Annotated in this window: 42 protein-coding genes (2 of these 42 cut by a window edge); 18 read left to right on the top strand and 24 right to left on the bottom strand. The window is 40.0% G+C overall.

What is annotated here, in order from left to right:
• Together H6G69_RS09815 and H6G69_RS09810 are read left to right on the top strand one after the other, a co-directional pair.
• Positions 1-373: the final stretch of an aspartate ammonia-lyase gene (locus H6G69_RS09815; RefSeq protein ID WP_190685238.1), read on the top strand. Its footprint begins 1,046 nt before the window's first position; 373 of the gene's 1,419 nt are visible here — the last part of the coding sequence; the start codon falls outside the window, past its left edge; its stop codon occupies positions 371-373.
• A 125-nt stretch (positions 374-498) separates the two neighbouring features.
• Positions 499-717, top strand: a complete 219-nt coding sequence (locus tag H6G69_RS09810; RefSeq protein WP_190685235.1) for a toxin-antitoxin system HicB family antitoxin — start codon at positions 499-501, stop codon at positions 715-717.
• 151 nt (positions 718-868) lie between these two features.
• On the opposite strand, the gene H6G69_RS09805 is transcribed toward H6G69_RS09810, so the two are convergent.
• From H6G69_RS09805 to H6G69_RS09795, 3 genes are all read right to left on the bottom strand, one after another.
• Positions 869-2,152 (bottom strand): ATP-binding protein, encoded by a 1,284-nt coding sequence (locus tag H6G69_RS09805; protein ID WP_190685231.1) that lies wholly within the window; start codon positions 2,150-2,152, stop codon positions 869-871.
• A gap of 422 nt (positions 2,153-2,574) precedes the next feature.
• Positions 2,575-2,964 carry a hypothetical protein gene (locus H6G69_RS09800; RefSeq protein WP_190685228.1) on the bottom strand — a complete coding sequence of 130 codons (390 nt, stop codon included), beginning with the start codon at positions 2,962-2,964 and terminating at the stop codon, positions 2,575-2,577.
• Positions 2,965-2,989: 25 nt separating this feature from the next.
• Entirely contained in the window at positions 2,990-3,544 is a 555-nt protein-coding gene (locus tag H6G69_RS09795) for a hypothetical protein (RefSeq protein ID WP_190685226.1), read from the bottom strand.
• Positions 3,545-3,950: 406 nt separating this feature from the next.
• Here H6G69_RS09795 and H6G69_RS09790 point away from each other — a divergent pair, with 406 nt between their 5' ends.
• The 4 genes from H6G69_RS09790 (at position 3,951) to H6G69_RS09775 (ending at position 14,771) form a co-directional block, all read left to right on the top strand.
• The gene (locus H6G69_RS09790) at positions 3,951-4,922 is read left to right on the top strand and encodes a DUF362 domain-containing protein (protein WP_190685223.1); all 972 of its coding nucleotides are present in this window, start codon (positions 3,951-3,953) and stop codon (positions 4,920-4,922) included.
• 907 nt (positions 4,923-5,829) lie between these two features.
• A complete protein-coding gene (locus H6G69_RS09785) occupies positions 5,830-6,018 on the top strand; it encodes a hypothetical protein (protein ID WP_190685220.1) in 189 nt (62 codons plus the stop codon).
• A gap of 726 nt (positions 6,019-6,744) precedes the next feature.
• Complete coding sequence (locus H6G69_RS09780; RefSeq protein ID WP_190685217.1) at positions 6,745-12,780, top strand: hybrid sensor histidine kinase/response regulator; 6,036 nt, start codon at positions 6,745-6,747, stop codon at positions 12,778-12,780.
• The gene (locus tag H6G69_RS09775) at positions 12,777-14,771 is read left to right on the top strand and encodes a response regulator (protein ID WP_190685214.1); all 1,995 of its coding nucleotides are present in this window, start codon (positions 12,777-12,779) and stop codon (positions 14,769-14,771) included. Before H6G69_RS09780 ends, H6G69_RS09775 begins: the two co-directional genes overlap by 4 nt.
• Positions 14,772-15,294: 523 nt before the next feature.
• Here H6G69_RS09775 and H6G69_RS09770 read toward each other — a convergent pair.
• The 3 genes from H6G69_RS09770 to H6G69_RS33815 form a co-directional block, all read right to left on the bottom strand.
• Entirely contained in the window at positions 15,295-16,761 is a 1,467-nt protein-coding gene (locus tag H6G69_RS09770) for a hypothetical protein (protein ID WP_190685211.1), read from the bottom strand.
• A 750-nt stretch (positions 16,762-17,511) separates the two neighbouring features.
• Positions 17,512-17,685 (bottom strand): hypothetical protein, encoded by a 174-nt coding sequence (locus H6G69_RS09765; protein WP_190685209.1) that lies wholly within the window; start codon positions 17,683-17,685, stop codon positions 17,512-17,514.
• Between the two features lie 31 nt (positions 17,686-17,716).
• A complete protein-coding gene (locus H6G69_RS33815; RefSeq protein ID WP_397326909.1) occupies positions 17,717-17,926 on the bottom strand; it encodes a transposase domain-containing protein in 210 nt (69 codons plus the stop codon).
• Between H6G69_RS33815 and H6G69_RS33810 the strand changes: the two genes are divergently transcribed.
• A complete protein-coding gene (locus H6G69_RS33810; protein WP_242072020.1) occupies positions 17,844-18,044 on the top strand; it encodes a hypothetical protein in 201 nt (66 codons plus the stop codon). The genes H6G69_RS33815 and H6G69_RS33810 overlap by 83 nt on opposite strands.
• 12 nt (positions 18,045-18,056) lie before the next feature.
• On the opposite strand, the gene H6G69_RS09755 is transcribed toward H6G69_RS33810, so the two are convergent.
• The 4 genes from H6G69_RS09755 to H6G69_RS09740 all read right to left on the bottom strand — a co-directional run bounded on the left by H6G69_RS09755 (position 18,057) and on the right by H6G69_RS09740 (position 22,632).
• On the bottom strand, positions 18,057-19,382 hold the full coding sequence (locus H6G69_RS09755) for an LLM class flavin-dependent oxidoreductase (RefSeq protein WP_190685208.1): 1,326 nt from the start codon (positions 19,380-19,382) through the stop codon (positions 18,057-18,059).
• 44 nt (positions 19,383-19,426) lie between these two features.
• Positions 19,427-20,563 (bottom strand): FMNH2-dependent alkanesulfonate monooxygenase, encoded by a 1,137-nt coding sequence (ssuD, locus tag H6G69_RS09750; RefSeq protein WP_190685206.1) that lies wholly within the window; start codon positions 20,561-20,563, stop codon positions 19,427-19,429.
• A 350-nt stretch (positions 20,564-20,913) separates the two neighbouring features.
• Positions 20,914-21,675, bottom strand: coding sequence for a dienelactone hydrolase family protein (locus H6G69_RS09745; protein ID WP_190685204.1), 762 nt, complete (start codon positions 21,673-21,675; stop codon positions 20,914-20,916).
• A gap of 228 nt (positions 21,676-21,903) precedes the next feature.
• Complete coding sequence (locus tag H6G69_RS09740; protein ID WP_190685363.1) at positions 21,904-22,632, bottom strand: YdcF family protein; 729 nt, start codon at positions 22,630-22,632, stop codon at positions 21,904-21,906.
• Positions 22,633-22,957: 325 nt separating this feature from the next.
• Here H6G69_RS09740 and ctpB point away from each other — a divergent pair, with 325 nt between their 5' ends.
• From ctpB to H6G69_RS09725, 3 genes are all read left to right on the top strand, one after another.
• Positions 22,958-24,295, top strand: a complete 1,338-nt coding sequence (gene ctpB, locus H6G69_RS09735) for a carboxyl-terminal processing protease CtpB (protein WP_190685202.1) — start codon at positions 22,958-22,960, stop codon at positions 24,293-24,295.
• Positions 24,296-24,428: 133 nt separating this feature from the next.
• Positions 24,429-25,397, top strand: coding sequence for a glycosyltransferase (locus tag H6G69_RS09730; RefSeq protein WP_190685360.1), 969 nt, complete (start codon positions 24,429-24,431; stop codon positions 25,395-25,397).
• 188 nt (positions 25,398-25,585) lie between these two features.
• The gene (locus H6G69_RS09725) at positions 25,586-26,281 is read left to right on the top strand and encodes a response regulator transcription factor (RefSeq protein ID WP_190685200.1); all 696 of its coding nucleotides are present in this window, start codon (positions 25,586-25,588) and stop codon (positions 26,279-26,281) included.
• A 720-nt stretch (positions 26,282-27,001) separates the two neighbouring features.
• Here the strand turns inward: H6G69_RS09725 and H6G69_RS09720 are convergent.
• On the bottom strand, positions 27,002-27,283 hold the full coding sequence (locus tag H6G69_RS09720; RefSeq protein ID WP_190685194.1) for an Npun_R1517 family heterocyst differentiation transcriptional regulator: 282 nt from the start codon (positions 27,281-27,283) through the stop codon (positions 27,002-27,004).
• 742 nt (positions 27,284-28,025) lie between these two features.
• Here H6G69_RS09720 and H6G69_RS09715 point away from each other — a divergent pair.
• The 4 genes from H6G69_RS09715 (at position 28,026) to H6G69_RS09700 (ending at position 34,296) form a co-directional block, all read left to right on the top strand.
• On the top strand, positions 28,026-28,382 hold the full coding sequence (locus H6G69_RS09715) for an NAD(P)H-quinone oxidoreductase subunit M (RefSeq protein ID WP_190685191.1): 357 nt from the start codon (positions 28,026-28,028) through the stop codon (positions 28,380-28,382).
• Positions 28,383-29,530: 1,148 nt separating this feature from the next.
• Positions 29,531-31,777, top strand: a complete 2,247-nt coding sequence (locus H6G69_RS09710; protein ID WP_190685187.1) for a PP2C family serine/threonine-protein phosphatase — start codon at positions 29,531-29,533, stop codon at positions 31,775-31,777.
• Positions 31,778-31,898: 121 nt separating this feature from the next.
• Complete coding sequence (locus H6G69_RS09705) at positions 31,899-33,473, top strand: CHAT domain-containing protein (protein WP_190685184.1); 1,575 nt, start codon at positions 31,899-31,901, stop codon at positions 33,471-33,473.
• 175 nt (positions 33,474-33,648) lie between these two features.
• Positions 33,649-34,296: a hypothetical protein gene (locus H6G69_RS09700; RefSeq protein WP_190685182.1), complete on the top strand. Its 648-nt coding sequence runs from the start codon at positions 33,649-33,651 to the stop codon at positions 34,294-34,296.
• Between the two features lie 532 nt (positions 34,297-34,828).
• Here H6G69_RS09700 and H6G69_RS09695 read toward each other — a convergent pair.
• From H6G69_RS09695 to H6G69_RS09650, 10 genes are all read right to left on the bottom strand, one after another.
• Positions 34,829-36,208, bottom strand: a complete 1,380-nt coding sequence (locus tag H6G69_RS09695; protein ID WP_190685179.1) for a PrsW family glutamic-type intramembrane protease — start codon at positions 36,206-36,208, stop codon at positions 34,829-34,831.
• Between the two features lie 521 nt (positions 36,209-36,729).
• Positions 36,730-37,329: a DJ-1/PfpI family protein gene (locus H6G69_RS09690; protein ID WP_190685176.1), complete on the bottom strand. Its 600-nt coding sequence runs from the start codon at positions 37,327-37,329 to the stop codon at positions 36,730-36,732.
• Positions 37,330-37,422: 93 nt separating this feature from the next.
• Positions 37,423-37,872, bottom strand: a complete 450-nt coding sequence (locus H6G69_RS09685; protein ID WP_190685173.1) for a nitrate reductase associated protein — start codon at positions 37,870-37,872, stop codon at positions 37,423-37,425.
• A gap of 879 nt (positions 37,873-38,751) precedes the next feature.
• Positions 38,752-39,210 (bottom strand): phosphate-starvation-inducible PsiE family protein, encoded by a 459-nt coding sequence (locus tag H6G69_RS09680; protein ID WP_190685358.1) that lies wholly within the window; start codon positions 39,208-39,210, stop codon positions 38,752-38,754.
• Between the two features lie 211 nt (positions 39,211-39,421).
• Positions 39,422-41,674, bottom strand: a complete 2,253-nt coding sequence (locus H6G69_RS09675; protein WP_190685171.1) for a molybdopterin oxidoreductase family protein — start codon at positions 41,672-41,674, stop codon at positions 39,422-39,424.
• Positions 41,675-41,936: 262 nt separating this feature from the next.
• Positions 41,937-42,767 (bottom strand): nitrate ABC transporter ATP-binding protein, encoded by an 831-nt coding sequence (locus H6G69_RS09670; protein WP_190685168.1) that lies wholly within the window; start codon positions 42,765-42,767, stop codon positions 41,937-41,939.
• A gap of 83 nt (positions 42,768-42,850) precedes the next feature.
• On the bottom strand, positions 42,851-44,836 hold the full coding sequence (locus H6G69_RS09665) for a nitrate ABC transporter ATP-binding protein (RefSeq protein ID WP_190685165.1): 1,986 nt from the start codon (positions 44,834-44,836) through the stop codon (positions 42,851-42,853).
• A gap of 141 nt (positions 44,837-44,977) precedes the next feature.
• Positions 44,978-45,817, bottom strand: a complete 840-nt coding sequence (gene ntrB / locus H6G69_RS09660) for a nitrate ABC transporter permease (RefSeq protein WP_190685162.1) — start codon at positions 45,815-45,817, stop codon at positions 44,978-44,980.
• Between the two features lie 62 nt (positions 45,818-45,879).
• The gene (locus tag H6G69_RS09655; protein ID WP_190685355.1) at positions 45,880-47,193 is read right to left on the bottom strand and encodes a CmpA/NrtA family ABC transporter substrate-binding protein; all 1,314 of its coding nucleotides are present in this window, start codon (positions 47,191-47,193) and stop codon (positions 45,880-45,882) included.
• 281 nt (positions 47,194-47,474) lie between these two features.
• Positions 47,475-49,100 (bottom strand): ferredoxin--nitrite reductase, encoded by a 1,626-nt coding sequence (locus tag H6G69_RS09650; RefSeq protein ID WP_190685159.1) that lies wholly within the window; start codon positions 49,098-49,100, stop codon positions 47,475-47,477.
• A gap of 530 nt (positions 49,101-49,630) precedes the next feature.
• Here H6G69_RS09650 and H6G69_RS09645 point away from each other — a divergent pair.
• The 4 genes from H6G69_RS09645 (at position 49,631) to H6G69_RS09630 (ending at position 53,725) form a co-directional block, all read left to right on the top strand.
• On the top strand, positions 49,631-50,053 hold the full coding sequence (locus tag H6G69_RS09645) for a ubiquinol-cytochrome c reductase iron-sulfur subunit (RefSeq protein WP_190685157.1): 423 nt from the start codon (positions 49,631-49,633) through the stop codon (positions 50,051-50,053).
• Between the two features lie 224 nt (positions 50,054-50,277).
• Positions 50,278-51,495 (top strand): HEAT repeat domain-containing protein, encoded by a 1,218-nt coding sequence (locus H6G69_RS09640; protein ID WP_190685154.1) that lies wholly within the window; start codon positions 50,278-50,280, stop codon positions 51,493-51,495.
• Between the two features lie 126 nt (positions 51,496-51,621).
• Positions 51,622-52,566 carry a LysR family transcriptional regulator gene (locus tag H6G69_RS09635; RefSeq protein WP_190685152.1) on the top strand — a complete coding sequence of 315 codons (945 nt, stop codon included), beginning with the start codon at positions 51,622-51,624 and terminating at the stop codon, positions 52,564-52,566.
• 91 nt (positions 52,567-52,657) lie between these two features.
• The gene (locus H6G69_RS09630) at positions 52,658-53,725 is read left to right on the top strand and encodes an anthranilate phosphoribosyltransferase family protein (protein ID WP_190685149.1); all 1,068 of its coding nucleotides are present in this window, start codon (positions 52,658-52,660) and stop codon (positions 53,723-53,725) included.
• A 71-nt stretch (positions 53,726-53,796) separates the two neighbouring features.
• On the opposite strand, the gene H6G69_RS09625 is transcribed toward H6G69_RS09630, so the two are convergent.
• The 3 genes from H6G69_RS09625 to H6G69_RS09615 form a co-directional block, all read right to left on the bottom strand.
• Positions 53,797-54,813 (bottom strand): lamin tail domain-containing protein, encoded by a 1,017-nt coding sequence (locus H6G69_RS09625; RefSeq protein ID WP_190685146.1) that lies wholly within the window; start codon positions 54,811-54,813, stop codon positions 53,797-53,799.
• 313 nt (positions 54,814-55,126) lie between these two features.
• Entirely contained in the window at positions 55,127-56,455 is a 1,329-nt protein-coding gene (locus tag H6G69_RS09620) for a Rieske 2Fe-2S domain-containing protein (protein ID WP_190685142.1), read from the bottom strand.
• A gap of 865 nt (positions 56,456-57,320) precedes the next feature.
• Positions 57,321-57,671: the end of an MBL fold metallo-hydrolase gene (locus tag H6G69_RS09615; RefSeq protein ID WP_190685139.1), read on the bottom strand. Its footprint extends 549 nt past the window's final position; the window shows 351 of its 900 coding nt (coding positions 550-900); the start codon falls outside the window, past its right edge; its stop codon occupies positions 57,321-57,323.

Raw genomic sequence — 57,671 nt, 5'->3', positions numbered from 1 at the left:
GATCGCTTTTGCTGCCCAAGCGGGACAATTAGAATTAAATGTGATGATGCCATTGATTGCCTATAACTTGATTCACAGTATCGAAATTCTGGGTAATACTATCAGTGTGCTGACAGAACGTTGCATTGCGGGAATTACGGCTAACGAAGAACGTTGTTTAGCCTACGCGGAAGGTAGTTTGGCTTTAGTAACCGCATTGAATACCCACATTGGCTATCTAAATGCTGCTGATGTTGCCAAAGAATCATTAGCCAGTGGTAAATCTTTGCGACAGATTGTTTTAGAAAAAGGTCTGATGACGGAAACCCAATTAGCCGAAGTATTAGATTTAGAACAAATGAGTGGTATCTTACCTCTCAAGAGAGAATCTTAAATTAATCAGAAGCGATCGCCTGACATTGCTGATATTTATTTTAGGGCGATCGCTTTTGAGTTTTTTAACTATTTCCTAACTTATCAATATTAAAGCCTGAAGAAATTATTAGGAGTTAAACAAAAATGGCAACTTTAACTATTCGTTTACCAGACGATAAACATAATAGATTGAAAGAACTTGCTCAAGCTAAAGGTATAAGTGTCAATACACTGATTGAAGAACTCTCCACAATAGCTTTAGCTGAATTTGATTCCCAGACAAGATTTAAAGCAATGGCTGTAACTGGTAGCGCAGAAGAAGGTTTGAAAATTTTAGCTAAACTCGATACTTTGACAGATTAGATAAAGATTTTGCCAAAATCTCTAATTTAAGAATAGAAGATTGGACAATATCTTAAAGCGATCGCTTTTACAAAAGTCTGATTATTGGAGGTGCGATCGCTTGTTGTCAAACTATCTGAAGGAATGCGATCGGTGTTTACAGATTATTCATTCAATTTGTTGAGACTTGTTCTTCTTTCGACATTTCTTCATAAATTTCATCCGCTGTTACTTCTTTTAGCCTGATTGAATCTCTAATCAACCTTCGGCTCTGCTTAACTTCATCAATTGCTTTCAAGTATTCCTCTGTAGATATAATTTCTTGCAAACCACGATCAAATTTTTCTAGTAGAGTAATGCAGGACTTATAGACTACATTTGCTAGATCAGAACCAGAAAAGCCCTCCGATTTTGCTGCCAAAAGTTGAAAGTCTAATTGTTGGTGTCCTGGTAAATTAGTAGGCGTATGTTTCTCTAAAATTATTGCCCTACCCTTTTCATCTGGCAAAGGAAACTCAATATGATCTAATATGCGCCTGCGAAAAGCAGGGTCATAATTAGATACCAGATTTGTAGCAAATAAAATTACTCCATTAAACTTAGCCAATTCTATCAGCATTACCGAACGGGTGTTATTGACAGCAGTATCATAGGACTGCTGAACATCTTCCACACGTCTTCCCAAAAAAGAATCTGCTTCATCAAAAAATAAAACAGCATCATTTTTTGAGGCTTCCTCAAAAACGATCTTGATATGTTTTGAAGTATCACCTACATACTTAGATTCTAAACCAGCATAGTTAACAACCATTAATGACTTATTCAGTTTTTTAGCTATGGCTTCAGCCGCAAAAGTTTTACCTGTACCTGGCAAACCCACCAAATTTAGTGACACAGCTAATTTATTTTTAAATCCTGCAATATCTTTTAGTCCCCATTGATCAAATAAAATGTGCTGATGTTTAATTATGATTAAATTTCTCAATATCCTTTTTTTTAAATCTTCTGGTAGTATCAAATCATCCATTGTGGCTTGAGGTTCAATTATCTCAAACAAATTTAACTCACTTTTTTCTTCTGTACTTGAAATAGGATTATTGTCTTCACCTTCTATAGGATGATAATTTGCTAAATGAATATGTAGTGTACTTCCAACTCTTTCATTTTTTAATGGTTCACTCAATAGGGCCTTCAGAATTTCATTACCCTGTTCTTTGGAAATATGTCCTGAAACGCTAATTTCTCGCAGATCACTACGAAGATGTGAAAATGGGCTTTTTCTAGAAATCAAAGATAATTGCGTACCACCTCTCATCAATATTTCTGTGTCTTTTACTGAAGGAGCAAATAGTATATGTGTATATTGATTATCTTTTAAATAGTATTCTAGTTGCTTTCTCACAAATTTATCTATCTCAGTACTATGTTCAGTAGGGAAAAGTGAAATAAATTTCATTTTTTGAACCTCATATATGAAAATTTGTTTCTATTCACTGCAATCAAGATTTTTTATTAAAGCTTGAGCTGCTTATAAGCTTACATCCACTTTCAGCACATAAATTCTGTCTTCCTAAGCTCAATATAATCTACCGAGTTCGATTGTGTATTTTTAGCCACGATACATAATTTTTCGGTATTTCTTCTCAAAGTAGATGTTACCTGTTATTTATTCAGATAATCTTAGAGGATGTTTGTAAAGTCATGAAAAATACTAAAAACCACTCTCCAAACCTCTCCCCGACAATGAGAGAGGCCTTGAAACTCCTAATTGCTCGTGAGTGTTAGGGGCTAGGGGGGTTAGGTTTTTCAGATTTTGATGTTAACAACAATACTTTTAAAACATCCTCTTACTTAACTATTCGGAATAAAAAATCATAATTATTTATTCGTTACTACATACATTTTTGCCTTGTTATACGTGTAATTTTGCCATTTATCTCTTTCATTTAATGTTAAAGGTACTGAATGCTCATTTTCTCTTTTCGCAGATAGTACAAGCTGATCTAATATTGCTGCTTTATTACTATCATTCATTTCTTGTACCTGAACATTGTTTTTTTTCAATTCATCTTGAAGTGCATTTTGTGAAACTCGAAAACTTTCTGGCCCTGTTGATACAATAATATCATTTCGCTTAATAAGATTATGGATAGATTTTATCCAACCTGTGACTGAATCAATTATTTTGCTAATAACAGAATCCAACCAATAACTAAATTCATCCCAAGCATTTCCAATAAAATTGAAAAAATCATCTAAAAAATCCATAGTGCATATTCTCCATCTAAAGCAATTAGTTATAACGTTTTATATTCCAAACCTTTGCCTTTCTAGAACCTGTTTCCGGCCAGTTACGTATACTTTGATTACTCCATTGGCTAGTATCAATATCAATTGGAATTTCCTCTTTAATAATAGGTGGCTGCCCTTTTGAAATCAGCAACACAATAAATACAGGTTGACCATTAACTTTACCAATAGTTAAGGCTACGTCATCAGTATCTTCATTTAAATAATCTTCCAAAGTTTCATATAGTTGATTTGGAATTATTAGCTTTTCTCCAACAAGAGTTTGACAAAATTCATCTAATTCATTAAAAATTGATTTAATAGCATCGGAAAATGAATTTAATGAATCCAAAATATTTATCTTACGAAAGTAATTAGAAAGTTTGGGAATTTTTCCGGCACTAGTCCACCTAGTGTCAGAGCCTTCTTGGCATACTTTTGTATCTATGCTAATTAAATTTTTACTAATAAGTTGTTTCCATTCTTTTACAGTCAATTGCTCAAGAATAACTTTATATCCAATTAATTGAGAATTTTCTTCGTGATTGAAAAAGTTCATAAATGAATATCTCCATCGTGTAATATTCGCTATTTACTTAAAGTAACAACTTCTTAATTAACAAAAGTAATCTTTTGTTGAATTATATGATTTCCCCATTCCAAGTATTTTGCTTGCACTCCTCATATTCGTATCAACCAAAATTAAGTTGATAGCTTAAGAATAAAAAATTAACCCTAAATTGTCCCTAGCGGAATGTTGGGTTTTAAACCTATCAAAATGTGAGGTCGAGAAACTGCAAATTTTTGATGGGGTGACAAGTGCTTGAGTGCGATCGCTCAGACTCAATTCGGCGAAAATATTATTGGCATCAAACCTAACGTGCTAATCTGCTCGTTATTCTTGCTTTTGGCAAATAGATACAGCACTTACAATTACTGAATCACTTAAACGCAATTATCTACCCATGCAGACTCAAAAACCCTCTGTCAGCTTAATCAGGGCTACTTCATACGAGAGCGAAGCTTTACGGGAATCCTTAATTACTTTGCTAGAACCGCTTGGGGGAATAGCCGCTTTTGTCAAACCAGGACAAAAAGTATTACTCAAGCCTAACCTTCTAACTGGCGCACGTCCGACAAAAGAATGCACTACCCGCGCTGAACTGGTTTATGAAGTTGCCAAATTGGTAATTGCAGCAGGCGGTAAACCTTTTTTAGGGGATAGTCCAGCTTTTGGTAGTGCTAGGGGTGTAGCAATTGCCAATGGCTATCTACCTTTAATAGAAGAACTCAATCTTTCAATCAGCGAATTTCACGGTAAGCGTTACCAAACAGTCAGTGAAAATTTCAATCATCTGCTACTTTGCAAAGAAGCAATGGAAGCTGATGTGATTATTAATTTGCCCAAAGTTAAATCACATATGCAGCTAACTTTAACATTGGGCGTAAAAAATTTGTTTGGTTGTGTTCCCGGTAAAATGAAAGCTTGGTGGCATATGGAAGCCGGAAAAGATGCTAACCGTTTTGGCGAAATGTTAGTCGAAACAGCTAAGGCAATTAACCCAGATTTAACTATTTTGGATGGCATTATTGGCCACGAAGGAAATGGCCCCAGTGCTGGAGAACCCCGGGAATTGGGCGTTTTGGCTGCTGCTACCAATGTATTCGCTTTAGATAGGGCAATGTTAGAAGTGCTGAATGTACCACCGCATCAAGTTCCAACTGTTGCGGCTGCTCAACGACTAAATATTTGCCCTGAATTAGCTGAAATCGAGTTTCCTAATTTACATCCTGATTTATTACAAATTACAGATTGGCGTTTACCCGATAAACTAATGCCAATTGATTTTGCGATGCCGCGTGTTATTAGATCAACATTTAAACACCTTTACATTCGATTCATCAAAGAACCTATGAGTGCTTATGGTAAAGGTTAGTTTATTTTGCAATTTTGCTAAATAGGCAAGTGCCAATTCTGCTACAACAACAGCACAATTAGCGAAGTAATCTGTAAATACCCTCCGATTGCTTAACCAAACCGCCCTAATGTAGTGGCGGTTTTTTATTGCCCTGATTTGTATGGAAGATTATCTATATTCTTAATATTAAGTATATCGTTTGACAGATTTAAATAAAAAATTAGCCATTAGTCGTAGATATAAAATATTGAGCGATCGCACAGGTATTCTCACTCTACCTAGATATAGATTGACAAACTCAAAGTAATATTACATAACACTATTATGCAAAGTTAACAACTTCATTTTGCAGGTGAACATGGTATAACTAACGTTCACTTAAGTAGTTATGTAGGTGCTAATTTGGAAAAATTTTATGGTTACAACAGCCTGATTACCTATATTTGACTAACCCGAAATTGCTGTACAGCCAAGCTTAGTGAACTAGATTAAACCCTAAATTAGTTCAGTATTATTTCGGTATGGAGAAACGGCGATAAAAATCATCTGAATCTGGAAAACCAGCATTGGCTAAATATTTTCAGATGTTACAATATTAGCAAATCTCTGTTTAGTAAGCTAAAAATTAAGCTATGTGGGTAAAAAAAAATGTATTCTTTGATGCTTTTTATTAACCATTGCTTAACCCAAAGATGACATTGTATAGCAACGAAGCGTAACATATTAACCACTTAGCCAATTCCGAAATGTTCACCTGTAACCTTGTATCAAGATTGTCGGAGATAAAATTATTGTTATGACACTAGCCAAAGTGGTTCATATTTTTGACTGCTACACAGTAGCCAGGAAAAAATCGCTAAGATAGCCTTAAGGCTCTCTTTCAGAGAAAACATCAATCAAGTGAGTTGAATAATTTCAAATTTGTATGGATTCAAATAGTCAGTCTGCCAACCCAAACGATACATACTCCCAACGTATGGCAGACATTGTGGGAACCGCGATCGCTCTGTTAACTTTAACCTTACCAGTGTTTGTCATTGGCCATTATTCCTCTAACAATGTGCAAAATAATCAGCAACCCCTGACATACCAACTGGACAGAAACGCAGAGTAAACTAGTAAACTAGCCAGCTTATTGCGGTAAGTCAGCAATTTTAACAGGATTCACCCATCTCAATAACAATGTCAACGAAGCGGTAGTGCGTTAAAAACGTTACTACCGCTTCAGTTTTAGAATCTATTTATATTGAACTATGGGACTCCTAGGGATTTCCAAGAAATCAGTTATTCATTTTGTGGGGTGGGCAGGCAGGAGGAAAGAAGGTTTGAGGCAACTTTACTTTTAGTTACATACTTCGTTTTTTTACGCCTTTCTACTTATATATAAGTTTTTGTAACAATATTACAGTAAAACTTTACTTTTTTATTCTCTAAGCAAAAATTAAGCCTAACTCTGATTAATATGTCAGAAATTAATGATATTTTCCGATTTAAATCACAGTAAAATTTAACATTGAATTAACATTTAAAAAATAGCTACTAAAATTCGGCAGTTCGCATTACAAAATTTTAAAATAATAGTGGTCGAGCAAGTATCATTATCTACCCTAAACTTAGAAAAACTAGGCGACAAACAATCATAAACATTTAGGAATTAAGCATTGCTGATTAGCGATATAAATTTTGTTTCTTGCGAGACGCAAAGAATTAATCTTTAATTTTGATTAAAAATCCTAATTAAACTCGCATTTATGCAACTGTCAAAAACTATTTAGCTAATCCCGCAATAACTTTTTCTCTCTGATTTAAAAATTAATCTCACTCAAGTGATTAAAATAAAATGAGTAACATACTTGCCGATTACACATTCATCAAAATGATTTTTGATGGCATAAATACCTGCACTTATAAAGCTTTTAAAGAGTCCGAAGAAAACTCAGTAATTATCAAAGCTCTCAAAGCTGATTATCCCTCTATAGAGCAAATTGCCCACATCAAAAACGAATATCAAATATTACAATCCCTACAAATAGAAGGCGTAATTCAACCAATAGCTTTAGAAACTATCCAAAATCGTGTCTCACTTATCTTGCAAGATTTTGCTGGAGATACACTTAAAGATATTATTAGTACACATAATTTAGAAATCAAAGATTTTTTGCCAATAGCTATTCAATTAGCTACAACAATATCACAGCTACATCAAAATCATATTATTCATAAAGACATTCAACCTCATAATATCCTCATTAATCCCAACACAAATCAAATAAAAATTATTGACTTTAGCATTGCATCACGCCTATCTAGAGAAAATCAAATTATTCAAGACCTCAATTTGCTAGAAGGTAGCCTGGCTTATATGTCACCTGAGCAAACTGGGAGAATGAACCGTTCCATAGACTATCGAACTGATTTTTACTCCTTAGGCGTGACATTTTACGAAATGCTAACTGGTAGACGACCCTTTATTGCGGTTGACCCATTAGAATTGCTTCACTCACATATTGCGAAAATTCCCCTTCCACCACACGAATTAAATAATAAAATACCACTCGGAATTTCTGATATTGTCATGAAATTATTAGCAAAAACTGCGGAAGAAAGATATCAAAATGCTTTAGGTTTAAAAGCAGATTTACAATTATGCTTACATCAACTGCAAGCAACGGATAAAATTGAAAATTTTGTAGTTGGTCAACTTGATTTATCTAGCCAATTTATTATTCCGCAAAAACTTTATGGTCGAGAGCAAGAAGTTAGTAAATTAATGAATGCCTTTGAGCGAGTAAGTTCTGGTGCAGCCGAATTAGTACTAGTTAGTGGCTATTCAGGCATTGGTAAATCTTCATTAGTAAATGAAATTCATAAACCTATCATCGGCAAGCATGGTTATTTTATTTCAGGAAAGTTTGACCAATATAAACGCAATATACCTTATGCTTCTTTAATTCAAGCTTTTCAAGAATTAATTCGTCAGCTATTAACCGAAAGCGATGAAAACATAGCTAACTGGAAAACAAAAATATTAGAAACAGTTGGGGTAAATGGAAAAGTTATTATTGACGTGATTCCTGATGTTGCCAAAATTATTGGGACTCAGCCAGAAATACCACAATTAGGAATTAATGAAGCACAAAACCGCTTTAATAGGTTATTTCAACAATTTATTCATATCTTTGCTCAAACCCAACACCCCCTAGTAATTTTTTTGGATGATTTACAATGGGCAGATGTCACTTCTCTTAAATTAATTCAACTACTAATTAGTGATTCAGAAAGCAAATATTTATTAATTATCGGAGCATATCGAGATAATGAGGTAAATGCAACTCATCAATTAGCACTAATTTTAGAAGAATTACAAAAAGCTGATGTTAATTACAATAATATTGTTCTCCAGCCGTTGAAACCGTCACATATTCAGCAATTAGTTAACGATACACTTCGTAGTTGTGTAGCAAACTCTCAACAACTAGCAGATTTAGTATTCCAAAAAACTCAGGGTAATCCATTTTTTGTCACCCAGCTACTTAAATCACTTTATCAAGATAACTTGTTATTTTTTAATTTTGATACAAGTTGTTGGGAGTGGAATATTGAGCTATTGGGCAATATTGATATTACTGATAACGTCGTTGAATTGATGGTGAATCAAATTCAAAAACTATTGTCATCGACACAAAAAGTTTTAAAGTTAGCAGCTTGTATAGGCGATAAATTTAGTTTAGATATTTTGAGTATTGTTAACCAAAAATCTTTATCGGAAACAGCTAAAGAATTATGGGAAGCTTTAGAGGTAGGTTTAGTTTTACCTATCAACTCATCTTATAAAATACCTTTAGTTATTAGTGAAAAATTAGAAGAAACACAGCAAAAAATTAACTATAAATTTTTGCATGACCGCGTACAGCAAGCTTCTTATTCTTTAATTCCTGATATTCAAAAAAGAAAAACTCACCTCAAAATTGGGCAGTTACTTCTGCAAAAATTTTCTTTAGAAGAGCGAAAAGAAAACATATTTTATTTAGTAAATCATCTAAATTATGGTCTTGATTTACTAACCTCAGATTCAGAAAAATATCAGCTAGTCGAACTTAACCTGATGGCTGCACAGAAAGCGAAAACCTCTGCCGCCTATGAGTCGGCTATGCGCTATTTAAAAGAAGGCTTAAAGTTATTAAACTCAGAAAGTTGGCAAAAGCAATATCAACTAACACTATCAATTTATGAGTTAGCAGTAGAATTAGCCTACCTTAACCGTGATTTTGCACAAATGGATAAATGGGTAAATCTTGTTTTACAACAAGCAAAAATACCCTTACAAAAGATGAAAGTATATGAGGTAAAAATCCAAGCTTGTATGGCCCAACTGCGCCCGCTAGAAGCTGTCAAAATTGGTTTGCAAGCTCTAGAATTCCTAGATATTAGATTGCCTATATCGCCTAGTTTGTCAGATATTCAACAAAGCCTTAATCAAACAGAAACAAATTTAGCTAACAAGCAAATAGAAGACTTAATTAATCTAGGGTTAATGACAGATATAGACAAACTAGCAATAGCCAGAATGCTAACTAGTCTGGGTTCACCTACTTATCAAGCGGCTCCTACATTGTTTCCGTTAGTAATATGTGAACTGGTGAATATATCGATAAACTATGGAAATTCACCTTTTTCAGCTTATGGTTATGTTTGTTATGCAGTAATTTTAAACAGTATTATTCAAGATATTGATTCAGCATATAAATTTGGTAAATTAGCCTTAAATCTAGTAGAAAACCTGCATATTTTAGAACTAAAAACAAGTATATTTTTTGTAGCTGCATCATGTACAATGCACGGCAAAGTTCATACTAAAGAAACAATACCACTTTTAGATTATGCTTATTCTATTGGTCTAGAAAATGGTCAATTTGAATATGCTTGCTATGCTGCTGCTCAGAAGTGTCAGCATTTATATTTTATGGGAGAAGAACTGCCAAGCTTGGCAAAAGAAATGTCAAGCATTAGTGAGGTTTTATCTAAATTAAAACAGGAAAATGCTTTTATTTGGAATAATATTTTTTATCAAGCAGTAATTAGTTTACAACAAACTGATGCCAATCAATGTTGTTTATTAGATGAAGTATACAATGAGTATAAAGCATTGCTCCAGACAGCAAATGATAGAACAGGAATCCATTTTTTTTATTTAAACAAGCTAATTCTTTGTTATTTATTTGGTAGTTATCAACAAGCTGCACAATATTCCTTACAAGCAGAACAGTATTTAGATGGTGTAAAGGCATTTTTAGATGTGCCAGTATTTTATTTTTATGATTCTTTAGCACAACTAGCAATTTACCATTTGACATCAAACGAACAGCAAAAACATCTCTTGGGTAAGGTGGATGATAACCAAGAAAAGATGCAAGTGTGGGCTAACAATGCGCCGATGAATTTTCAGCATAAATATGAACTTGTTGAGGCAGAAAAAGCACGAGTTTTAGGGCATTATTGGCAAGCAATGGAATATTATGACAAAGCCATTGCCGGAGCTAGAGAGTATGGATACATTCAAGAAGAAGCTTTAGCTAATGAATTAGCAGCAAGATTTTATTTCGAGTGCGGTAAAGACAAGGTAGCGCAGACTTATTTGCTTGATGCTTACTATGGCTATGGTAAATGGGGAGCAATAGCCAAACTGCGGAATTTAGAAGTAACATATCCGCAAATTTTTTCTCGACTGTCAGCACAAACAACACCTAACTTAGCAAAAAATCCCATTCTGAAGGCCAATATTCATGAATCTTTTGATTTAGCAACAGTTATCAAAGCTTCACAAGCTCTTTCTGAGGAAATTGTGTTTGATAAGTTGCTAGCAAAATTAATGCAAATTGTCCTAGAAAATGCTGGCGCAGAAACAGGATATTTAATTTTAGAGAGGGGAGGTAATTTATTTATTGAAGCTTCTGGTAGTTTTGGTAAATCGGAAATTAATTTACAGCAGTCAACACCTGGAGAATTAAGTCAGCAATTATCTGTCTATATTATTAATTATGTATATCGGACTAGAGAAAGTATTGTATTAAATGATGCGAGTCGTGAAGGAATATTTACGACAGATAGTTATATTGTTCAGCATCAACCAAAATCTATTTTATGTAGCCCGATTATTCATCAAGGCAAGCTCATTGGCATTCTTTACTTAGAAAATAAATTAATTGCTGGTGCATTTACACCTCAAAGGATAGAAATTTTACAACTCTTATCATCACAGGCAGCAATTTCGTTAGAAAATGCCCGACTTTATAATGAGTTAGAGGAGTATAATAAAACATTAGCAGTAAAAGTTGAAGAGCGTACTCTGCAATTACAAGATAAAAATTTACAATTACAACAACAAATTAAAGATCGCCAAAAAGCTGAAGAGTTAGCCGCCTCTGCCAATAGTGCCAAAAGTGAGTTTCTTGCCAACATGAGTCATGAACTCCGCACCCCCCTCAATGGCATTTTGGGTTATACGCAAATCTTCCAAGCAGATAACTCTTTAACTGCTCAACAAAAAAATGGCATAAATATTATCCATCAGTGTGGTGAACATCTACTAACACTGATTAATGATATTTTAGACATCTCCAAAATAGAAGCTCGAAAAATGGAGCTTTATTTACAAGATTTTAATTTTCTAGCTTTTTTAGCAGGAATAGTCGAAATTTGTCGCATTAGAGCCGAACAAAAGGGAATTAGCTTAATTTATCAACCGTTAGATCCTCTTCCTAGTCGAGTTTGTGCTGATGACAAACGTTTACGCCAAGTTTTAATGAATTTACTCAGTAATGCCGTTAAGTTTACAGCCAAAGGTAACATCACTTTTAAAGTAGGCTATGTAAACCAGGATGAAAAATGGATAACAAATCCAGCCATTTCTAACGAAGCAAATTGCCAAATCAGATTTCAAGTAGAAGATACAGGCATTGGCATTGCCCCAGAGCAATTAGAAGAGATATTTTTACCTTTTAAGCAAGTAGGAGACAATAGCTTAAAAACAGAAGGAACTGGATTAGGTTTGGCGATTAGTCGTCAATTAGTCCAGATGATGGGGAGTGATTTATATGTCACCAGTGAATTAGGGAAAGGCAGTATTTTTTGGCTAGATTTAGAATTACCAGAAGTTTTGCAACATACAAAAGTTAATGTTAACGAACTTAACATTATTGGTTTTGCTGGTGCTAAACGCAAAATAATGGTGGTGGATGATAAATGGGCAAATCGCTCTGTATTAGTTAATATTTTAGAACCTTTAGGTTTTACAGTAGCCGAAGCAACTGATGGGTTAGATTGCCTTCACAAAGTTCCTGATTTTCAACCAGATTTGATTTTTATGGACTTGGTAATGACAGGAATGGATGGGTTTGAAGCTACTCGTCGTCTTAGATTGCTACAAAACTTTAAAGAAGTGATAGTAATCGCTGTCTCAGCGAGTGTCTTTGAATTTAATCAACAAGAAAGCCGCAAGGTAGGGTGTGATGATTTTCTGCCGAAACCAATTCAAAAAGCCGAACTTTTAGAAAAGTTACAGCTTCACTTGAGATTGGAATGGGTATACGAAGATAAAAGTAAGATAAAAGATATAAAACAGGCGAGCAAAAGTTCAACTAATATCTTAAACTGGACATCTCAGACTCCTATTGTGACTCCTTCGGCAAGCGAATTAGCAATTTTGCTAGATTTAGCTATGCGGGGTGATTTAAAAAGCATTGCTGAACGGGCTATAAAACTAGAAGAAATGGATGAGGAGTTGCAACCTTTTGCTAGGTATTTATATCAACTTGCTAAAGGTTTTAAAGGGAAACAAATATTGGAGTTTCTCCAAAAGTATTCTGAGGCTGTATGACAAATAATTTTCATAAATCCAGTGTCATTTTAATTGTTGACGACACTCCCATCAATTTAGAAATGCTGTTTGATTTTTTAGGTCAAGCCGGATTTACGGTTTTGATTGCGGAAGATGGTGAAAGTGCGATCGCCAGAGCCGAATATGCTCCACCTGATTTAATATTGTTAGATATACTCATGCCGGGAATGGACGGTTTTGCAACTTGCCGTCATCTGAAAACAAGTGAAAAAACGCAAGATATACCTGTCATTTTTATGACAGCACTTTCAGAAACCGTAGATAAAATTAAAGGCTTTGAATTGGGTGCAGTTGATTACCTTACTAAACCCTTGCAACATCAAGAAGTATTAGCCAGAATTCAACTGCATCTCAAACTCAGAACTCTCACAAAAACTCTGCAAGCACAGAATTTACGTTTAGAAACTGAAATTGCTGAACGCTTACAAGTCGAAGAAAAAATCCGCGAACAAGCTGCTTTGTTAGATATTACTAGCGATGCAATTATTGTCAAAGATTTTGGTAATCAAATTCGTTTTTGGAATCAAGGTGCTGAAAGTTTATATGGTTGGCCAGCAACAGAAGTAATTGGTCAAGATGTCAGCCAACTTTTATATCCACCAGATAGCTTATCGCAAATTCAAAGTATTTATGCAGGTATCGCTGATTCGGGTTTTTGGCATGGGGAATTAAAGCAAATTAACAAGCAAGGAAAAAATGTGATTGTTTCTAGCCGTTGGACTTTAATGCGCGATCGCAACGGTCAACCAAAATCAATCTTAACAGTTAATACTGATATTACCGAAAAGAAACATTTAGAAAGTCAAATTCTCCGCGCCCAACGTCTAGAAAGTATTGGCACTTTAGCTAGTGGTATCGCTCATGACCTCAATAATATATTGACTCCCATTTTGACAGCAGCACAACTTCTGCAATTGAAACTGCCCGATACCAATGAGCGCAATCAACAAATGTTGAAAACCATAGAAAATAATTCTAAACGGGGGGCTGCTTTAGTTAAACAAGTCTTGCAGTTTGCGCGCGGTGTGGAAGGTCAGCGTACCATTGTGCAAATCAGTCATCTGTTCTTTGAAATTCAGCAAATTTTCCACGAAACTTTCCCGAAATCCCTGGAATTGACCACGCAAATTCAACCAGGACTTTGGGCAGTCATTGGTGATGCAACACACTTACATCAATTAATGATGAACTTAGTAGTCAATGCCCGTGATGCTATGCCGAGCGGTGGCAATATCACCATTTCTGCGGAAAATATTTACATCGATGAACAGTATGCACGTATGAATCTAGATGCCCGTGTTGGTGCTTATATTGTAATTACTGTTGCAGATACAGGCGTGGGAATGCCCTCAGAAATCATTGATAGAATTTTCGAGCCGTTTTTTACTACTAAAGAACTTGGCAAAGGTACAGGCTTAGGTTTATCCACCGTCAGGGGTATCATCCAAAGTCATGGTGGTTTTGTGACGGTGGCTAGTCAAGTTAGTAAGGGTACAGAATTTAAAGTCTTTTTACCAGCCGTGGAAGTAGCAAAAACGACCCTAGGGGAAGACTTAGAATTGCTCAAAGGTAACGGAGAATTAATTTTAGTAGTCGATGATGAAAGCGGAATTTTAGAAACAACCAAAATTTCCCTCGAAACTTACAACTACAAAGTAATGACAGCCAGTAATGGCATTGAAGCGATCGCTCTTTATGCCCAACATGAAGCTAAAATTAGCTTAGTCTTGATGGATATGATGATGCCATCAATGGATGGGGCAACTGCCATTAGCACTTTGCAAAAAATGAATTCTCAAGTCAAAGTGGTGGCTGTTAGTGGTCTGAATGCTAGCGATAAACTAACCAAAATACCAGGAATCAAAAAGTTTATTCCGAAGCCATACACAACCAAAGAGTTATTGCAGACCTTACACAGCATTCTGGCGCAGCAGTCTAGCAACTTAGTTAAAGCACATAACAGAGAATAAGGTTTGGGGTGTAGGGTTGAGGGTGTAGTGAAGACTGCACCCTCAAGAGGATTGAAACCCCCTCCAATGCTACCTATCAGATAATTCAACCGATAACATTTGTAGAGACGTTGCATTGCACCGTCTCTACAGATTTGGAAACATCACAAATAACCTTAACCCAAGCCTATTGACCTATTACCTCCACTTAGCATAATTTCTTATACTGCTACAGGCTCAGAATTAGCCTTAATCTTGCTGAATTGGTTAACAGGACGAGGCAAACCAAGATGTTCTCTCAGTGTCCAGCCAATACTTCTCGGTTAAGAGTTAATAATAGAGTGGCTCAAGCCCGTTAGCCTAAAATCCTAATCACCCAACCCAGCACAGCAGCGCGTAAGACTAGCTTGTTGCAGATATCGCCCGTTGGTACAAACATCTGCTCGTTTTTCTTGATGAGCGGGCGTGAAACATACAACGGTCAAAAGATGATCAAGGCATACGCCATTGCTTTAAGTAATTTACGATTGTGGCAATTGTGTCTTTAAACCAAAGTGCTGTAAGACAAAGTGGTATCGGCAAAGATAAAATTCTCAAAGCCAGTAGTGGAGAGTGTTACGACATTTCCATTGTTATTAAATGAAATGTTAGCCGGATTCAGGACATTGCCTGATATTACGCCAGAAATAACTAGTTGGGAGCGATTGAAAGCACTAAGGTCTAGGGTGTCAAAACCATTTCCACCATCAACAGTTCCATTACCAAACCCTTGAAATTTATCATCTCCAGTGCCTAGATCAATTTTGATACCACCACCGATACTGACCTTTTGTTGAACTTCATTGATGGTACTGGTGGCTGTAACTTCATCATTGCCACTACCTGTGTTGATGGTTCCTGTTCCATAAATGCCATAGACAGTACCACCAACTGTTGCTGTAGCTTGTCCGGTTAGGATGTCACGACCATTACCAGTATCAATGAGACCATTGTTGAATATTCCATAAGCGAGTGCATTTGGGTCTGAACTATTCCCATAACCCTTAATTGTGTCATTACCACTTCCAGTAGAGATGAGAGCTTCTTTAAAGTTACTGATGCCAATCCCTTGACCACCAGAGCCGGCGAGGAAGTTGGGACTTCCAAAACCACCGTTGGTCTTGCCGCCAGAACCGCCAGAACCAGTGCCAGTGATAGTGTCGTTTCCATTGCCAGTATACAGACTGCCACTGTTGCTAATTCCAGTCCCTGCATTGCCGTTGCCGTTGTTGCCGCCTCTGCTGAAACCACCTATGCCGCCGCCAGAACCGCCAGAGCCAGTACCAGTGATAATGTCATTTCCATTGCCAGTATACAGACTGCCACTGTTGCTAATTCCAGTCCCTGCATCGCCGTTGCCGCCTCTGCTGAAACTGCTGTTACCGCTGCTGCCGCCAGAACCACCAGAACCAGTGCCAATGATAGCATCATCTCCATTGCCAGTATACAGACTGCCACTATTGCTGATGCCAATCCCCGCATTGCCATTGCCAGCAAAGTTGACACTACCAAAACCGCCGCTGTTGCTGCTGCCGCCAGAACCGCCAGAACCAGTGCCAGTGATAGTGTCGTTTCCATTGCCAGTATACAGACTGCTACTATTACTGATGCCAATCCCTGCATCGCCATCGCCGCCTCTGGTGATACCACCAGAGGGACTACTACCACTAGCATTGCCGCCAGAACCGCCAGAACCAATGCCAGTGATAGCGTCATCTCCATTGCCAGTATACAGACTGCCACTGTTGCTGATGCCAGTCCCCATAAGGCCTAGTCCGCCGCTGCCAATCCCCGCACTACCATTGCTGCCAGTACCAGTACCCCTAATAGTGTCATTCCCGCCTCGTGTACAAATGAAACCTCCAGTTAAAATATCAATACCTATTGCTGAAGATTGATTTATATCTTCACCAACCAGTGTGTCGTTACCAGCAGTGCCTATGATATTTGGTGGAACTGTCAATCTAGGCATAATCAAAATCCTCTAAATTTGAATGATTGTGTGTGGTAGACTAATTTGCCTGGACAGTAAAAAATAACGGCAATATTTTCTCAAAAAGTATTTATCTGACTGTTGCAGAATTTCAGCATTGGCATTATTACCAATCAATTAGACAGCCGCTTATTGATACTTGAGAAAACAATATTTATCTCATCTTCTACGATGAAGATTTGTTAGCTTGAATCTGAATAGAGAACGATAGAAAACAATACTGTTGATTTAGCAACAGTTTATTCATGACTTATCATTTGCTTAATCACTAATAGTGACGCATCGAAAATTATTGATTCCGCAAATGAAAATTCATATAGCTGAAGATATAAGAGCTTTTACTCTAGCCGTAACTCAATAGATATCATTGTTTTGTCAAGAAAATAAACATCTTTACTAGAAATTCAAAATAAATTCTTAAATAAAACTAATGTAATAAATTCTTAATATAATTTGCAGGTTATCTTTTATATAAAGATATTTCTTATTTTTATTATTAGTTTGATAATCTGCTTTATTTTTCATTTTTTATTGAGAAAAAATATGACGTTGTATTTAGTAATACATTTAATTATACGTAAACAATGATTATTTGATGAGAGTTGCTCTAAAAGATATAACTAAATATGATTAATTAACATAAGGATACTTCTGGAAGCCAAGAATTAGTTCATACAAGCTTTATATAATGCTCTAAACTTTAAAGCTCGGCTTTTGAGTTGGTAACAACTAACCAGACCAAGGATTAAAGATGACAATCCCTGTTCCGGCAAAATCATTTTCGTTGCGAGTGACTAATATTAGAGAATGTTGCAGGGCTAAGGCAGCAATTAAAGAATCCATGACAGGTAGAGGTCGCCCCGAAAGTTCTAGTTGTCCAACTAGGTTTCCCCATAACATCATTGTTGAGACATCTATACGTAAAATTCTATTTTCAAAGCGATTGGGTAAAGTTACATCTAACCCAATACTTCCCTAACCGCGTCCATTCTCTACTTAATCCACTCACCAGATTTTTCAGTACCTCCCCCATTGCATCTGATGACCATAGATTCATTGCTATGACCAGACACACTACCAGCCCAGATGGCAATTTCCGTGACCGCTCTTCACAACTCCCTGTCTCTAGTAGAGTTTGTCTAATTACAGACGGGGAAATCACTGTTTCTATCGCTTTGAATATTAACTCTGCTTCTAGCGTTGGCGTGATCAAGGAGAAATCTTTTAGCAGCACCAGTTTTTTACATCACTCTTCTTGGTGAACAATTATCACTTTACCTTGCTTTTGTCCTTAACCGAGAAGTATTGAGTATCCAACCTTCGTACTCAGTGCGGAATAATCCCCGGCGTTGCAGTTCGGGGATGACCAAATCGACAAATTCATCCAAGCCTCCCGGTAGCCAAGGCGGCATAATATTAAATCCATCAGCCCCACCATGAATAAACCACTCTTCTAATTGGTCAGCAATTTGTTCTGGTGTGCCGAGAATTTGCCGATGTCCCCGCGCCCCAGCAATTGATAAATACAGTTGGCGAATTGTTAAATTTTCTCGTCGGGCTAAATCTGTCAACAGTTTTTGACGGCTTTTACCACCGTTTGTCTCTGGCAATTCAGGTAATGGCCCATCTAATGGGTAGGCTGATAAATCAAATCCACCAATCATTCCTCCCAACAAATTCAAGCCAACCACAGGATCAATTAACTCTTGAATTTGCTCGAATTTATCCTTGGCTTCTTGTTCAGTTCTGCCAATGACGGGGAACACACCAGGCATAATTTTGAGATGGTCTGGGGAACGTCCATATTGGGCGAGTCGGCCTTTGACATCTGCGTAGAAGGCTTGGGCTTCTTCTAGGGTTTGCTGGGCAGTAAATATCACTTCTGCTGTTTGGGCAGCGAGATTTTTACCATCTTCCGAAGAACCAGCTTGAATTATTACTGGGTATCCTTGGATAGGACGAGCGACATTCAACGGGCCGCGCACCGCAAAATGTTCGCCTTTGTGGTTGGGAACGTGTAGTTTATCTGGGTCGAAGTAAATACCTGATTCTTTATCTTGCAACAAAGCATCATCTTCCCAACTGTCCCAAAGTTTGGTAACAACATCAACAAACTCACGGGCGCGTTCGTAGCGCAGAGTATGTTCCATGTGTTGTTCGCGGTTGAAATTCAACGCTTCTGATTCAGTGGCAGAGGTGACGAGATTCCAACCAGCACGGCCACCACTAAGATAGTCAAGAGAAGCAAACTTCCGAGCGAGGTGATAAGGTTCGTTGTAGGTGGTAGAGACTGTCGCGGTTAAGCCAATGCGTTCTGTGACTACAGACAAAGCTGATAGTAGAGTCAGTGGTTCAAAATGGACGAGTTTGCCATTACGGCTTAAAACTTCTGTACCTTGACCGCGATCGCGCACAGCTACACCATCAGCAAAGAAAATCATATCAAATTTTCCCCGTTCTGCGGTCTTTGCCAGGCGTTTAAAATGCTGAATATTCAAACCACCGTTAGCCTGTGCATTGGGATACCGCCATGAGGCTAGGTGATGTCCACTACTGGATAAAAATGCACCCAGTTTCAATTGTTTTTTTGGCGTACTCATTACTTTTATCCTTATGGTAGAAACATAAATGCGATCGCCTGCAACTACACAGGCTGGGGTTTAAGTAAATCTGTCTTGGTGACAAACTCGTTAAAGGGTGTTGGTAATTGCTGTGGTATGGCGTTTTGCGAAGTTTGCAGTGGTAAGCGGGGGAAAAGTAACTCAGCGACGCGATAAGCTTCTTCTAAGTGGGGGTAGCCGGAAAATACAAAGGTATCAATTCCTAAATCAGCATATTCCTGGATTCTCGCTGCTACGGTGTCTGGATCTCCGACTAAGGCTGTACCCGCACCACCCCGGACTAAGCCGACACCAGACCATAAATTCGGACTGATTTCTAAATTTTGGCGACTACCGTTATTTAGCTGCGCCATCCGCCGTTGTCCTGCTGATTCTGACTGGACAAAGCGTTTGTGAGCAGCAGCAATTGTGTCATCATCAAGATATTTGATTAGTTCGTTGGCTGCATCCCAAGCCTTTTGGGTGGTTTCCCGGACAATAACGTGCATCCGAATGCCAAAACGGACTGTTCTACCTTGTTCGGCTGCTAATTGGCGAACTTTAGCAATTTTTTCGGCAACTTGGGCTGGTGGTTCACCCCAAGTTAAATAAACATCGATGTGTTTGGCTGCAACTTGCAAAGCTGCATCAGAAGAACCACCAAAATATAAGGTAGGGTAGGGTTTTTGGACTGGGGGGAATTGTAATTTAGCACCCTCAACTTGCAGGTGGCGACCTTTGAAGGTTACATCATCGCCTTGCATAAGCGATCGCCAAATTGTTAAAAATTCATCAGTCAATTCATAACGCTGGTCATGGTCTAAGAAAACGCCATCTTTGGCTAATTCTTTGGAGTCGCCACCAGTCACCACATTTAAAATAATGCGGCCGTTAGAAAGTTGGTCAAAGGTAGCCGCCATCCTCACCGCGAGGGAAGGTGACATAATTGCTGGACGAAACGCCACTAAAAACCGTAAGCGTTCTGTCACCGGAATCAAAGAAGCAGCCACAATCCAAGTATCCTGCTTTTGTCCCGTCCCAATTAACATCCCACCGTAGCCTAATTTATCTACAGCTTGGGCAATTTGCTGCATATAAGGATAATTAGCTTGTCGTCTGCCAATTTTTGTCCCTAAATATCGTTCATCACCCTGGGTCGGTAAATACCAAAATATTTCCATAAATCTTATCTCTTAGTAAATATTCCTAGCAGTATGAAAAGAGAAAAACGGCGAAAGATATTAATTTTGAATTCTTGTAACGCTGTTACCATGTTTTAAAATTATTGGCAAAAAGCTAGACACGACAAATCACAGCCAGAGCAATCTGACTTAATAAATTTCTGAATTACAGCAAATTTCCAGTGATTGAACTAAACGCTTGAATTCTCAAAGCTACCTCCTGAATTCTGCTATAAAGTACCAGGGAAAAACTGGTAACTGGTAATTAATAATTACCAATTACCAAGTCATCAAATTTATGGCAGAGTTTGTTTAGGTAAGGAGGAGTTATGTTTTGTTGTAGTAGCAATTCAGCCTGAGACTGGCTGCAATTGCAAATTTGTCTGGAATAGTTCTAAAACATGAGTCCACGCATCAGCCGCAGCTGTGGCATTATAACTAGCGCGATGATTACAGAAAAAGCCATGCTCTGCGCCAGAATAACGGAATATGCTATGAGGAATACGATGTTTTTTTAATTCCGCTTCAATTTGTTCAGTTTGTTCTAAGGGTATACCTTTATCTTCCGTACCAAAGAAGGCATAGATTGGCCCTTGAATATCTGGGGTTCTATTAATTGTAGGTTCTCCACCACCAGGTGTAGTGTTGGGAATACCACCACCGTAGAATGATGCTGTAGCTTTGATATCTGGTAAGGTAGCAGCTAGATAAACAACGTGACCACCAAAACAAAAACCAATAGAGCCGATCGCATCGCCTTTGACATTTGGTAGAGTTCTTACATAAGCGATCGCAGCTTGAATATCACTCAATATCTCTTCAGCTTTCGTCTGATCCTTCGCCGCACGACCGCGTTGGATATCATCGGGAGTATAACCAGCTTCAAAACCCGGTGCAGTCCGTTGAAATAATGCAGGTGCGATCGCTACATATCCCTCTTTAGCTAATCTTTCCGCAACTTCCCGAATGTGGATGTTGACCCCAAAGATTTCTTGAATCACAATTATCGCTGGGAATTTCCCTTCTTTTGCAGGTTCCGCTAAATACGCGTCAATCTGCAAATCTCCATTTGGGACTTTAACTTGATTAATCCGAATTCCTGTGTTTGTCATCTTAAGGATTAGTCCGCAATTCCTTTGAGGACAGGATGTTTTATGGTGTATCTCAAAAATACTACTAAATCCGCATCGATTTACCGTATTTTAAAAACAAGTATTTCACAAACATAACGCAATAGCAAGACCTTTTGGCATTTAGGCAAAATTGAGAATGGGTATGAGGGTATAAGGGGGTATGGGTGTAAGGGAAAGAATTAAGATTGACTATTACATAATTACAAATTAACGCCCCTTCACCCCTGCACCCTTCCCCTTCATTCCCACTCCACCTTGACGTTCACACTTAAAACCTTGACGCTGCCAAGCTTCTATATCAACATCGGTTAACTTGGTGATACTTGAGCATTTTGGTTGGTTAAATTGGCCCAAAACTGCCCAAATCAAACTTCGTGAGATATCAAACCCTGTTTTCCACCAATATTCCCGATTAGCCGGACGGCCTTTTTCTTGCACAACTTCTGGTTCTACCCAAATGCCGTGCGCCCCAAACAAAATCTGCGCCATCCATTTTGCACGCGGGAAGTGAGAAGGGGAACTAATCAGCCTGACTTTATGTACTCCCCAACGTTGCAGAATTGGAATGCCATAGTAAAAGTTATCAAACGTAGAATCAGCACAATTTTCTAACCAAACATTCTGCTTAGGGGCACTCTCGCGCTGAAAAATCAGCCATATACAAGGGTCTAAAGAACCACGGGAAATTAAGATGGGAATTTGTGGATATTGTTTTGCTTGTTGGGCAACATAAATTTCACGGCGAATGCTGCCACCAAGGACAAATACAGCATCAACAGGCCTAGACGATGCCGAAACTAAGGTTATAGTGGTGACAATGAGCCAGCAACCCAAAACTAAGCATAAAATACGGAAGATTTTTTGTAACAATCGCCACCGTTTTTTCAATTCATGCTGGGAGAAAATTGCCGAAATCTGAGTAAATTTATGTCTCATGACATAACGAAAAAAAGCTGAGTTAAAGAAAGGCAAAAATGCCTGCAAGTCAGTCAGCAAAATGCTATCTTATAAAATTAATATAGGGTGTAAATAGGACACAGGTAAAAGTGTCACAAGAGCTTCATAGTATTACATTTGACCGCTAACAAAGTTAATAAGTCTACATATGTCTTGTTAAGGTAGCAAAATAAAATTTTTAAGATAATCTAGAGGAGAAAATAATGAAGAAAAGTTAAATGAATATAGAGTATAAAAACTTAAAAAACTCTGAAAAGTCTGATTGCTAAACTGTCAACAACACAAATTATTCCAGCTGATATACATGAACCATTCTGCGAAACGTTCCTCGCTGCTCCAACTAGCCATGATTGGTGGAGCGATCGCCACAACAGCCACTATCTCAGTATTTGGCCCCGCTTGGACTCGCTGTGTTAGGGCAGCTCTACAAGACAGCCCTAAAGCCTTAGTTGACCAAGTATGGCAACTAGTAAATCGTGAGTATGTGGATGGCAGTTTTAATCAACAAGATTGGCAAGCAACTAGGCAGAGCCTATTAAGTAAAGATTATGCTTCTAAAGACGAAGCTTATATAGCGATTCGAGAAGCATTACAAAAATTGGGCGATCCTTACACAAGGTTTATGGATCCCAGACAGTATGAGGCTCTCACAAATCAGACATCCGGTGAAGTCTCAGGTATTGGTATTCGGATGGAAGTCAACGAACAAACCAAGCGACTCACCGTTGTTGAAGCTCTAGAAAATTCCCCAGCCTTGAGAGCAGGGATTAAAGCTGGCGATGAAATATTAGCAATTGATGGCAAATCTACCCTAAAAATGAAGGTGGATGATGCTTCTAAACTAATTCGTGGTCAAGCCGGAACTCCCATAACATTACGTTTGGGTAGAACCGGACAGAATACATTTGATTTGAAGCTGACACGCGCCACTATTGAAGTTCCTACAGTTAGTTACAGCCTCAAACAAGAATCTAATCGTCGTGTTGGCTACATTCGCTTACGTGAATTTAGCGGTCACGCCGCAGACCAAATGCGCCGTGCTATCCGTGATTTAAGCAATCAAAAAGTTGATGCTTTTGTATTAGATTTGCGCGGTAATCCTGGTGGTTTGTTACAAGCTAGTATAGAAATTGCCCGGATGTGGATGGATAATGGGGCAATCGTCCGCACCGTTGACCGTCAAGGTAGCAGTGAGCAGACAAAAGCTAATCGTACAGCCTTAACTAAACTGCCCTTGGCAATATTGGTAGATGGTAATTCAGCCAGTGCTAGTGAAATTCTCACAGGCGCGCTCAAAGATAACAAACGCGCAGTCGTGATTGGCAGCCAAACCTTCGGCAAAGCGTTAGTACAATCAGTTCACGAACTCTCTGATGGTTCAGGATTGGCAGTCACCATTGCCCATTACTACACCCCACTAGGAACGGACATTAACCACAAGGGAATTACCCCTGATATCAAAATAGAATTGACAGAAGCACAAGAGCGTCAGTTAGCAACTAATCCTACATTAATTGGCACTCAAAGCGATCCACAATATGCCCGTGCGATCGCAGCTTTATCGAATAATAGTTTCGCTCAGTCCCCAGTTAATCAAAGCAGCCGTCCGATGAGTGCTGGTGCTAGCGACTTGCAATTTTAAAAGTTCAGGGTTCATGTATTCAGTATTTTTCTATCCAGGTTTCTGGAACTATAAAAACTGACCAATGAAACCTTCAGAAAATTTAGGATTGGGAATACTAGTTAGTAATCCCATCAACAAAATTCTAAATCTTATGAATTATCAGTCAGTTAATGCAACCACCGTCCACAGCTTTTTGCCTATGGTATCGGTGGTTGTTCCTATTTATAACGGTGAATTAGATTTACCAGCATTAATTAATTGTTTGTCATCCCAAACTTACCCCAAAGACCGCGTAGAATACTTACTGGTAGATAACAATAGTAGCGATCGCACCCTGACTTTAATTCAGGAAGCTGCGGCAAATTCTCCAATTACAATTAAACCTTTAAGCGAAAATAAAATACAAAGTTCCTACGCCGCGCGTAACACTGGGATTCGTGCTGCCCAAGGTGAAATCATCGCCTTTACTGATGCTGATTGTCATCCACAACCCCAATGGTTAGAGTTACTCATCCAGCCATTTGTTTCTACTGATGTTGTGATTGTCGCTGGTGAAATTACTGCTTTACCTGGCAACACTTTGCTAGAGCAATACGCAGAAATGCACCAAACCCTATCGCAACAGCACACACTTGCCCATCCCTTTGGGGCTTACGGGCAAACAGCCAATTTAGCAATTCGCCGCCTAGGATTGGAAAAAGCAGGCTTATTCCGTCCTTATTTAACTACTGGCGGTGATGCAGACATTTGTTGGCGGATTTTACAACAAAATATCGGGCGTTTAGAGTTTGCACCACAGGCCATTGTGCAGCACCACCACCGCACAACGCTCAAAGAATTTCAAAGTCAATGGCGACGCTATGGACGCTCAAATCGTTATTTACACGAATTACACGGCATAGAGTTAATGCGCGAAGTGACACTGCAAGAATGTGGCTATCGCTTGGTGCGTTGGCTATTGAAAGAATTACCAAAAGATAGTGTAAAAGCGATCGCGGGGACAGCCACAGCCGTAAATTTATTCAATTCTCCCATCAGTATATTTACGGCTAGGTCACGGGCGATCGGGCAACGAGATGCTAAGTTACCCGAAAATGCCAAAATCATCGAATGGCTGTAAAATATTTGACTTTAATTTTAGATAATCCCAGTCAAATCCAATGTAAAACCTGGTAATACATCTTCCCCAGATAATTGACTCGCAGAAAACACCACTTCTTTGTTCCCTGTTCCCTGTTCCCTTGTAAAGATGACTATTATCTGCCAACTTTCGCTAAATTGGAAAAGGTAGACTTAAGGAAACGTTAAATGTCAGCACAATTGTTACTGGTAGATGATGAACCAGGATTAAGAGAAGCCGTCAAAGATTATTTGCAAGAAAGCGGTTTTAGTGTTCAAGTTGCCAGTAATGCCCGTGAAGGGTGGGACTTAATGGAGCAGAACACACCTGACTTAGTGATTTCTGATATCATGATGCCCCAAGTTGATGGTTATCAGTTCCTCAAGCAAGTCAGGGAAGATCCGCGCTTTCAGTCACTACCAGTCATCTTTTTAACTGCTAAAGGTATGACAGGCGATCGCATTCAAGGCTATCAAGCAGGTGTGGATGCTTATCTACCTAAACCTTTTGATCCTGATGAATTAGTCGCCATAGTAGAAAATTTACTCTCTCGCCGTCCGACGAAGCCTATTGTGACAGGTGAAGATGGTGAAACTCCCGATATTGCCGAACTCGCCAATCAAATTGCTCAAATCAAAGCTTTATTAACGCAACGCAGTGCGATTTCTCAATCTCCCGCCCCGTTCAAAATTGACTTGACCCCCAGAGAACAGAGCGTTTTAAACTTGGTGGCCGAAGGGCTAATGAATAAAGAAATTGCTCGTCGCTTAGATACTAGCGTTCGTAACGTAGAAAAATATGTGAGCCGCTTGTTCAGTAAAACAGGCACAAACAGTCGTACAGAATTAGTACGTTTTGCCCTAGAACATGGTCTGGCAAAATAACAAGATTTAATTGTGTAAAATTTTAGATTTGAAATTGAGAATGACTGTCTAGGTCTAATTTTGTGTTATTTCATCAATTGGTATGACAGTAAAATTGCTCGACTCAATAAGCTCATACAGTTCAGATGAGCGTTGTTTCTGTGGCTGTTTCCTTGTCTCTACAAAAAAACTTGCTTAACTGAACCGTATTACTATAACAGTCGAAATATAGGTGATAAATTTAAAAAGCACAAATACCAGGCATAGTAAAACTTTTACCTCCTGCTATACATCAGCGTGAAATAATATTTTGAAGAGATTTAGTTAAGGCTAAATATTGCTAGCTATCGCTTTTGCATATCCAAGCAAAACCCTGGTTAGTAAAAAGCCAAAAGATAAATCTTCAGCAACCTTTACCCATCCTACAAGGTATGGAGATTGGTTATACCAGCTTAAAAAATAGTCGTGACGAATTGGTGTGAAAAGCTTATTTCAGCCAAGCAACCAAACCAAAGAGGCATTACAGTGCCAATTCGCGGTACTTACTGAACTTTTCGCCACATCAGAAATGGGTTAGTAGTGCAAAGGGTGAAGACTACTGGTAGATGTTCGGATTGGATGTCGTTGGAAAACAAAGTCAATCTCAGCTTGTGTGCCAATTTTTAGGTTGTACAAGCGATCGCAATGCCAAATGGGCTATTGAAGACTAATGACAATATCTGCTAGTGTCCAAAGTTTTAACTATTGACTGTTATCAACCGCATTACGCAAGCGCATAAGTTGGCGGCGCATTTGGGGCGAGGCTTTAAATTCTGAGACCTCCTGAGCTTTCACAGAGGCTTGTAGTGTCTCTAGAAAGTCATCAGAACCTTCAGTCAAAGCATCTAATAACACTTGTAGTAATTGTTCGCGATCGCCTAGGAGACTCTTCTCTTCAATTAATCGGAATTTCAGATGTATTTCGCACTCATAAACACCTACTTCTATATTATTTATCTGGCGTGGTAATGCTTTTGAGTTCATAGTTTTGAGGATTCCATTCATTTGTGGTTATCAGAGCGAGGAAAATTATCCTCAACGAAAATCCTTTATATCTTTTTTGAATCCATACTGCTGGAATAAAGAAATTTTTTCAATCTATAACATATGGATTACTTTTTTCTCTCCTGTACTTTTTTAGCTAGCCTGGCACTGACTTAGTTGCGCTCTTCCCATGCCAGAAGTGGATTAGGTAAGCCATAACTATTATTCAGTTTTTAAGATTCTATACAATAAAGTTTCTGTAAGAAGTTGTTCTAGCTTTTTAAAGGTTTTTACATCAACTTTATGTTAACGTCAACAACAGTTTAACTTGTTACTTGGATTTTAGTGTTTGTACGTAAGTAAATTTGCTGGCTTTTGAGAAATTAATTAATCCTAGAGTCAGCTTCACCGTAATTACGTAAAAACACTTGATGTTAGTTTTTTTCATCAGGAACTTTCAGGAGATTTTGATGAATTACTCATCCCTAAAATTTTGATTTTTCACTAGCAATACATCTTGCACCTCTATTTAGGAGGAGATAATGAGAATGGGAATCATTAACTAGGGTCATGCGGTCGGGGTCGAACAAGTGGGACAATAGAGAATGGCATCAAAAATCCACCCATTGGTTGACTATAGTCTATTAACTAGTTAACTAAAGCTAATGAGTAGAGCAGATTAAAGGCAGGGCAAGAGTCTACAATGATTTCAGTGTAATCAACCCAAACCTTAAACCTTTTTATGGACAATCCAATGCTGCTGAAGTCCACAACCCGGCATATCCGCATTTTTGCGGCAGAAATTGACCGGGATGGCGAACTGGTTCCCAGTCATCAGGTTTTAACTTTGGATGTTGACCCAGACAACGAATTCAACTGGAATGAAGATGCGCTACAAAAAATTTATCGCAAGTTTGATGAATTAGTAGAGGCATCTAGCGGTGTAGACCTCACCGACTACAACTTACGCCGCATTGGTTCAGACTTAGAGCATTATCTGCGATCGCTCCTCCAAAAAGGCGAAATCAGCTACAACCTCTCTGCTCGTGTCACCAACTACAGTATGGGTCTACCCCAAGTTGCTGTAGAAGAAAAATAGTCAACTATACAAAATGACAAAGAACATTTCCAAATATGCTGGTGCTTTCCATAACTCAGAAGTTTTGGAACTGATGCACAATTCATGAGCATGACCTTGTTTTGGGTTGTTCTTGGTCAAAATTATGAGTGATGTGTCACTCTCAAAATTTTAGGGGCAGTATTATGCCCCTAAAATTTTGAGAAGAAAGTTTTTGCTTCATGAAGTAGCGATCGCACAATTGAGTGGATACCAGATCAAAATCATCCTGAATTAACGACTGTTGACGCTATAACCCTTGCTTTTTCAGACTTAGACACAAATATTTGCCAAAAATCAATAGTTTACCAGCTGCTTGATTAGTTGCTCTTTGCTTCCTCCTAACATCAGCATCTTTCAGTAACTAAACTGGATTTCTATAATAAGTTATAAATAGTTAATCCGCTACTTTGTCTAATTTTTTAATTCTTAATTAAAATTAATTGACATTAAGAAATTTATCACTCAAACTTTTGCCAAAAATAATCAAAGCTTTGTGGCAATAGAGTTTTGCCCATCAAGCTGAAAGTCTCATCTAGGCAGTTTTTAACTGTAATTGAATCATCTTGACTTATAAACTAAAAATAAAGATACTTCCAAAGCAGTCTGCCTAGGAGTTAAAAATAAATCTAATTTACTAAGTAAGTCAATGCAATAAAACCAAACTGTGTAAATAAAAGTAAATCAGGCTCAAACTCTTTCTCACCCTGTTCTGTGCTTGATGTCAACAATATTTATTGCAGCCGACCGATTTACGGAAAACTCATTCCAACTGAAAAAATCAAACAGGGTTGCTATGTACGTCCATTTTTAATACTGTAATTTACTAAAAGCAAACAGTGTCAGATAATTTGAGGTTAAGCTTTGTTGACAGGGTGAAAGTTAGTTGCTCTGGCGACGGAAAGTCATAGAGTAAGAGAAGCTATGATTGAGGCTGTAGAATTGGCCAAGGAGTATGGTATTCACAAAAATTTAGTCACTTAAAAATTAGCATTTGCTGAGATTCAGTAGCAAACTAGAATTACGATCCCCATAAGGATGCGTCTGTCTATTTAGAAAAATAAAAGCGGTCTAGATTACCGCTCCCATGCTTGTGAAGAAATTGCCAATCGCTGATCAGTGCGAACACTATGGAAAATGATGCGGCAACCCTCTACTGCCCAAACGAACTTTGTCAGGCTGCCAACCCCCTGACGCATAAGTTTTGCCAACGCTGCTCTACACCCATACCCAAAAGATATCTCTGGGCTATGGGTGATGGTTTAAATGTGGGTAGTCCTGGGGAAATATTAGCCGATCGCTATTTAGTCATCAATAAATCTGTGGTTTTAGATACGAAACCTGGGTTACTTCCCCAAGGACTAGAAATAGAAAACTTACAGACCATCAGAGCTTATTTAAGACTAATTCCCTATCGCTTACATATACCTCAGGTATATGGAGTCCTCCCGCTCAAAGACGGACGCTCGCGTCAAGAAATCTTACTTTTAGAAAAATCACCTTTACTGGTAGACGCGACAGGTTCACAAGTCGGATTGTATCCCCAATTGCTCAATGCTTGGCGCAGCACCACATCAATGCGTCAACTCAATTGGTTATGGCAAATCGCCCATCTCTGGCAACCACTTTTTAGTGAAGGTGTCGCTTCAAGTTTAATAGAACCCCACTTATTAAGAGTAGAAGGGCCTTTAGTTCGTTTATTAGAATTGCGATTTGATCCCTCATCTGCACCAAAACTGTCGCAATTAGGGGAGTTTTGGCAACAATTAGTGCCAGATGCTCAACCATGTATCGCTGAATTTATCAACCAAGTTAGCAGCTTTCTGATTCAGGGAGAAATCACTTCTACTGAAGTGCTAATTGCTGTTTTGGATAAAGGATTGTCAGAATTAGGGAAATCGCAATCACCAAAAATTAAAATTATTACCAAAACGGACACAGGCCCCAGACGACAACGTAACGAAGACGCTTGTTACCCACCCAGTGGAACGCTACTGAGCAAACCCCCGCAAGCTACGGCCTTGGCAATTGTCTGTGATGGCATTGGTGGTCACGAAGGCGGGAATATTGCCTCTAATTTAGCCATTGAGACAATTCAACAGCAAGTCCAACAACTGACGAAAGTTCCTTATGACCATATCGACCCCTCGATGTTGTTGACTGATTTAGAACAAGCAGCAGCCGTAGCCAATGATAAAATCAGCCAACGCAATGACAGCGAACACCGTCAAGGTCGCAAGCGAATGGGGACGACTTTGGTGATGGCATTGCCAGTAGCGCACGAAATGTATATTACTCACGTTGGTGATAGTCGCGCTTATTGGATTACCCGCGATGGCTGTTATCAAGTCACCCTTGACGATGATGTGGCTTCACGAGAAGTCCGCCTTGGTTATGCTATTTATCGAGAGGCTGTGCAGCAAAGCGGTTCTGGTTCTCTGGTGCAAGCCTTAGGGATGAGTCCTAGCCCGTCATTACATCCAACAGCACAGCGATTTATGTTGGATGAAGATGCAGTGTTTCTGCTGACATCTGATGGATTGAGCGATTTTGATCGTGTGGAAGAATATTGGGAAACAGAAATCTTACCAATTTTGACAGAAGAAATTGACTTAGTAACAGTTAGTGACAAGTTGCTGGAAATTGCGAATACTAAAAACGGTCATGATAATGTAACGATCGCCTTAGTTCATTATCAAGTCAAATATATCGAGCCAGAATTACCCATTAAGGCTGTGATTCCCGAACGTCCCAGTATTAAAACCGCCAACTTAAAACCCACAGCACCACAGCAAACTTTATTAGAAGATGTTTCGGAACAAAAAACCTTAATTCCTCAAGTTAAAAAGCCTGGATCAATTGGTCAACTACCGCTACATTTGATTGTCCCTTTGATTTTAGTCATCATCGCAGGTTCTTTAGGATATGTGGCCATGCGGTTGCGATCGCTCTCGACACTTCCTTTCGTTGCTAACCCAGCTAGTACAGTCCAACCAACTGCGGCTGAAACTCCTAATCAGGTTTCTCCAGCTAATCTGACTCGCGGTGCTGTAATTACTAATAGCCAAGAAATTTCCCTAGGTAATCAAAAATTGCCCGCTAAGAGTTATTTAGAAGTGATTTCTTTAGAACCACCTGATACCCCAGCCCCACAAGATAGTTTGGTTCAATTACGGCTATGTTCTGCCCAAGATAATCCCGTTTCTTCAAACAAAAAAATAATTCAGGTAAAATTATCTCAACTTCAACGCTCTAATATCACTGTTTTACAAAACGATGAAAATCCCTGTGAACTTGGACTACAACCATCAACACCCGAAAATTCTGAGTCTAATGTCCCCAGTCGTAACAGTGAAAATAATGGAAATACTCGATAAACTTGTAGAAAACTGGAATAATACATCTAATGACTAGATATAAAACTCTCAAGAAAAAGTTTTCCTGCCGGAAAATTGTGGTTGCCAATTTTTGAATTTTGCTTTTTAGTTTGAACAAACCATGCCATCCCTGAACCTGGCGATAGCCCGTCTGATAAACACTGGCACAGATAATTTTGCCATTTGGGTGGTAAATGCTCCCTATCCTAGTGGCTATGTTCTGCGTGACTGTGTGTGGCCTGCGGAACTCACTCAGATTTGGCAAGAGTGGCAGCAAATGTTTGTGGGTCATAGCGGCTTGCAAATAACAGCCAGAACAGCACCGCCTACAACTAATCCTCTCTCGCTCAACTTGGGTTCAACGTCTTTCGGTCATATGCCTGGTTACGGTGGCCGTTTAATGCAATATTTGGGTATTTATTTATGGCGTTGGGTATTTGACGGGCCAATTCTCGGTAGTCTAGAACGCAGTCGCGGCATTGCGATGGGGCAACATAAGCGTTTACGTTTTCAGTTAGAAATTCGTGACCCAGACTTAATCGCGCTACCTTGGGAAATTATGCAGCGCGAACCAGGGCAATCAGCAATTTCTCTGTCACAAGATGTGCTATTCAGCCGCACTACCAGTGAAGTTGAGCCTCTGCCATACCTACGTACAGATCAAGCAATTAATATTTTGCTGGTCTTAGGAGAAGATGACAACCTACAACTCGAACAAGAAGCCACTATCCTCGAACAAATTCTGAGTCATCGTTCAGTGACTCGGAATTCTTCAGGATACGCACCTTGCATGGTGAAAACCCTCATTCAACCCACACCAGAAGAGTTAATTCAAGAATTAGAAACCAAAGCTTATAATGTCTTTTTCTATGCGGGTCATGGCTTACCAGGGCCAGACGGAGGTTTATTATTTTTGCGTCCGGGGATGACCCTGAATGGCATTGAATTAGCGCAAGTGTTAACGCGCAGTGGGTTAAAATTAGCAGTTTTTAATGCTTGTTGGGGCGCGCAACCAGCAGCTATCAATCACCAAGCGATCGCTACTAGTAGTCTAGCAGAAGTGCTAATTCGTCAAGGTGTACCAGCAGTTTTAGGAATGCGAGATGAAATTGCCGACCACGAAAGCCGCAGTTTTATTAAAGCGTTTACAGAAGCATTGCGATCGCGCAAGCAAATTGATGAAGCAGTAGCAGAAGCGCGACAAGAATTGTTAACCCTATATAAGTACAATCAACCTGCTTGGACTTTGCCTGTTCTTTATCTACATCCCGATTTTAGTGGCGAACTAATTAAAAGTTTTGATGAAGGGATTACCGAACTTCCAGATAGCATCATATCCACTATCAATTCTCCTGTATCTACTGCTTGTTTGCGATCGCTTTCCCCTGGTGGGAAAACTTGGTTTTTGCGGGCTGGTGTCAATCGCATTGGTCGCACGAAAGAAAACGATATTGTCATCCCAGAACCATCGGTTTCTAAGCGCCATGCCGAAATTTTATGCCGCAATAGTTTTAATGGCACAACTTCAGTACAAACTTATTACTTACAGGATTTGTCTACCTACGGCACAACATGGTGTTTCCACAATAATGGATGGCAACAAATCCTCCGAGAGGAAGTACCTTTAACATCAGGAATGCAATTAAAGTTTGGTAGTTCTCGGGGTGAAACTTGGGAATTTTTGATTGAAGAATAAAACTGGGACACTAAAGTAGCGGCAAAAACATGAGTTTTATATCATATCCCATACTGCTAACTCATCGCTTTTACCTAATTAGCCCCGATTAACAAAATCAGTTTAATTTTACGGAAATTCTATTTTGTAACTTGTAGCAGTCAGTACTGCTAAATAATTCATCAGGAGCCGACAAATGATTAACAAAACTCACAATTCTGAAAACATCACACATTTAACATCTCAAGTGGAATTAGAACTATTAGAAGCACTTTTAGAACCTGAAGATGCTACCTACCCTTGGAATCCTGCTGATGATGAAGCCGAAACCTATTTTGTTGAAATGGAACGGCAATTCGTAATGCAAGACTTACTAGAAGAAGAATTACACACTAGAGCCGATTCTTTTTACGGCAAATTAGACAGTTTGTGGTCAGAAGTTACCAATTGTTCATACTACAAGTGTAATACGCGTAGTAGCATTTTAACTGGACTTCAAGAAACTTTACATACTGCCTTTGCTGCTAAAATACCTCATGGCTGGCTAGATGCGATCGCTCAAAAAGCTACTGAAATTTTCGCGTCTCAACAATCGATGGGAGAACAACTCGTAGAATGCGTGCAAGCGGTGTTACCTGGTTGGGAAACAGATGATTTAGCAGTCTTCGCCCGTCCATACGCTTATGCGATGCGTAGCAGTGAACCACAAAATCTGACAGCAATCATTAATAACGTTGCAAGTAAAGATTGGGCGAGTCTATCAGAAATTGAGCAAGCAAAATTAAGTGTAGCGATCGCTTACTATGCAATCAAACAACTAGACAACTCACAAACAGAAGCTTAATTATCTGTCCTACTCCTGTCAATATTTCTTGAATTGCCTGGAATGCTCGTGGCTACTGGTTTGGCTTTATGTAGTATTTGTATTAAAGTTTCAAATATTTCAGTTGTTACTTCTTTTGATAGAAGAAGTCTAGCATAATCTCAAATTAAGTTAATTTTCCAACCAGCACCATCTATCTGAAGATAGAACTTGAGAATTTAACCAGCCCAGTTCCAGAAGTAGGCAGGAGCAACCAGACAGATTTTTATAATAGATGATAGCTATCAAAGTGAAAAGTTTCTAGGTGTTATGTCTTGTCCTGTTAAAGACTTACCATTAAGGCCGCAGGGGGGCAGGGGAGAGAGTTTGTCATTTCTGCACAAATTTGTCGCATCACCACGGATTAGCCGGACATAATATTAAAGGCCATAGCATTTTGGATTTTGGATTGGCAATTGCTGTTTAAGCGTGGGTTTTACCAATCCATCCGAGCCAAATCACTTCCTCTGCTTAATCTGCTAACTTGATGCTCAGTCTTTCACTACACACCAAATTACTTAGGGCCAAGAAAGCGAGTTGCAAAATTTTGCGAGCGGTTTGGTGATAATGCCCGCGCCTTCAAAATTGCTGCCATTAAAACAGCATAAGATAAAACTCCCACAATAATTAACAGCACCGCATTGATTGAACCTGTTGCGTTCCACAAAGCGTGGAGTGCAGACGCGCTCAGGTAGCCAATCGACAGTATTTGCCAACTCTTGCTGGGCTTAAGGACAGCTAAACCCACAAAATATCCTAAATAACCACTGTAGGCCATATGACCAGCCACCGAGCCTAAAATCCTGGGAATTAATAGTTGTAAACCTGCGAGTTGACCAGCTGCACCAATTCCCACCTGTTGGCTGACATTTTGAGTGATATCAGGTACATACTGCCCCAAGGTTTCTAAAAGTGTGAAGCCTAAAGCTGAAGCTGTTCCCAGAAGAATTCCATCAAGCGGCTCCCACACACCGATACGTTCTCGCCAAGGTGAAGGTAAAGAGCGTCCAATAAAATAGGCTCCTAATACAGGTAATGCCTTGAGTAATTCTTCCATTAACCCTGCACCAAAGAACATACGTACTAGCAGTTCTGTCAAAGTAGTAGAGTCTTGGGGTGAAGGCAAATTTCCTGGTAAAACAACACGAAAAACAAAGATAAATAAATCTAAAAGTGGACTGAGCAAAATTAAAGCTGTTGTGAGTGCTGTACCAAGCAGTACCCACCAAGGCTTTGGCTTACCACAAAGTTGATAAACAAAGTAGTAAACAACAAAGGCGATGTAAGTAGCAACAATGACTTGGTTAGCTTGGGGCCGACCCACAGTTGCGAACATTAGTACTACAAAAACGACTGTGAGTATTCCGGGTACAAGGTAAGCTTTACGGGTTAAATCTTTACCAGTTGAAATAATCGGAAAAAGTTGTGTAAAGCTGACCGAATCTGGCTGTTTAATTTGGGTGTGGTTTTGGTAGTTAGTCGCTGAAGGTAATGGAGCGACTTGTTTTGTCATCATTGTTGGTGGCGATACCACATCATATTCAAACACGAATTGTGGCCCATCACTACCTAAACCGATGCGATCGCCTGGCTGTAATTCTTGACACCCATAAAAACGTTGACCATTGAGATAAGTGCCATTAGCACTATTTAAATCGCAAATTACCCACGTAGATTGGTTATCTGGTGACGAAGAAAGGGGGCGAACCGCCGCATGACGACGAGATACCATCCGATAAATCATGGCATCCAAGACAACTTGACAGCTGGGGTCACGTCCAATTACTACCTCTTTAGTAGCGTTGAGCGTGTAACGAGATTCTGAACCAAAAGCTGCTGCATTACCAGACACCAGACGTAGAAATGCATTATGTCTTGCGTTTTTGCCTGTCATCGAGTTAGAGTTTCTTCCCAAACTAATTCATCCAAAACTCTGATCTTAGGAATTAACCTGCGCCACACCTAAATCAGAATTGCTAAATCCACTATAGCTTTAGTCTCTGCTAACAAATTCAAAATTTGCTAATGCAAAATTTAAAATTATCTATTTCAATATTGACAAGCATTCTAGTTACTTGGAGTATCTTATGTGCCTATTTGCTTGAGCAGATTCATCATAATACATAGCTGTTGTACAATTGAAACCTGACAATAATTAAATACGCTCAAACAAGGCAACATTTAGTAGTATTTGCCACCATTTATAATATCCAATAAATATAAACTAGCTAAATTCAACGACGCTCTAGCCTCTATTATTTCTAGGGCTTACGCAAGAGAACGAAAAATTCAGGTTTTAGGAAAAGAGGGTGCAGGGGTATGGGGGTGTATGTATCCAAACCCTTACACTTTTCACCCCAGCCTCCACAGATAAACTTTGTTGGTCAGTCTTTGGCTGAAAGATGAGAATTGAGGTCACACCGCAGCCACTTCTGGATGTTCAATCTTCGTACCCAGCACTTTCAGAAATTCTGCTAGCCAACGGGGATGGGCGGGCCAAGCAGGTGCTGTGACTAAGTTACCATCAACAATCGCCTCATTTACTGGTATCTGCACATAAATACCGCCAGATGCGCGCACATCTGGACTACAAGCGGGGTAGGCTGTACAGCGTTTACCTTGAAGAACATCAGCAGCTGCTAATAACTGCAACCCATGACAAATAGCAGCAATTGGCTTATTTGCTTGAGCAAAGTGCCGCGTAATTTCTAAAACTCTTTCATTGAGGCGAATATACTCTGGGGCGCGTCCACCAGGAATCACTAACGCATCATAGCTATTAACATCTATCTCAGTAAAGGTGGCGTTTAAAGTGAAATTATGCCCTGGTTTTTCACTATAAGTTTGGTCGCCTTCAAAATCATGAATTGCTGTTCTAATTTTGTCTCCAGCTTTTTTATCTGGGCAAACGGCGTGAATTGTATGCCCTATCATTTGTAAAGCTTGAAAGGGAACCATAATTTCATAGTCTTCTACATAGTCCCCTACCAGCATCAAAATCTTCTTTGCTGTCATATTTTGCTATCCTCAATTTTTAGTTATCAGCCAACAGCCAATAGTCCATTTAATCGTAATTATTGACTGTTGACTATTAACTCTTGACTAAAATTAAACCAGATTAAATTCTGCGATCGCCCTAGGAAAATTTTTATTTTCATGCCCAGGACGGCTAAGTTTAATTAAGACAAACCGTTGTAGAGGGCTTAAATTCATCCAATCTTCTAAAGTTAACTGTACACCAAACTCTTGGGCTTTTTCTTGGAGGTTAGCTGGTATCACACTCGAGTCCATCCAAAGGGGATATGCTTCTATCGGTAATTGTGATGCAGGTGTACCTGTTCGTTCTAAAATTAACTGTTGGAGATATTGTTGATAAGCTTCTATTTCTGTTTGAGTTGTACAAGGCAATTCCACTAAAGCTTCACGTTCAGCCTGAGTTAATTCGTGCCAATCAGATAGCTTCAGCTTGATACCACAAGTATCTAATTTATAGCGCACTTGCATGGGGATACAACGCAGAGAATCTACAAAATCTGCTTCAAAGGTAAAAAAAGTCATATAACCATCCTAGATGAATCTGATTTGATAAATGAACATATTTGTGAAGGAACAAAACAGGAAATAGGTCAGCAATGAGTTTTAGGTATACTGAGTTTTTTCCCAAATCAAATATGAGTTTCATATTTGATTTACGAATTACTTTATGGATGTAGGACTTACGCACAAAGATTGTCTGTGAAGGCTGGGTTAATGGGTGTCGGGTGTGGGGTTAATGGGTTTTTGGATACATAGACCCATTAACCCCTACACTCTTGCCCGCTTCTCCAAACCCTTGATTTTTCGTTTTCATGCGTAAGTCCTGGGATGAATAGAATCGAGGATAGAAATAGGTAATAGAGATGAGATTTTTTGATAAATAATTGAAGACAGCTATAGCTATCCTATTGGATTGGCGACACTAGTACCGCCAGGCGGAAGTCAAAAGTCAAAAAGCTTATATCACAAGCTTTTCATTAACTTGAAATGGTATCTTTAGTTCTACTATGTTGTATTAGTCAGCTTGTATGACAACGACTTCTACAATAAGTGCCTGGGTTAACTTATAGCAAATAAAGTGAATAATATTTCAGGACTTACGCACAAGCTACGGAAAATCGAACCACAGAGGCGCAGAGTTCACGGAGAAATGAGAGTTTGAGAGATATTTTGCGTAAGTCCTATATTTATAACTAAATATATATGATATCAAAGACTGGATATTAAACTCCTTGAACTAAAAGTCTGAGGCTATCCCAATAAAGCCTGCCAATCGCAGAGTAAGTATGATTGGCTGACCATACAGGCTAATTATCTGCTTATTTATATCGCTTTGGTAAGAATATTTATCCTATTCAATTAATATAAAATATATCTGAATCTCTTGGGTAAAGATGCTAATTAGCGCGACTGCTTGGAATTACTGGAGCGAATTATTAAATAACTAATTGACAATGCTAAAACTGCAATTCCCAGACCAATTATGTCAATACCTGTTACTTTTTCTAAATCTAAAATAATAATTTTTCGAGATACAGCTATGAGAGAAGTGACAATTACTAATTCCACCTGAAAAACGTGTCTTCGCAAATAAGCTGTGATATTTTCCAAAATTTCTAAAGCAATTAGAATATTGAGAAATAAGCCAAATATTTTAAATAAAGTTGTGTTGAATTTTCCATAAGGGGTATCGAATAATTCTCTAATTAAAAAAACTCCTAAGTCACCGATCGCAGCTAAAATCACAAACACCATTAACACAGATAAAACTTTAGAAACTATTACCTCAATGTTCTCGATGAAATGCATAAAGCCTTCATCACTGCCCAATCCTAAAATGCCTTTAAATAATTTCTTCATCTGCTGCACCTGGGTTTGATTGAACAAGAAATTGGTAATGAAGCAGAGATAATAATTACCCATCAAGCCTGAATACAAAATCATTCCCTATTCCTAGTTAATAGGAAATAATGCGGATTTTAAATAATCACTATTGATTCTGGTCTATTGATGAATTATTAGATATCAATTCTTAATTACCAATTTCTTGTTTAAGGATATACCAAGCAGATCACCATTGTGACGATTGGAGTTGATAATTTTTGCTGGTAACTTCCACAGAAATTGGTGCTAGTTGGACTGCACAAGCTTTTAATTCTGGTTGCCCAGAATTGGGACAAGATTCGGGATGGGTGAGGGCGTTGGCTTCGGCTTGATTTGCCCACAGTGCGCCCCAGTGCATCGGCACAAAAACTGTACCGGGTGCGATCGCCTTAGTCACTTTTGCGGGAAAATGAGCTTGACCACGCCGCGATCGCACTTCGATTACCTGGTTATCACTAATTTCCAACTTCGCCGCATCACAGGGATGAATTTCAATGAATGGTTCTGGGTGCATTGAGCAAATTTTTTCAATGCGACCTGTGCGCGTTTGCGTGTGCCAATGTCCGTAAAGTCGTCCTGTAGTTAATATAAAAGGATAATCGGGGTCTGGTGGTTCGGCTAAACCTTTGGAGTAATAAGCCCCGAACCGCGCCCGACCGTCGGGGGTGTGGAAGTGTAGGTCTGTGTAGAGTCTTTTTGAGTTGGAGGGTGTAGGGTGTAGGGTGTAGGGTGTAGGGGAAGAAGATGTTTTATCCCCATTCCCCACTCCCCATTCCCCACTCCCCGTTTCTGGATGCGGCCAGTGGGTTGGGCCTTGTTTTTGTAATTGTTCATGACTGATACCCGACATATCGCATGGGCGATTTTTGGTTAGTTTGGCAAACTCGGCGTAAACTTCGGCAGAGTTGGCAAAGTTAAACTTATCGGCAAAACCTAAACGCCGTCCGACTTCGGCGAAAATTTCCCAGTCGGCTTTGGCTTCTCTGGGTGGTTGGCGGAATGCTTGACATAAACTAACGCGGCGTTCGGAGTTGGTCATTACGCCTGTTTTTTCACCCCACTGGGCAGCAGGTAACAGCACATGAGCATAAGCGGCGGTTTCGGTGGGGTAATATGCGTCTTGGTAAATTGTGAAAGGCGATCGCAATAAGGCTTTTTTTGTGCGTTCCAAATCTGGCATACTGACAGCTGGGTTAGTAGCTGCAATCCAAAGTAAACCGACATCGCCAGTTTCTAAACCCAGAATCATATCCCAAGCCGTTAAACCAGGAACAGAAGAAATTTGTCCCCGCTTCAGTCCCCAAAAATCTTCCACTTCGGCGCGATGCTGGTCATTTTTCACCGAGCGATAACCAGGTAATAAATGCGCTAAACCTCCGGCTTCTCTACCGCCCATTGCATTTGGTTGACCTGTTAAAGAAAATGGCCCCGCCCCTGGTTTACCAATTTGTCCTGTCATCAAGTGGAGGTTAATAATAGTCCTCACCTTGGCTGTTCCTTCCGTTGATTGGTTCACACCCATCGACCACAAAGACAATACCTTTTGCGCTTGACCCCAATAACGGGCGGCTGTTTCTAAATCTTCAATGCTGATACCACATTGACGCGCTGTTACTTCTGGGGAATAGTGGCGGATAACTTCTGCATAAGCTGAAAAATTGCTGGTACAGTCATCGATAAAGCCAACATCAATGTAGTTCCAACGCATTAATAAATGGGCGATACCATTTAACAAATCAATATCTGTACCGGGACGAATTGCTAAATGTAAATCTGCGGCTTCGGCGGTGGGTGTGCGGCGGGGGTCAACCACCACCATTTTTACTTTGCGGTTTTTTTTGTGGTATTTAGCCAATCGGTTAAAAATGATGGGATGACATTCGGCTGTGTTAGTCCCAATTAAAAACGCACAGTCAGTTAACTCTAAATCTTCGTAACAACAGGGCGGGCCATCTGCACCAAAACTTTGAATATATCCAGATACCGCACTGGACATACATAAGCGTGAGTTCGCATCAAAATTGTTAGTTCCTAAACAGCCTTTCAAAAGTTTTTGGGCGATGTAATAGTCCTCAGTTTGGAATTGACCGGAACCATACATACATATAGCTTCTGAACCTTGAGTGAAGCGGACAGTTTGAATGCGGTTGGTAATTAGTTCAAAAGCTTCATCCCAACTAACTCGCCGGAACTCTTGGTCTAAAGAATCCCGCACCATTGGGTAATGTAATCTATTTTTATCTAAAGATTCGGCGATCGTAGCACCTTTAACACACACCATACCTTGGCTTGATGGGTGAGATTTATCACCTCTGACTCGCCAAGTCGGATTTCCTTGACTATCTCGATTGGTGGGTTTATTAAGTTGGGCTGGTGGTGACACTTCTAAACCACAGCCAACACCACAATAAGGACAAACAGTTTTTGTAAATTCAGTCATGTAGCTACACCTAATTTATCGGTGTTATCGGCTGATTGATTGTTTATGAACCATCAGCATCCCTATATTCCCATTTATCTCGAAATTCCTTACTTTCAGAACTTACGCAAAATTATGAAAAAACGAACCGCAAAGGGCGCAAAGGACACGAAGTTATAAGAGTTTGAGAGAGTTCTTGCGTAAGTCCTAAGTTTCTCACTCTTCTTTGCGCCTCTGGTTACTGAGCGCAGTCGAAGTATGCGTCTCTGCGTGAGAAAAAATCTTACTCCTCATCATGAGCAAACCGACGATAAAGGAAATCTAGAGCATAGTTCCGCAAGTTGTAATATTCGGGGTCTTCCATAATGCGGCGGCGGTTGCGGGGACGGGTGAAAGGAATTTCTAATACTTCACCGATTTGAGCGGCTGGGCCATTGGTCATCATCACCACTCTGTCAGCGAGGAACAACGCTTCATCAATATCGTGGGTAATCATCAGGACGGTAACTTGATGGTCACTCCAGATTTGCAGTAGTTCTTCTTGTAGTTCTTCTTTGGTGATTGCGTCTAATGCACCGAAGGGTTCATCTAAAATCAAGACTTGGGGACGGATGGAAAGGGCGCGAGCAATAGCCACTCGCTGTTTCATCCCGCCAGAAATTTGATGTGGTTTCTTGTCTGCGGCTTCTGTCAATCCCACCATTGCTAAGTGTTCTCTAACAATGGCGCGTTTTTCGGCTTGGGGCTTTTTGGGAAATACGGAATCTACTGCTAGATAAACATTTTCAAATACACTTAGCCAAGGTAGTAAGCAATAGTTTTGAAATACCATCATCCGGTCTGGGCCTGGTTCGGTGATGGGTTGGTCTTGTAGCATGACAACGCCATCGGTGGGTGTGTTGAAGCCAGACACCATATTGAGGAGGGTGGATTTACCGCAGCCGGAGTGACCAATTAAGCAGACAAATTCGCCTTCACGAACTTTGAGGTCAATCCCATCAAGGACGGTGTAGGGGCCTTCGGGGGTGGGGTAAATTTTGCTTACGCCTTCGATGACGAGGAAGTTATCGGCTTTGGTTTGTGGTTGTGGGAGAGTTTTGTTTATTATTTGCATGATATGTTTCTGATTTTATGATTTTTTCACGCAGAGGCGCGGAGGCGCGGAGAGTTTGAGGGAGATGGGAGAGTTATAAATGACTAAATAAAGACTTCTTCTATACGGATGTCTCGTTTGATTTCTAAGCTTTTGAGGTATTCTAGGGGTTCTGAGGGGTTAAAAACTTTACCGTCGAATAGGTGAATTGGGTCGTCGTAGCCGGTATCGAGTAAGCCGAGGTCACGGGCGGCTGCACCAAATATGTCTGCACGACAAACTCTTTCGATAATTTCTAGCCAGTTTTTCGGGAATGGTGTTAAGCCCCAGCGTGCTAGTTGAGTCACCATCCACAAGATTTCGGTGCGGTTGGGGTAGTTGGTTTTGTTGAGGTAAAACTGATTGTAGGCGGTGAGTGATTGGGGTTGGCTACCATCGCCGCGATCATAAGGGTCAATGAAGCCGGGGCGGACGTAGGCTGGGTTAAGGTTGAGGTATTCAGGACGACAGATTAATTTGAGAATTTCTTCGCGGTTGCGGAGGTCATCACAATATTTGCACGCTTCTAACAGGGCTTTGATTAGAGCTAGATAAGTTTCGGGATATTGCTGCGCCCAGTCTTCGCGCACACCTAAGACTTTTTTGGGCTGTCCTGACCAAATTTCTAGGGCGGTGGCTGCAACAAAACCGACATCATCATGAACCGCCATATAATTCCAAGGTTCGCCAGCGCAGTAACCGTCGATGGTTCCAGCTTTGAGTTGAGCGACCATTTCTGTGGGTGCGATCGCTGTTAAACTCACATCTGTATCAGGATTAATCCCGCCAGCCGCTAACCAATAACGCAGAATTAAGTTCTGCATGGATGTGGGATGAACTACACCCAAGGTTAAAATTCTGTCAGGAGCAGCGTTAATGGCTGTTTTGAGATCGCCTAAATTTCTCACACCTTCGCTATACAGTCTTTTACTTAAGGTGATAGCGTTGGCGTTGCGGGAAAGGTTCAGCGCGTTGACAACTGGAATTGGTGTTTTACCACCTGCGCCTAAAGTGAGTGCTAAGGGCATTCCTGCAACCATCTGGGCTGCATCTAATTTACCTGTCGCCACACCTTTGGCGATTTCATTCCAATTGCTGGCACGGTTGAGGGTGACTTCTAAACCATATTCAGCAAAGAAACCTTTTTCTTGGGCAACGATTAAAGGTGCTGTGTCAGTTAAAGGTAAAAAGCCGATTTCTAAGTTGACCTTTTCTAATCCTCTTGAGGATACCGCTACAGGTGCAGCTACTTTTTGCGCTTTGCGTTTCTTGGCTTGCTTTTGTTGATTGAGGAAGTAAATCATCTCATTCCGCAGATTGTAATAACTGGGATGATTAACTACTTCCAAACGTTGACGGGGACGAGGGATAGGTACTTCCAGGATTTGCCCAATGTGCGCTTCTGGGCCATTGGTGAGCATAACGATGCGATCGCTTAACAATAATGCTTCATCCACATCATGAGTTACCATCACACAAGTAACATTATGCTCATTGCAGATTTTCATCAATTGTTCTTGCAAACTACCCCGTGTGAGCGCGTCTAAAGCACCAAAAGGCTCATCTAACAATAACAACTTCGGACGAATTGCCAAAGCACGAGCGATCGCAACTCGTTGTTTCATCCCGCCAGATAACTCACTGGGACGCTTCTTAGCTGCTAGACGCAAGCCCACCATATCAATATGTTCTTCAATGATAGACAGGCGATCGCTTTTCGACTTATTTTGATAAACCTCATCCACAGCCAAAGCGATATTTTCCCGCACATTTAACCAGGGAAGCAACGAGTAATTTTGAAACACCACCATCCGATCAGGACTAGGTTCTCTAATCTCCTTACCTTCCAAAGTCACACCGCCAACACTGGCTCTATCTAAACCCGCAATAATGTTAAGTAAAGTAGACTTCCCGCAACCAGAATGCCCAATTAAAGAAACAAACTCCCCTTGCCGGATTTTCAACTCAATATTCTTCAGAGCAATATATTTACCACCATTCGGTAAATCAAAAATTCTATCAACGTGGTCAACTTCAACAAAAGTAGTCATTTGTCATTTGTCCTTTGTCACTTGTACTGAGCGCAGCCGAAGTATTGGTCAAATATTTCTCGTACCTTTTCTCTCTAAACTTCTTCTTCGCGCTCTTCGCGCCCTTTGCGGTTCGTTTAACAGAGAATTATGAACTCTTGACTACTTCTGTTCAGCCACAACCTTACTCGCAATAAAACCCACCAACCTATCCAACATCAACCCCACCAAACCAACATAAATCAACGCCAAAATAATTTCACTCAAATTAGTTTCCGTAGTCGTGTTGTAAGCATCCCAAATAAACGAACCAATACCCACACCACCTACTAACATTTCCGCCGCGACAATTGCTAACCAAGATAAACCAATCCCAATCCTTAACCCCGTAAAAATATACGGTACAGTCGCCGGAAATACAATTTTAAAGAAATACTTTGGCCCTTTGAGTTTTAAAACTCTAGCTACATTCACATAGTCTTGGGGAATTTGCTGTACACCCACTGTAGTGTTAATAATAATCGGCCAAATTGACGTAATAAAAATCACGAAAATTGCTGAAGGATTAGCTTGTTGAAATGCTGCTAAAGAAATTGGTAGCCATGCCAGAGGCGGGACAGTTCTTAACACTTGAAATATAGGATCTACCGCATTGTAAACAAATTGATTTGCCCCAATTAAAATCCCTAATGTAATACCGAAAATTGTTGCCAACGAAAAACCTAAACCAACTCTACCTAAACTGCTGAGTATTTGCCAACCTAAACCTTTATCGCTTTCACCGTTATCAAAAAATGGGTGAATAATAAAAGGGTCAAAAGTTTCGGTAAAAGTTTCTATTGGGCCAGGTAATTTAAAAGCAGGATTTAAACAAAATAATTGCCAAATCACCAGAAAGATAGCTAGTGCTACCAACGGTGGGATAACTTTTTTGACAATAAATTTATTAATTGCCGTTTGTGGCTTTTTTCTAACTGTACGATTTCCTAGAACAACTGCCATTATTTTATGATTCCGAAAGTGTTACTAAATTTTGGTGGGATAGTTGGGAGAGAAGTCAGAAATTAGACTTTCTTAATTTTCAAAGATTGTAAATATTCTTCTGGTTTTTCTGGGTCGAATTTCACCCCATCAAAGAAAGTTTCTATGCCACGAGAACTACTGGTAGGAATTTGAGCATCAGGGACACCAATAGCTTTGGCTGCTTTCTTCCACCGGTCTTCTTTATTTACTTGGTCAACGATTTCTTTAACTTTGGTATCTTTTGGCAAATAACCCCAGCGAATATCTTCAGTTAAAAACCAAATATCGTGACTCTTGTAAGGATAAGAAGCATTATCAGCCCAGAATTTCATCCGATAGGGGAATTCTTTTTCTGTACGTCCATCGCCAAAGTCAATATTACCTTTAGCTCTTTCTACAATATCTGCGGCAGCAACATTAAAGTATTTGCGGTCAGCACATATTTTGCACATTTCTTCTTTGTTTTCTAGTTTGTCGCACCATTGTTGTGCTTCAAGAATTGCCATCAATAATGCTTGGGCGGCGTTGGGATTTTTATCCACCCAATCTTGGCGCATCGCAAAGGCTTTTTCGGGATGGTCTTTCCATAATTCACCTGTAACTAAGGCGGAATAACCTAATTTCTGACTGACTAATTGAGCATTCCAAGGTTCACCTACACAGAAAGCATCGATTGTATTCACTTTCATGTTGGCAACCATTTGTGGTGGTGGTACAGGTTCTAAAACCATATCTTGATCTGGGTTAATCCCACCAGCCGCTAACCAATAGCGCATCCATAAATCATGCGTACCACCAGGGAAAGTAATTCCAGCTTTTAAGGATTTTTTATCAGCTTTGGCTTTAGTTGCGGCTTCTTTGAGTGCTTTGCTTTCGAGGTTGACTTTGAGTTCTTTGAATTTATTAGCGACGGAGATAGCCTGACCATTTGTATTTAATCGCGCCAAGAGATACATCGGCACTTTATCGTTAATGGTCATCAGATATGGCATAGGGCTGAGGATATGTGCGCCATCAATACCACCGCCAGCCGAACCAATTTTTAAGTTATCGCGGGTGACAGGCCAAGATTTTTGCTTGATAATTTCGACATCTGTCATCCCATATTTCGCAAAGAAACCTTTTTCTTTAGCAATAATGAGCGGTGCAGAGTCAGTCAGGGCAATAAATCCGAGTTTGGCTTTGGTTGTTTCGACTTTGGGCGCATTTGCAGAGGTGACGTTAGATACTGGTGCGGCGGATGGGTTGTTACCGCCATTGGAGGCTGTATTACTGGAACAACCATGAGCAACAATAGAAGCGGCGGCGGCTGCACCAGTGGTAAAAATAAATTTTCTGCGGGAAAGATTGGTCATTAATTTGTCCTTTGTCATTTGTAGGAGTTACGAACCGCCAAGGCGCATACTTCGACTTACCTCGACTTCTCCTGACGGAGACGCTGCGCGAACGCTCGGTACAAGTCGCTCAGTAACCAGAGTTCGCAGAGGAATGAGAGTTTGAGAGAGGTTTTGCATAAATATGAGTAGAAGTCTAAAATTTCAGACTTCAGACTTCATACTTCACACTTCATACTTCAGACTTCAGACTTCACACTTCATACTTCATACTTCATACTTCATACTTCATACTTCATACTTCACACTTCCACCAAGGCTTCTTGTTTGAGTTTTGCGCCGAAGTGTTTAATGAGTAGTTCTTGTAGTACTGGCTGTAAGTCTTCGCAGGGTACGCCTTTGATGGCGCAGGTTCCTAAGTGCGCGTCTTTGCCGACTTTGCCACCCATATAGATGTCTACACCTTCTACGGCTTTGCCATTTTTGCGGGCTTTAGTACCCATTAAGCCGATGTCTGCAACTTGTGGCTGTCCGCAGGAGTTAGGACAACCTGTCCAGTGAATGCGGACTGGTTGGGTGAAGGTTAAGTCTGCTTCTAAGGCTTGAATAGTGGCTAAGGCGCGGTTTTTGGTTTCGATGAGGGCGAAGTTACAAAATTGTGCGCCTGTGCAGGAAACAAGCGATCGCTCCAATGCCCCCGGATTGATGGAAAATCTTGTTAGTAGGGGTTCTGCTAAAAATGTTGCGAGGCTACCATCAGAAATATTCGGAATGATGATATTTTGTTCAACTGTTAGTCGAATTTCACCACTACCATACACTTCTGCGAGCCGCGCAATTTCATACATATCTTCGGCATACAACCGCCCAACGGGAACATGAAAGCCTACATAGTTAAATCCTGGTTGTTTTTGCTTGTATATGCCGATATGGTCGCGTTTTTCCCAATCAATTTCGTCTTTGGGCGCAGCAGGTAACAATGATTTACCTAAACGCTGTTCGACTTCGGCGCGAAACTTATCTATACCCCATTCATCAATTAGCCACATCAAGCGCGATTTCAGGCGGTTTGCGCGTGAACCGTTGTCTCGGAACACTTCTAAAACGGCTCTACATACAGCCACTACATCTTCAGGTGCTACCCAAGCATTGAGAGGAATTGCAGCATCGCAGCGTTTGGCGGAGAAAAAGCCACCAACCAGGATGTTAAACCCGAAGATTTTTTGGGGAGTAGGGAGTAGGGAGTAGGGAGTAGGAGATTCACCACTCCCCACTCCCAATTCCCCACTCCCTTCTTTAAATGCAGGAACAAATGCTAAGTCGTTGATTTCGGCGTGAACTGAATTGTCTCTTCCACCTGTGATGGCAATATTAAACTTGCGGGGGAGGTTGGTAAACTCTGGGTTGCCTTGTCCTTTGTTGGTGAGCATATCTTGAATTTGCTGCACCAAATCTCGTGTATCAAACAATTCGTCTGCATCTAGCCCCGCGACGGGATCGCCTGTGATGTTGCGAACGTTGTCCATCCCAGACTGCACACTGGTTAAACCGACGGCGTGAAATTTATTGAAGATATCGGGTAAATCTTCAATTCTGATTCCCCGCAATTGAATATTCTGCCGAGTGGTAATGTCAGCACTACCATCATCACCATAACGCTGTAATACTTCTGCCAAAACTCGCATTTGATCACTGGTAAGAATACCATTCGGCATCCGCAACCGCATCATAAATTTGCCTGGGGTAACTGGGCGGAAAAATACGCCTACCCATTTGAGTCGATGATCTCGGTCTGTTTCGTCCATTGCTTCCCATCCGAGGGCGGCAAATTTGGCGATTTCGGCTTTAACTGCGAGTCCGTCTTTTTCAGCTTTGAATTTCTCGAATTTATTGACGCTGGTTTTGGTAGTGGTTCCTGTATCTGTCATGAGTCAACTCTCATTATTGCTAATCCAGTGAGAACTTCAGGTTTCTTGAGCCAATATCAATCAACCCGTAGTTTGGATGTTGTTTCTACGAGTATTTGGTGGCTTTAAATTGAATATTTAATTATTGCTAATTTTTAAGTTTTTAGTGCGTTCTGAAATAATTTATCTACTGATGAATTGACTCAGAATTTTAGATTGAACGCGACTTCGTAAGGTTTGGGAGACAATTTGTCATCTTTTACATAGGGAATATTTAGCAAGTAAACAGAGCAATTGTTTATGTAACAATTTCGACACTTTTAAGGTTAAAGTCAGATTTATGATAAAATCGTATAATTAGCTACAAAATCCTAGTAAAATTTCTAATTTTGCATCATAATAATGCGTTTTTTGCATTACACTGAGCAGATAAGTGATGTAAAAGAGTCGCTAAATCACATCAGTATGATGTTGATGCTAAAGTCTGGAGAAGCTGCTAACCGTAGAGCAAGCGATCGCTGTTATTCTAATGACAAATAATTTCCACAACTATGAAACGTCGTGATTTTATCAATTGGGTTGGTTTAGGTTTAATAGCTAGTAACCTACCAGTGGCTATTGCAGCCTGTACTTCCCAGACCAATACACAAACATCTGAAGCTGCTGGAAGCTGGCAAAAAGTAGGCACTACTAAAGACCTAGACCAAAAAGGTCAACTGTTGGTTAAAGGTTCCCCTGTTGGGGATGTTCTGGTAGTGGGTACATCTAAAGCTGCTAATCTGGTTGCTGTTGACCCTACCTGTACTCATAAAGGCTGCACCGTAGACTGGAAAGCTGATGCCAAAAAATTCGCCTGTCCCTGTCACCGTGCAGAATATGGCACTGATGGTCAAGTAAAAAAAGGCCCAGCTAAAAAACCTTTAAAAACCTACACCGCTAAAATTGAGGGCGATTCCGTTTTGGTGAAAAGTTAACTGAAGTATGAAGTGTGAAGTATGAAGTGTGAAGTATGAAGTGTGAAGTGTGAAGTATGAAGTATGAAGTGTGAAGTATGAAGTATAAAATTAACTCATATCTTGCCTTGCCAAACTTAAATTTTGAATTCATCCTTGATATTTTTCTCTTTTTACAGATTTTTGTTACAGGTCAACCGACAAAAAGATAAAATTTCAGACTTCATACTTTTTCAAACTTTATTATGGAAGGTAATATTAACCAGCTTTTAAGACAGGCACAGACGGCGTATGATGCTGGTGATTGGTCAGTGTTGATTCAATACCTGCAACAGTTGATTGTGCTGAAAAATGAGCAGTATTCAGAAGATTTACTGAAATTAGCACTGCCTGTTTTAGAAATGGGCGATTTTCAGCAGCGTTGGGAAATTACCAAGGTTTTACTTCGCTTGGGTGCTATTGCGATTCCCCCACTGATTGAAATTTTAGAAAATGATGAAGCAGAGGAAGAATTGCGTTGGTATGCGGCGCGGACTTTAGGCGAGTTTCAGCATCCAGAGGCGATCGCACCTTTGGTAGAATTGCTCAAAACTAGCGATGATGAAGAATTAAAAGCGATCGCCGCTACAGCACTAGGGCAAATGGGGAGTTTAGCAATTACCCAACTCTCAGAACTCTTAAATCAAGATGATACCAGACTTTTGGCAGTGCGATCGCTAGCTTATATTCGCACTCCAGAAACCATTACACCCTTATTGACTGTGGTACAAGATACTGAAGTTGCAGTCCGCGCCACCGCCCTAGAAGCCCTCAGCAGCTTTCATGATGAACGTGTACCACTTGTACTCATCAACGCTTTAGATGATGTGGTGGCGGCAATTAGGCGCATCGCTATACTTGGTTTAAGTTTTCGCCCCGATTTAACTGCGGAATTAAATTTAGTCACCAAACTCCAACCCAAGCTTTATGACTTCAATATAGATGTTTGTAGCGCTACAGCCGTTGCTCTTTCTCGGCTTGGTGGTGATAAGGCTACCCAACATTTATTTTCCGTGCTGATGTCAGCCAATACACCCATAACCTTACAACTAGAAATTATTCGGGCTTTAGTTTGGGTAGGGACAATTTCGGGTTTGGAATATTTACAGCAGGCGTTAAACCAAACTAAATCAGAAATATTGTGCCAGGAAATTGTCACAGTTTTAGGACGAGTCGAAAAACCACAATTAACTACAAAAGCTACAGAAATTTTGCTGGAATTGCTGGAATCGCCCCACCCAGCCACAGAAACTGCCAATATTAAAAGTGCGATCGCTTTATCTTTAGGACAATTAGGCAATCAACAAGCTATCCCATTATTAACTGCGCTAGCAAACGACCAGAATGAACAGGTAAAATTACATGCGATCGCTGCACTCAAAAAATTCAATCCAGAGGTGGTTAAAGCAGGGAATAGGGAATAGGGAGTGGGGAAGAAAAATTCGACTATTACCTGTAACCTTTCCCAACTTGTAACAAACTCTACTAAATTAAGGAGAAAAAACCGTTAACTTAATGAGAGCCACAAATGTAATTCAGGCTACATTCTCATGCGACTAGAGCAGTTGCAAGCTTTTTTGGCAATCGCGGATACTGGCAGCTTTCAACAAGCGGCCAGGCAATGTGGTGTCACTCAATCAACTATCAGCCGTCAAATTCAAGCTTTAGAAGCAGACTTGGGTTTAGAACTGTTTCACAGAACTAACCATGCTAAATTGACCTTGGGCGGTGAACGTTTGCTGCCGCGTGTGCGGAAGATTTGTCAAGAGTGGCAAATTGCTACACAAGAATTAACAGATTTAATGGCAGGGAAACAGCCAGAATTGTGTATTGCAGCAATTCATTCGCTGTGTGCTTCTTACCTGCCACCAGTATTACAAAAGTTTTGTCATGATTATCCCGAAGTGCAATTGCGGGTAACATCATTAGGAAGCGATCGCGCTTTAAAAGTCCTGAAGGACGGATTAGTTGATTTAGCGATCGTCATGAATAATCGTTTTTTGACTACCGCTAGAGAAATGGTAGTAGAAGTTTTATATGATGAATCAATTGAAGTCCTGACTGCCGCTAATCATCCTTTAGCCCAGTATGACCGCATTCCGTGGTCAGAATTAGTGTGTTATCCCCAAGTCGTGTTTAAAGATGGTTATGGGATGCAGCGGTTGGTACAAGATAAATTTGAGCGATTAGAAGCCAAACTCATAGCTGCATTAGAGGTAAATACCTTAGATGCGTTTCGAGGTGTTGTACGTCAAGGTGAATTAATTGCTTTGTTGCCTACCTCTGCATTAGTAGAAGCTCGTCAAGACCCTACCCTAGCAGTTCGTCCTTTAGCTAATCACACTGGTGTTTTAGCTGATAACGCTAATTTTACGCGGCGAGTCGTTATGGTCACAACCCAAGATCGTCTGCAAATTCCTCCGATTAAGCATTTTTGGGAACTAGTGTTACAAAATATACCTATTCAATCTGAGGAGCAGCGATCAGCTTCATAAAGTTATGATTAGTCAACTGAAGTATGAAGTCTGAAATATGAAATTTCAGTATTATGCCTTCTGCTTTTTGACAAATGACCCTTGACTAACTATGAGTAATATCTTCAGGGAACTACTAAAAAAGGTAGGCAGTGGCAACCACACAGGCGAAAATTTAACTCGTGCTGAAGCTGCAGCCGCCACTAAAATGATGTTGTTAGGGGAAGCCACACCAGCCCAAATCGGAGCCTTTTTAATTGCCCACCGCATCAAACGCCCGACTGGTGAAGAGTTGGCAGGGATGTTAGATACCTATGAAGAACTAGGGCCAAAACTCCAAGCAATTGACAGCGTACATCTGCCGATGGTATTCGGCATTCCTTATGATGGCAGGACGCGCACTGCACCCATTAGTCCGGTGACAGCTTTACTTTTGGCGGCGGCTGGACAACCTGTGGTGATGCATGGTGGCAATCGCTTGCCAACGAAATACGGTTTACCTTTAATTGAAGTTTGGCAAGGTTTAGGTGTTGATTGGACTGTTTTAAGTTTGTCTAAAACCCAGCAAGTATTTGAGCAAACCGGACTATCTTTTATTTACGTACCTAAGCATTTTCCTTTAACCACAAGTATTTGGGAATACCGCGACCAACTTGGTAAACGTCCGCCCTTTGCCACAATGGAATTGATTTGGTCTCCTTATGCTGGCGATGCCCATGTTGTAGCGGGATTTGTGCATCCGCCAACAGAAGCTATGTTCCAAGGAGCTTTGGAATTTAAACAAGTAAAAAAATATACTTTAATTAAAGGGTTAGAAGGTAGCAACGATTTACCACGCGATCGCACAGCGATTATTGCTTTATCCGCATCTCCAGATTTAGAAAGATTGCTACTATCTCCTCATGATTATGGTTTTACGACCAAGAATGTACCATTAGCAACAACAGAAGAATTAATTACCCAAATACAAGATGTGTTAGCCGGGAAACCAGGAGAATTAATGCAAACAGCATTATGGAATGGTGGATTTTATCTGTGGCAAAGTGGTATTTGTTCAGATATGCGATCGGGTATAGCTCAAGCAGAAGAATTACTCACTAATGGTGCAGTCGCTACTAAACTTCAAGAACTAGTTCAGGCAGTCAATTCTTCCTTAGAGAATGCTTTTCAGTACATTTAACACTGTGGTTGGTGATAAAAAAGATTGGGTGTAGGTATCCACTTTACACCCAATCTTTTTTAATATTTGTCCTAGATTACGCTAATCTTCCACAAGGCACGATTATAGTAATTAGCATCAGCACCAACAACATTTGGGCTAGCAAAACCACTGGATGCTAACCAGCCACCTTCATCACCTCGTTGTCCTTTGATTGGTTCACCATCCGAAAACACATAACGCTTTGTCTCCTGGTTTTCAATCAGGAAACTATCACCATTGGGGATAATCTTCCATAAAGCACGGTTGTAGTAATTAGCATCAGCACCAACAACATTTGGGCTAGTAAAACCGCTAGATGCTAACCAACCGCCTTCAGCACCTCGTTGTCCTTTGATTGGCTCTCCATCTGAAAACAAATAGCGTTTTGTCTCTTGATTTTCAATTAGGAAACTATCACCGTTAGGGATAATCTTCCATATAGCACGGTTATAGTAATTGGCATCAGCACCCACAACATTTGGGCTAGCAAAGCCACTAGATGCTAACCAACCGCCTTCATCGCCTCGTTGTCCTTTGATTGGCTCTCCATCTGAAAACAGATAGCGTTTTGTCTCTTGATTTTCAATGAAAACGGGTTTGTTGATTAAGTCATTGATATTTGCATTTGTGCTGGGAGTTGGAGCCGGAGTTTCAGCAATGGTTTCTGCTGCTGGTGTCTTACCGTTAGTAGTAGCTATTTTCGTGAAATTGCCTGTACTGTCATAGGCTAAACCAGATATGACATTTCCTTGAGCATCTAAGAGTCTGGCTTCATCTCCTGAATCTTTCCATAAAGAAACACCACTACCACAGCTAAAGCCACCCGACTCTGGATGTACTTCATTAGTGTAAACTCTGACGCTTTGACCAGGAGCTAAGATTGTGCCTTGGGGAAAAGTAAATGCTTTATTGCGTCCTACTCCAGAAGTCAGTTGCCAACCAGATACATCAGTGGGTATTTTTTCTCGATTGGTAATTTCAACGTATTCATCAGACTGAGTTCTCTTGACCTGATTCTTATAGACAAGATTGGTAATTTCTATCTGTGGAGTTTGTTGATTTGCCATAGTGTTTACTCAAAATTAACGATAGCAAGACAGGACAAATTAACGCACTAATATTTATATAAAAAGTGCTTAAATATTCAAGTATTGTGAGAATTAAAAATATAGAGAATTTATTAGTTATGGTGGCGATCGCCTAATACCAATTCACTAAAATAATGAAACAGATGTAAACTGCCAAAGCTTTTCTTAATTGCGAATTGCATTAGCGAGCCTGCGAGCGTCCGCCGCGAATTGCGTTAGCGCAGCGTTAGCGAGCCTGCGAGCGTCCGCCGCGAATTGCGAATTGCGAAGCAAGCCCTAGTTAAACGTAAACTTATCTTTGTGCATGGATGTAGTCAACAAAATAAAATTGCGGTTGCAACCAAAATCTCAGCCAAGCATAAGCTCCTAAACCTAGAAGTGCGATCGCAATTAGGGGTAGACCCAACTGAAGCCGCAATCCATCGGGAAAAACAGCTACAGCGCAAACAGTAATGACAAAATAGATTAAAAGCACTGCTTGTAAGCGTTGCACCACTAAAAGCGCATTGCGACAGCTACTACAATGCTGGGTGTGTTGTTTGTAGCGATCAAGAATTTGTTGGCGATCATTATTGATATTCCGTATTGATGGTGCATCAATTCCTACATCTTTCCAAGGCAGTTGTCCGTGACAATAGCTATCAAACCAATTCCGATACTCAATCACTAAACGGTCTGCACTTGTAGGTAAACGATAGGCAGTTTTCCAGCTTTGATTAGGTTGATTTTGTTGGAGAAAATACTCTTGCTGCTGTAGAAGAATCATATCCCCATCAATAATCAGATTGCGATTGGTGATGTGATCCCACCAACGCGGTTTGAGATAATGGAGTGTTTTGGCAAAGTTTCGCGGAAATTGAGCAACAATTCTCGATTTCCCTGGAGACACAGGTATACAGTAGGTGACAAGTCCCATCTGTTTGCTGCCATTAGCAAAGCTGAAGGCATACTCCAAGCGACAAGGTGGTTCAAACGTGATTGTTCCAGGCAAAAGCCCTTGTGTCGCCACTTCAATCAAATTGGGGGTTGATTGTAAAATTTTAATCGGAATCGGTCTTGCTTGTTGGCGATCGCCTTGTACTCCATGATGAGCAAAAGGTACATGACTCGGATCTGCAACATTTTCCACCAGGGTTTGCCAGTCATACTCTAAATCTCGGACAAAAGAAGACCAAACAAAGCCTTTAGTCGCATCTACATTAGCAGACAAAGGTAACGGTGTATTAGCAGCTTGTTGGCTTGATTTTGCATCTGGCCAAACCCAGAGTAAATCCTGCTGTTGACGGACTGGTAGTGCTACAGCACATAGATTTTCTTTCTTGCTGACAAGTTCGGGATTTTCTGCTTGGGGAACATGAGTACAGTTTCCGTGCTGATCAAATTGCCAACCATGATAACTACACATTAAATTCCCTGTTTCATCATCAATGCGCCCCTCACTTAGAGGTGCAAGGCGATGGGGACATTGATCTAAAAAGACTTGAAAAGTTTCAGCTGATTTGGGTTTCCAGATGACTAAACGCAGCCCTAAAAGTGTAACTGCGGTTGGTTGTTTGGGATCTAAGTCTTCAACTGGTGACAAAGGATACCAATGCTGAAAAAAATCAAATTCCGGTTTCATTTGACAAATTATTAGGATAATATCCTACTTCACGCAATTTTCGATATTTGAGAAATTCTGAAGCAGGGAGTACTTTTTGAGTAATGCTCATTTATGACCTCTTTGCTTTTTATGCAGTGAGTATTGAGCAAATGCAGTTTATAAATTCAAGAATTATTCAAAATTCACATCTTGCACCTAGCCCCAGCGAATGGAATTCGCGGCTATACAAACGAAGTCCGCCTATCGCGCTTGCGCTGCGCTTGGCGCACCACGCGGACTAACGCAATATCAAGGGTTTGGAACCCGCGCAGGTGGTCACTGAGCTTGTCGAAGTGCGGGTTTTGTCTGTGTAGCTGCGACTTCAGTCGCTTGGTGCAAGATATGTGAAAAGGCTGCTAATTAATATTTACCTATTAAATTCTTGAATAATTTGCTGTTTGCTAATGGTGTCTATGAATTTAAATATTCTCAATACCAAAGCAAAAATGCAAGGAAATTTAAGACAGTTAGGTAAATAATTTATAGACAGTTAAGACAATTAAGACAGTTAGAAAAAGCTTGTCTTAAAATTAACATATTTTATGGATGATACCAATTTACCAAATGATTGAAACAAATAGATTTGGGAGTAAACATCCTATTGCTGTACGCAACTATAAATACTCAAAATAATTGATTGAACTTTCTCAGATTCCAGGCTAAGAATTTTAGAGTAAAAATAATAGTATGACCTCTAGTACAGTTCGGCGTAAATAAACAGACCATACGACATTGCTAAAAGGCTTGTGGTATCGTTATTCTTTCTTTTTACTTTTGCCTTTTTACTTTTGCCTTGTTGTACTAGTATCGTGCCTCTGTCGTCAACAGATAAATTTAGAAATTACTAGTCAACCGCTAACACTAAACCTTCAGAAGCTAGTAAAGCTTGCGCAAAGACAGACTGCACATCAGCTTGTACTTGATCAAGAAAATTATCATCATCATCTGGATGATGATGAGAAATAACTAATTTTTTCACTTCCGCAGTTTGGGCTACTTCTACAGCCTTTTGCCAATGTAAATCAGAAGATTCATGGTTGTTAGCTGTAGGGGGAATATAAGTAGCATTGGCAATTAGTAGGTTCACACCTTGGACTAGCTTGAAAATCTGCTCTTGATCAGTTGGCTCGGCTTTGTTGGTTAAATCTGTAACATAGGCAATGCTAAGATCCTGCCAAGACACACGATAGCCGAT

The organism is Nostoc sp. FACHB-110, assembly GCF_014697425.1.
GTDB lineage: Bacteria > Cyanobacteriota > Cyanobacteriia > Cyanobacteriales > Nostocaceae > Nostoc_B.
The sequence above is the reverse complement of the archived record's forward strand: the minus strand, read 5'-3'. Positions and strand labels throughout refer to the sequence as shown.

Coding starts and splice junctions, on each gene's coding strand:
- H6G69_RS09620 (WP_190685142.1), bottom strand. CDS start 56,455: ATGAAACCGGAATTTGATTTTTTTCAGCATTGGTATCCTTTGTCACCA.
- H6G69_RS09730 (WP_190685360.1), top strand. CDS start 24,429: ATGAATTATCAGTCAGTTAATGCAACCACCGTCCACAGCTTTTTGCCT.
- H6G69_RS09715 (WP_190685191.1), top strand. CDS start 28,026: ATGGACAATCCAATGCTGCTGAAGTCCACAACCCGGCATATCCGCATT.
- H6G69_RS09640 (WP_190685154.1), top strand. CDS start 50,278: ATGGAAGGTAATATTAACCAGCTTTTAAGACAGGCACAGACGGCGTAT.
- H6G69_RS09725 (WP_190685200.1), top strand. CDS start 25,586: ATGTCAGCACAATTGTTACTGGTAGATGATGAACCAGGATTAAGAGAA.
- H6G69_RS09695 (WP_190685179.1), bottom strand. CDS start 36,208: ATGACAGGCAAAAACGCAAGACATAATGCATTTCTACGTCTGGTGTCT.
- H6G69_RS09805 (WP_190685231.1), bottom strand. CDS start 2,152: ATGAAATTTATTTCACTTTTCCCTACTGAACATAGTACTGAGATAGAT.
- ntrB (WP_190685162.1), bottom strand. CDS start 45,817: ATGGCAGTTGTTCTAGGAAATCGTACAGTTAGAAAAAAGCCACAAACG.
- H6G69_RS09810 (WP_190685235.1), top strand. CDS start 499: ATGGCAACTTTAACTATTCGTTTACCAGACGATAAACATAATAGATTG.
- H6G69_RS09745 (WP_190685204.1), bottom strand. CDS start 21,675: ATGACAAACACAGGAATTCGGATTAATCAAGTTAAAGTCCCAAATGGA.
- H6G69_RS09690 (WP_190685176.1), bottom strand. CDS start 37,329: ATGACAGCAAAGAAGATTTTGATGCTGGTAGGGGACTATGTAGAAGAC.
- H6G69_RS09645 (WP_190685157.1), top strand. CDS start 49,631: ATGAAACGTCGTGATTTTATCAATTGGGTTGGTTTAGGTTTAATAGCT.
- H6G69_RS09765 (WP_190685209.1), bottom strand. CDS start 17,685: ATGATGTTATGGGGAAACCTAGTTGGACAACTAGAACTTTCGGGGCGA.
- H6G69_RS09780 (WP_190685217.1), top strand. CDS start 6,745: ATGAGTAACATACTTGCCGATTACACATTCATCAAAATGATTTTTGAT.
- H6G69_RS09665 (WP_190685165.1), bottom strand. CDS start 44,836: ATGACTACTTTTGTTGAAGTTGACCACGTTGATAGAATTTTTGATTTA.
- H6G69_RS09705 (WP_190685184.1), top strand. CDS start 31,899: ATGCCATCCCTGAACCTGGCGATAGCCCGTCTGATAAACACTGGCACA.
- H6G69_RS09800 (WP_190685228.1), bottom strand. CDS start 2,964: ATGGATTTTTTAGATGATTTTTTCAATTTTATTGGAAATGCTTGGGAT.
- H6G69_RS09700 (WP_190685182.1), top strand. CDS start 33,649: ATGATTAACAAAACTCACAATTCTGAAAACATCACACATTTAACATCT.
- H6G69_RS09670 (WP_190685168.1), bottom strand. CDS start 42,767: ATGCAAATAATAAACAAAACTCTCCCACAACCACAAACCAAAGCCGAT.
- H6G69_RS33810 (WP_242072020.1), top strand. CDS start 17,844: ATGACCAGACACACTACCAGCCCAGATGGCAATTTCCGTGACCGCTCT.
- H6G69_RS09790 (WP_190685223.1), top strand. CDS start 3,951: ATGCAGACTCAAAAACCCTCTGTCAGCTTAATCAGGGCTACTTCATAC.
- H6G69_RS09625 (WP_190685146.1), bottom strand. CDS start 54,813: ATGGCAAATCAACAAACTCCACAGATAGAAATTACCAATCTTGTCTAT.
- H6G69_RS09770 (WP_190685211.1), bottom strand. CDS start 16,761: ATGCCTAGATTGACAGTTCCACCAAATATCATAGGCACTGCTGGTAAC.
- H6G69_RS09785 (WP_190685220.1), top strand. CDS start 5,830: ATGGATTCAAATAGTCAGTCTGCCAACCCAAACGATACATACTCCCAA.
- H6G69_RS09675 (WP_190685171.1), bottom strand. CDS start 41,674: ATGACTGAATTTACAAAAACTGTTTGTCCTTATTGTGGTGTTGGCTGT.
- ssuD (WP_190685206.1), bottom strand. CDS start 20,563: ATGGAAATATTTTGGTATTTACCGACCCAGGGTGATGAACGATATTTA.
- H6G69_RS09720 (WP_190685194.1), bottom strand. CDS start 27,283: ATGAACTCAAAAGCATTACCACGCCAGATAAATAATATAGAAGTAGGT.
- H6G69_RS09685 (WP_190685173.1), bottom strand. CDS start 37,872: ATGACTTTTTTTACCTTTGAAGCAGATTTTGTAGATTCTCTGCGTTGT.
- H6G69_RS09635 (WP_190685152.1), top strand. CDS start 51,622: ATGCGACTAGAGCAGTTGCAAGCTTTTTTGGCAATCGCGGATACTGGC.
- ctpB (WP_190685202.1), top strand. CDS start 22,958: ATGAACCATTCTGCGAAACGTTCCTCGCTGCTCCAACTAGCCATGATT.
- H6G69_RS09650 (WP_190685159.1), bottom strand. CDS start 49,100: ATGACAGATACAGGAACCACTACCAAAACCAGCGTCAATAAATTCGAG.
- H6G69_RS09755 (WP_190685208.1), bottom strand. CDS start 19,382: ATGAGTACGCCAAAAAAACAATTGAAACTGGGTGCATTTTTATCCAGT.
- H6G69_RS09740 (WP_190685363.1), bottom strand. CDS start 22,632: ATGAGACATAAATTTACTCAGATTTCGGCAATTTTCTCCCAGCATGAA.
- H6G69_RS09655 (WP_190685355.1), bottom strand. CDS start 47,193: ATGACCAATCTTTCCCGCAGAAAATTTATTTTTACCACTGGTGCAGCC.
- H6G69_RS09680 (WP_190685358.1), bottom strand. CDS start 39,210: ATGAAGAAATTATTTAAAGGCATTTTAGGATTGGGCAGTGATGAAGGC.
- H6G69_RS09710 (WP_190685187.1), top strand. CDS start 29,531: ATGGAAAATGATGCGGCAACCCTCTACTGCCCAAACGAACTTTGTCAG.
- H6G69_RS09795 (WP_190685226.1), bottom strand. CDS start 3,544: ATGAACTTTTTCAATCACGAAGAAAATTCTCAATTAATTGGATATAAA.
- H6G69_RS09775 (WP_190685214.1), top strand. CDS start 12,777: ATGACAAATAATTTTCATAAATCCAGTGTCATTTTAATTGTTGACGAC.
- H6G69_RS09630 (WP_190685149.1), top strand. CDS start 52,658: ATGAGTAATATCTTCAGGGAACTACTAAAAAAGGTAGGCAGTGGCAAC.